At 73.4% G+C, this 54,411-nt stretch carries 61 protein-coding genes (2 of these 61 only partly in view); 34 read left to right on the top strand and 27 right to left on the bottom strand.

Annotation, left to right across the window (positions count from 1 at the left end):
• The 3 genes from CTE05_RS11790 to CTE05_RS11780 form a co-directional block, all read right to left on the bottom strand.
• A protein-coding gene (locus CTE05_RS11790; protein WP_146846333.1) for a DnaJ family domain-containing protein crosses the window boundary here: on the bottom strand, positions 1-457 show its 5' portion. Its footprint begins 101 nt before the window's first position; only the first 457 of its 558 coding nucleotides appear in the window; the start codon lies at positions 455-457; its stop codon lies off the left edge, out of view.
• 64 nt (positions 458-521) lie between these two features.
• Positions 522-1,811, bottom strand: coding sequence for an ATP-binding protein (locus CTE05_RS11785; RefSeq protein ID WP_146846331.1), 1,290 nt, complete (start codon positions 1,809-1,811; stop codon positions 522-524).
• Positions 1,812-1,825: 14 nt separating this feature from the next.
• Positions 1,826-2,479 (bottom strand): response regulator transcription factor, encoded by a 654-nt coding sequence (locus tag CTE05_RS11780; RefSeq protein WP_146846329.1) that lies wholly within the window; start codon positions 2,477-2,479, stop codon positions 1,826-1,828.
• A gap of 83 nt (positions 2,480-2,562) precedes the next feature.
• Between CTE05_RS11780 and CTE05_RS11775 the strand changes: the two genes are divergently transcribed.
• From CTE05_RS11775 to CTE05_RS11760, 4 genes are all read left to right on the top strand, one after another.
• On the top strand, positions 2,563-3,804 hold the full coding sequence (locus tag CTE05_RS11775) for a LolA family protein (RefSeq protein WP_146846327.1): 1,242 nt from the start codon (positions 2,563-2,565) through the stop codon (positions 3,802-3,804).
• A complete protein-coding gene (locus CTE05_RS11770; protein WP_146846325.1) occupies positions 3,801-4,745 on the top strand; it encodes an ABC transporter ATP-binding protein in 945 nt (314 codons plus the stop codon). Before CTE05_RS11775 ends, CTE05_RS11770 begins: the two co-directional genes overlap by 4 nt.
• Positions 4,732-5,583, top strand: coding sequence for an ABC transporter permease (locus tag CTE05_RS11765; RefSeq protein ID WP_146846323.1), 852 nt, complete (start codon positions 4,732-4,734; stop codon positions 5,581-5,583). The genes CTE05_RS11770 and CTE05_RS11765 overlap by 14 nt, the downstream gene beginning before the upstream one ends.
• 166 nt (positions 5,584-5,749) lie before the next feature.
• Positions 5,750-6,160, top strand: coding sequence for a helix-turn-helix domain-containing protein (locus tag CTE05_RS11760; protein ID WP_146846322.1), 411 nt, complete (start codon positions 5,750-5,752; stop codon positions 6,158-6,160).
• Positions 6,161-6,201: 41 nt separating this feature from the next.
• Here CTE05_RS11760 and CTE05_RS11755 read toward each other — a convergent pair whose 3' ends face one another.
• Both CTE05_RS11755 and CTE05_RS11750 read right to left on the bottom strand, forming a co-directional pair.
• The gene (locus tag CTE05_RS11755) at positions 6,202-6,813 is read right to left on the bottom strand and encodes a ClpP family protease (protein WP_146846321.1); all 612 of its coding nucleotides are present in this window, start codon (positions 6,811-6,813) and stop codon (positions 6,202-6,204) included.
• Positions 6,813-7,421, bottom strand: coding sequence for a ClpP family protease (locus CTE05_RS11750; RefSeq protein ID WP_146846320.1), 609 nt, complete (start codon positions 7,419-7,421; stop codon positions 6,813-6,815). Before CTE05_RS11750 ends, CTE05_RS11755 begins: the two co-directional genes overlap by 1 nt.
• Before the next feature lie 137 nt (positions 7,422-7,558).
• Between CTE05_RS11750 and CTE05_RS11745 the strand changes: the two genes are divergently transcribed.
• The 4 genes from CTE05_RS11745 to CTE05_RS11730 all read left to right on the top strand — a co-directional run bounded on the left by CTE05_RS11745 (position 7,559) and on the right by CTE05_RS11730 (position 9,928).
• A complete protein-coding gene (locus CTE05_RS11745) occupies positions 7,559-8,095 on the top strand; it encodes a hypothetical protein (RefSeq protein WP_146846319.1) in 537 nt (178 codons plus the stop codon).
• On the top strand, positions 8,095-8,382 hold the full coding sequence (locus CTE05_RS11740) for a transcriptional regulator (RefSeq protein ID WP_146846318.1): 288 nt from the start codon (positions 8,095-8,097) through the stop codon (positions 8,380-8,382). Before CTE05_RS11745 ends, CTE05_RS11740 begins: the two co-directional genes overlap by 1 nt.
• Before the next feature lie 180 nt (positions 8,383-8,562).
• Entirely contained in the window at positions 8,563-9,357 is a 795-nt protein-coding gene (locus tag CTE05_RS11735) for a pentapeptide repeat-containing protein (protein ID WP_146846317.1), read from the top strand.
• 91 nt (positions 9,358-9,448) lie between these two features.
• Positions 9,449-9,928 carry a VOC family protein gene (locus tag CTE05_RS11730; protein WP_146846316.1) on the top strand — a complete coding sequence of 160 codons (480 nt, stop codon included), beginning with the start codon at positions 9,449-9,451 and terminating at the stop codon, positions 9,926-9,928.
• Here the strand turns inward: CTE05_RS11730 and CTE05_RS11725 are convergent.
• A complete protein-coding gene (locus tag CTE05_RS11725; protein WP_146846315.1) occupies positions 9,925-10,803 on the bottom strand; it encodes an LLM class F420-dependent oxidoreductase in 879 nt (292 codons plus the stop codon). The genes CTE05_RS11730 and CTE05_RS11725 overlap by 4 nt on opposite strands.
• 56 nt (positions 10,804-10,859) lie before the next feature.
• On the bottom strand, positions 10,860-11,702 hold the full coding sequence (locus CTE05_RS11720) for a UbiA family prenyltransferase (protein ID WP_246123554.1): 843 nt from the start codon (positions 11,700-11,702) through the stop codon (positions 10,860-10,862).
• A 105-nt stretch (positions 11,703-11,807) separates the two neighbouring features.
• Between CTE05_RS11720 and CTE05_RS11715 the strand changes: the two genes are divergently transcribed.
• From CTE05_RS11715 to CTE05_RS11705, 3 genes are read left to right on the top strand one after another with little or no spacing between them, the layout of a single operon-like run.
• Complete coding sequence (locus CTE05_RS11715) at positions 11,808-12,881, top strand: type III polyketide synthase (RefSeq protein WP_146846314.1); 1,074 nt, start codon at positions 11,808-11,810, stop codon at positions 12,879-12,881.
• Positions 12,882-13,406 carry an isoprenylcysteine carboxyl methyltransferase family protein gene (locus CTE05_RS11710; RefSeq protein ID WP_146846313.1) on the top strand — a complete coding sequence of 175 codons (525 nt, stop codon included), beginning with the start codon at positions 12,882-12,884 and terminating at the stop codon, positions 13,404-13,406.
• Entirely contained in the window at positions 13,403-14,440 is a 1,038-nt protein-coding gene (locus CTE05_RS11705) for an NAD(P)/FAD-dependent oxidoreductase (RefSeq protein ID WP_146846312.1), read from the top strand. Before CTE05_RS11710 ends, CTE05_RS11705 begins: the two co-directional genes overlap by 4 nt.
• A gap of 1 nt (position 14,441) precedes the next feature.
• Here CTE05_RS11705 and CTE05_RS11700 read toward each other — a convergent pair whose 3' ends face one another.
• Entirely contained in the window at positions 14,442-14,909 is a 468-nt protein-coding gene (locus tag CTE05_RS11700; RefSeq protein WP_146846311.1) for an NUDIX hydrolase, read from the bottom strand.
• A 99-nt stretch (positions 14,910-15,008) separates the two neighbouring features.
• Between CTE05_RS11700 and CTE05_RS11695 the strand changes: the two genes are divergently transcribed.
• The 5 genes from CTE05_RS11695 to CTE05_RS11675 are packed head-to-tail and all read left to right on the top strand — an operon-like array spanning position 15,009 to position 19,797.
• Positions 15,009-15,461 (top strand): S-ribosylhomocysteine lyase, encoded by a 453-nt coding sequence (locus CTE05_RS11695; protein WP_146846385.1) that lies wholly within the window; start codon positions 15,009-15,011, stop codon positions 15,459-15,461.
• Positions 15,458-16,177, top strand: coding sequence for a 5'-methylthioadenosine/adenosylhomocysteine nucleosidase (locus tag CTE05_RS11690; protein ID WP_146846310.1), 720 nt, complete (start codon positions 15,458-15,460; stop codon positions 16,175-16,177). The genes CTE05_RS11695 and CTE05_RS11690 overlap by 4 nt, the downstream gene beginning before the upstream one ends.
• Before the next feature lie 25 nt (positions 16,178-16,202).
• A complete protein-coding gene (locus CTE05_RS11685; RefSeq protein WP_146846309.1) occupies positions 16,203-17,729 on the top strand; it encodes an MmgE/PrpD family protein in 1,527 nt (508 codons plus the stop codon).
• Positions 17,729-18,622, top strand: coding sequence for a methylisocitrate lyase (gene prpB / locus CTE05_RS11680; protein WP_146846308.1), 894 nt, complete (start codon positions 17,729-17,731; stop codon positions 18,620-18,622). Before CTE05_RS11685 ends, prpB begins: the two co-directional genes overlap by 1 nt.
• A 56-nt stretch (positions 18,623-18,678) precedes the next feature.
• A complete protein-coding gene (locus tag CTE05_RS11675) occupies positions 18,679-19,797 on the top strand; it encodes a bifunctional 2-methylcitrate synthase/citrate synthase (protein WP_146846307.1) in 1,119 nt (372 codons plus the stop codon).
• Between the two features lie 6 nt (positions 19,798-19,803).
• On the opposite strand, the gene CTE05_RS11670 is transcribed toward CTE05_RS11675, so the two are convergent.
• The gene (locus CTE05_RS11670) at positions 19,804-20,394 is read right to left on the bottom strand and encodes a carboxymuconolactone decarboxylase family protein (protein ID WP_146846306.1); all 591 of its coding nucleotides are present in this window, start codon (positions 20,392-20,394) and stop codon (positions 19,804-19,806) included.
• Between the two features lie 62 nt (positions 20,395-20,456).
• On the opposite strand from CTE05_RS11670, the gene CTE05_RS11665 reads away from it, so the two are divergent.
• Positions 20,457-21,143: a hypothetical protein gene (locus CTE05_RS11665; protein WP_146846305.1), complete on the top strand. Its 687-nt coding sequence runs from the start codon at positions 20,457-20,459 to the stop codon at positions 21,141-21,143.
• A gap of 4 nt (positions 21,144-21,147) precedes the next feature.
• On the opposite strand, the gene CTE05_RS11660 is transcribed toward CTE05_RS11665, so the two are convergent.
• Positions 21,148-21,417: an acylphosphatase gene (locus tag CTE05_RS11660; RefSeq protein ID WP_146846304.1), complete on the bottom strand. Its 270-nt coding sequence runs from the start codon at positions 21,415-21,417 to the stop codon at positions 21,148-21,150.
• Between the two features lie 163 nt (positions 21,418-21,580).
• Between CTE05_RS11660 and CTE05_RS11655 the strand changes: the two genes are divergently transcribed.
• The gene (locus tag CTE05_RS11655) at positions 21,581-22,897 is read left to right on the top strand and encodes an NYN domain-containing protein (RefSeq protein ID WP_146846303.1); all 1,317 of its coding nucleotides are present in this window, start codon (positions 21,581-21,583) and stop codon (positions 22,895-22,897) included.
• Here CTE05_RS11655 and CTE05_RS11650 read toward each other — a convergent pair.
• The gene (locus CTE05_RS11650; RefSeq protein WP_222595470.1) at positions 22,894-23,670 is read right to left on the bottom strand and encodes a GntR family transcriptional regulator; all 777 of its coding nucleotides are present in this window, start codon (positions 23,668-23,670) and stop codon (positions 22,894-22,896) included. The two genes, CTE05_RS11655 and CTE05_RS11650, sit on opposite strands and share 4 nt — an antisense overlap.
• 82 nt (positions 23,671-23,752) lie before the next feature.
• Here CTE05_RS11650 and CTE05_RS11645 point away from each other — a divergent pair, with 82 nt between their 5' ends.
• From CTE05_RS11645 to dhaK, 4 genes are all read left to right on the top strand, one after another.
• Positions 23,753-24,613 (top strand): class II fructose-bisphosphate aldolase, encoded by an 861-nt coding sequence (locus tag CTE05_RS11645; protein ID WP_146846302.1) that lies wholly within the window; start codon positions 23,753-23,755, stop codon positions 24,611-24,613.
• The gene (locus CTE05_RS11640) at positions 24,610-25,398 is read left to right on the top strand and encodes an HAD-IA family hydrolase (protein ID WP_146846301.1); all 789 of its coding nucleotides are present in this window, start codon (positions 24,610-24,612) and stop codon (positions 25,396-25,398) included. Before CTE05_RS11645 ends, CTE05_RS11640 begins: the two co-directional genes overlap by 4 nt.
• Positions 25,388-26,008 carry a dihydroxyacetone kinase subunit DhaL gene (gene dhaL / locus CTE05_RS11635; protein ID WP_146846300.1) on the top strand — a complete coding sequence of 207 codons (621 nt, stop codon included), beginning with the start codon at positions 25,388-25,390 and terminating at the stop codon, positions 26,006-26,008. The genes CTE05_RS11640 and dhaL overlap by 11 nt, the downstream gene beginning before the upstream one ends.
• A gap of 74 nt (positions 26,009-26,082) precedes the next feature.
• Entirely contained in the window at positions 26,083-27,078 is a 996-nt protein-coding gene (gene dhaK, locus CTE05_RS11630) for a dihydroxyacetone kinase subunit DhaK (protein ID WP_146846299.1), read from the top strand.
• A gap of 1 nt (position 27,079) precedes the next feature.
• On the opposite strand, the gene CTE05_RS11625 is transcribed toward dhaK, so the two are convergent.
• The 5 genes from CTE05_RS11625 to CTE05_RS11605 all read right to left on the bottom strand — a co-directional run bounded on the left by CTE05_RS11625 (position 27,080) and on the right by CTE05_RS11605 (position 32,268).
• Positions 27,080-28,615, bottom strand: coding sequence for a SpoIIE family protein phosphatase (locus tag CTE05_RS11625; protein ID WP_146846298.1), 1,536 nt, complete (start codon positions 28,613-28,615; stop codon positions 27,080-27,082).
• Complete coding sequence (locus tag CTE05_RS11620; protein WP_146846297.1) at positions 28,599-29,408, bottom strand: alpha/beta fold hydrolase; 810 nt, start codon at positions 29,406-29,408, stop codon at positions 28,599-28,601. The genes CTE05_RS11625 and CTE05_RS11620 overlap by 17 nt, the downstream gene beginning before the upstream one ends.
• 9 nt (positions 29,409-29,417) lie before the next feature.
• A complete protein-coding gene (locus CTE05_RS11615; protein WP_222595469.1) occupies positions 29,418-30,836 on the bottom strand; it encodes a flotillin family protein in 1,419 nt (472 codons plus the stop codon).
• Positions 30,837-30,855: 19 nt separating this feature from the next.
• Positions 30,856-31,371 carry an NfeD C-terminal domain-containing protein gene (locus CTE05_RS11610; protein WP_146846296.1) on the bottom strand — a complete coding sequence of 172 codons (516 nt, stop codon included), beginning with the start codon at positions 31,369-31,371 and terminating at the stop codon, positions 30,856-30,858.
• A gap of 114 nt (positions 31,372-31,485) precedes the next feature.
• Positions 31,486-32,268 carry a glycoside hydrolase family 16 protein gene (locus tag CTE05_RS11605; RefSeq protein ID WP_246123553.1) on the bottom strand — a complete coding sequence of 261 codons (783 nt, stop codon included), beginning with the start codon at positions 32,266-32,268 and terminating at the stop codon, positions 31,486-31,488.
• Between the two features lie 41 nt (positions 32,269-32,309).
• Here CTE05_RS11605 and CTE05_RS11600 point away from each other — a divergent pair, with 41 nt between their 5' ends.
• Entirely contained in the window at positions 32,310-32,876 is a 567-nt protein-coding gene (locus tag CTE05_RS11600) for a DUF998 domain-containing protein (RefSeq protein WP_146846295.1), read from the top strand.
• Here the strand turns inward: CTE05_RS11600 and CTE05_RS11595 are convergent.
• Together CTE05_RS11595 and CTE05_RS11590 are read right to left on the bottom strand one after the other, a co-directional pair.
• On the bottom strand, positions 32,873-33,316 hold the full coding sequence (locus tag CTE05_RS11595) for an SRPBCC family protein (protein WP_146846294.1): 444 nt from the start codon (positions 33,314-33,316) through the stop codon (positions 32,873-32,875). The genes CTE05_RS11600 and CTE05_RS11595 overlap by 4 nt on opposite strands.
• Positions 33,313-33,657: an ArsR/SmtB family transcription factor gene (locus tag CTE05_RS11590; RefSeq protein ID WP_146846293.1), complete on the bottom strand. Its 345-nt coding sequence runs from the start codon at positions 33,655-33,657 to the stop codon at positions 33,313-33,315. The genes CTE05_RS11595 and CTE05_RS11590 overlap by 4 nt, the downstream gene beginning before the upstream one ends.
• Positions 33,658-33,749: 92 nt before the next feature.
• On the opposite strand from CTE05_RS11590, the gene CTE05_RS11585 reads away from it, so the two are divergent.
• Positions 33,750-34,337 carry a dihydrofolate reductase family protein gene (locus tag CTE05_RS11585; RefSeq protein WP_146846292.1) on the top strand — a complete coding sequence of 196 codons (588 nt, stop codon included), beginning with the start codon at positions 33,750-33,752 and terminating at the stop codon, positions 34,335-34,337.
• An 85-nt stretch (positions 34,338-34,422) separates the two neighbouring features.
• Positions 34,423-34,839, top strand: coding sequence for a DoxX family protein (locus CTE05_RS11580; protein ID WP_146846291.1), 417 nt, complete (start codon positions 34,423-34,425; stop codon positions 34,837-34,839).
• Here CTE05_RS11580 and CTE05_RS11575 read toward each other — a convergent pair.
• Positions 34,826-35,956 carry a flavin-containing monooxygenase gene (locus tag CTE05_RS11575; protein ID WP_146846290.1) on the bottom strand — a complete coding sequence of 377 codons (1,131 nt, stop codon included), beginning with the start codon at positions 35,954-35,956 and terminating at the stop codon, positions 34,826-34,828. The two genes, CTE05_RS11580 and CTE05_RS11575, sit on opposite strands and share 14 nt — an antisense overlap.
• A gap of 39 nt (positions 35,957-35,995) precedes the next feature.
• Positions 35,996-37,120 carry a 23S rRNA (uracil(747)-C(5))-methyltransferase RlmC gene (gene rlmC / locus CTE05_RS11570; protein WP_146846289.1) on the bottom strand — a complete coding sequence of 375 codons (1,125 nt, stop codon included), beginning with the start codon at positions 37,118-37,120 and terminating at the stop codon, positions 35,996-35,998.
• Between the two features lie 114 nt (positions 37,121-37,234).
• Between rlmC and CTE05_RS11565 the strand changes: the two genes are divergently transcribed.
• Positions 37,235-38,059: a hypothetical protein gene (locus tag CTE05_RS11565; RefSeq protein WP_146846288.1), complete on the top strand. Its 825-nt coding sequence runs from the start codon at positions 37,235-37,237 to the stop codon at positions 38,057-38,059.
• Positions 38,060-38,104: 45 nt separating this feature from the next.
• Here the strand turns inward: CTE05_RS11565 and CTE05_RS11560 are convergent, their stop codons facing one another.
• A complete protein-coding gene (locus tag CTE05_RS11560; RefSeq protein WP_146846287.1) occupies positions 38,105-38,620 on the bottom strand; it encodes a mycothiol transferase in 516 nt (171 codons plus the stop codon).
• A gap of 55 nt (positions 38,621-38,675) precedes the next feature.
• Between CTE05_RS11560 and CTE05_RS11555 the strand changes: the two genes are divergently transcribed.
• Positions 38,676-38,972 carry a DUF1905 domain-containing protein gene (locus CTE05_RS11555; RefSeq protein WP_146846286.1) on the top strand — a complete coding sequence of 99 codons (297 nt, stop codon included), beginning with the start codon at positions 38,676-38,678 and terminating at the stop codon, positions 38,970-38,972.
• Here the strand turns inward: CTE05_RS11555 and CTE05_RS11550 are convergent.
• Positions 38,969-41,104 (bottom strand): alpha/beta hydrolase, encoded by a 2,136-nt coding sequence (locus tag CTE05_RS11550; protein WP_186814837.1) that lies wholly within the window; start codon positions 41,102-41,104, stop codon positions 38,969-38,971. The genes CTE05_RS11555 and CTE05_RS11550 overlap by 4 nt on opposite strands.
• 32 nt (positions 41,105-41,136) lie before the next feature.
• Complete coding sequence (locus CTE05_RS11545; protein ID WP_146846284.1) at positions 41,137-42,228, bottom strand: class I SAM-dependent methyltransferase; 1,092 nt, start codon at positions 42,226-42,228, stop codon at positions 41,137-41,139.
• A gap of 107 nt (positions 42,229-42,335) precedes the next feature.
• Between CTE05_RS11545 and CTE05_RS11540 the strand changes: the two genes are divergently transcribed.
• Entirely contained in the window at positions 42,336-45,041 is a 2,706-nt protein-coding gene (locus CTE05_RS11540; RefSeq protein WP_146846283.1) for an AAA family ATPase, read from the top strand.
• A 12-nt stretch (positions 45,042-45,053) separates the two neighbouring features.
• Here the strand turns inward: CTE05_RS11540 and CTE05_RS11535 are convergent, their stop codons facing one another.
• Positions 45,054-45,905, bottom strand: coding sequence for a VOC family protein (locus CTE05_RS11535; RefSeq protein ID WP_146846282.1), 852 nt, complete (start codon positions 45,903-45,905; stop codon positions 45,054-45,056).
• Complete coding sequence (locus CTE05_RS11530; RefSeq protein WP_146846281.1) at positions 45,902-46,513, bottom strand: NADPH-dependent F420 reductase; 612 nt, start codon at positions 46,511-46,513, stop codon at positions 45,902-45,904. Before CTE05_RS11530 ends, CTE05_RS11535 begins: the two co-directional genes overlap by 4 nt.
• Before the next feature lie 81 nt (positions 46,514-46,594).
• On the opposite strand from CTE05_RS11530, the gene CTE05_RS11525 reads away from it, so the two are divergent.
• The 3 genes from CTE05_RS11525 (at position 46,595) to CTE05_RS11515 (ending at position 48,671) form a co-directional block, all read left to right on the top strand.
• Positions 46,595-47,086, top strand: a complete 492-nt coding sequence (locus CTE05_RS11525; protein WP_146846280.1) for a MarR family winged helix-turn-helix transcriptional regulator — start codon at positions 46,595-46,597, stop codon at positions 47,084-47,086.
• A gap of 3 nt (positions 47,087-47,089) precedes the next feature.
• The gene (locus CTE05_RS11520) at positions 47,090-47,755 is read left to right on the top strand and encodes a hypothetical protein (RefSeq protein ID WP_146846279.1); all 666 of its coding nucleotides are present in this window, start codon (positions 47,090-47,092) and stop codon (positions 47,753-47,755) included.
• A 79-nt stretch (positions 47,756-47,834) separates the two neighbouring features.
• On the top strand, positions 47,835-48,671 hold the full coding sequence (locus CTE05_RS11515; RefSeq protein ID WP_146846278.1) for a class II glutamine amidotransferase: 837 nt from the start codon (positions 47,835-47,837) through the stop codon (positions 48,669-48,671).
• On the opposite strand, the gene CTE05_RS11510 is transcribed toward CTE05_RS11515, so the two are convergent.
• The gene (locus CTE05_RS11510; RefSeq protein WP_146846277.1) at positions 48,665-49,060 is read right to left on the bottom strand and encodes a VOC family protein; all 396 of its coding nucleotides are present in this window, start codon (positions 49,058-49,060) and stop codon (positions 48,665-48,667) included. The genes CTE05_RS11515 and CTE05_RS11510 overlap by 7 nt on opposite strands.
• A 70-nt stretch (positions 49,061-49,130) precedes the next feature.
• Here CTE05_RS11510 and CTE05_RS11505 point away from each other — a divergent pair, with 70 nt between their 5' ends.
• Both CTE05_RS11505 and CTE05_RS11500 read left to right on the top strand, forming a co-directional pair.
• Positions 49,131-49,931, top strand: a complete 801-nt coding sequence (locus CTE05_RS11505) for an FAD binding domain-containing protein (RefSeq protein ID WP_146846276.1) — start codon at positions 49,131-49,133, stop codon at positions 49,929-49,931.
• A complete protein-coding gene (locus tag CTE05_RS11500) occupies positions 49,928-52,621 on the top strand; it encodes a molybdopterin-dependent oxidoreductase (protein ID WP_146846275.1) in 2,694 nt (897 codons plus the stop codon). The genes CTE05_RS11505 and CTE05_RS11500 overlap by 4 nt, the downstream gene beginning before the upstream one ends.
• A 138-nt stretch (positions 52,622-52,759) precedes the next feature.
• On the opposite strand, the gene CTE05_RS11495 is transcribed toward CTE05_RS11500, so the two are convergent.
• A complete protein-coding gene (locus tag CTE05_RS11495) occupies positions 52,760-53,818 on the bottom strand; it encodes an XdhC family protein (RefSeq protein WP_246123552.1) in 1,059 nt (352 codons plus the stop codon).
• Positions 53,819-53,944: 126 nt separating this feature from the next.
• Here CTE05_RS11495 and pucL point away from each other — a divergent pair, with 126 nt between their 5' ends.
• Positions 53,945-54,411, top strand: partial view of a factor-independent urate hydroxylase gene (gene pucL / locus CTE05_RS11490; protein ID WP_146846273.1) — the 5' portion only. 427 nt of this gene lie beyond the right edge of the window; only the first 467 of its 894 coding nucleotides appear in the window; it begins with the start codon at positions 53,945-53,947; its stop codon lies off the right edge, out of view.

The raw sequence follows: 54,411 nt of genomic DNA, 5'->3' as shown, positions 1-54,411 counted from the left end.
CGCGCACCTCACGATCGACGTCCCGCAGCGGCGTGACCACGGGCGGTCCGCCGAGCAGCTGACGCCGCGCGGACACGATCCGCGCGTTGAACTCCTCGACGGCCGACCGCACGTCGTCCTCGGTGCGGAGCGCGTCCAGCCGTTCCGCCAGGACCGCGTCGTCCTTGCGCAGCTGGATCGCCTCTGGCAGCACGCCCGAGATCTGCTCCCGCTCGATGAGCGCCTTGAGCCACCAGTCCGGGTCGTGCCGGGTGATGCCCGGGATCGGCTTGCCCGCCAGGGGCAGGTCGTCGAACTCGCCGCGGGCGATCGCCTGGTCGATGACGACGTCGACCCACTGGTGCCGGTTCTCCATCCGGCCGCGCGGCGCAGCGGGTTCCTGCTCCCCCTGCTCACCGGCCGAGTCGCGCTGGACGCGGTACCGGGCCGCGTCGCGCACCGGGTCGTGCTCGGGCATCGTCACCTCCGGGATCGCCTCGCCTCCACGTTACGACGACGCGTCCGGCCCGGCAGCCCCCCGCTCAGCGCGGCAGCCGCAGCTCGGCCCGCAGCCCGCCGAGGTCCGCGGTCGCGAGCACGACGTCGCCGCCCTGCTCGCGCGCGATCTCGCGGGCGATCGCGAGGCCCAGACCGCTGCCGCCCTCGTCCCGCTGACGTGCCTCGTCGAGCCGCACGAACCGCTCGAACACCCGCTCGCGGTCCGCCGGGTCGAGCCCGGCCCCGTCGTCGTCGACCCGGACGGACCCGTCGGCAACGGTCACGACGACCCGCGACCCGGCGTGCCGGACCGCGTTGTCGACGAGGTTGCGCAGCACCCGGCCGACCGCGGCGGCATCGCCTCGAGCACGGCCGTCGCCGGTGACGCTCACCGGCTCGGTGGGCCGCACCACGTCGCGGGCGAGCGAGCCGAGGTCGAGGTCGTCGTGCGCCGTCGGCGTCGACCCCACCCGCGCGAGCAGCAGCAGGTCGTCCACGAGCGCCTGCATCCTGAGCACCTCACCCTCGAGCTCCGCCGCGAGCTCGTCCGTGCGGTAGGACTCCGGGTGCGCCCGCGCGACCTCGACGCTGGTCCGCAGGGCGGCCAGCGGGGAGCGCAGCTCGTGGGCGGCGTCGGCGACGAACGTCCGCTGCCGCGCGGCCCCGGCCTCCAGCCGGTCGAGCATCGAGTTGAGCGTGCGGGCCAGCGCACCGAGCTCGTCGTCGCGCGCCGGTACGGGCAGCGACCCGGGCCCGCCCGACGACGCCACGAGGGCGGCACCGCGGCGCAGCTCCTCGACCGGGCGCAGTGCCCGACCGAGGATCAGCCAGACGACGAGCCCCAGCGCCACCGTGAGCAGTGGCACCACGACCGCGAGCGCGACCCGGAGCGCGTCGAGCACACCCTGGACCTCGGTCAGCGGCACCGTCGCGACGACGGTCGCCGGCTCGCCCTGGAACGTCGTGGTCTGCACGGCCACGCGGGCGGCGTCGTCGTAGGCGCTGCGATCCGTGGTCGACACGCCGCTCAGTCCCGCCAGCACGTCCTGCGGCAGCACCGGCAGCGTCCGGCTCGCGTTCGGTGAGGTGGCGAGCACGGCGCCGTCGGCGTCGATGAGCTGCACGATCTCCCCGGGTTCCGCGACGGGCAGGGTCTCGGGCAGGCGGTCGTCGGACGCGAGCGACGCGACCGTCGCGGCACGCTCGCGGACCACCTGGTCGAGGGCGTCGATCCGCGTGCTGCGCAAGACGGTGGTCAGGGCGATCGCCCCGACGACCAGCGCCACACAGAGCGCGCCCGACGCCAGCAGCGTCAGTCGCAGACGCAGCGACATGCCTCGACGCACGACTAGCCCGCCACGCGGTACCCGGCGCCGCGGACGGTCTCGACGACCTCCCGGCCGAGCTTGCGCCGCAGGTAGCCGACGTAGACCTCGACGACGTTGACGTCCTCGCCGGTGCCGTCCCACACGTGGTCGCGCAGCTCGACCTTGCCGACGACGCGGTCGGCGTGGTGCATCAGGTACTCGAGCAGGGCGAGCTCGCGGGTGGTCAGCGCGACGACCTCGCCGGACCGGGTCACGCGCCGGGTCGCGGGATCGAGGACCAGCTCCCCCGCGGTCAGCACGGGCGGGCGCACCTGGCCCTGCCGGCGCAGGAGGGCGCGCAACCGGGACACCAGCACGACGAACGCGAACGGCTTGGTCAGGTAGTCGTCGGCCCCGACGTCCAGCCCGTCGGCCACGTCGTACTCGCCGTCCTTGGCACTGAGCATGAGGACCGGCGTCCACACGTCCTGGGCACGCAGCTCGGTGACGACGTCGTACCCGTTGCGGCGCGGCAGCATGACGTCGAGGACGATGACGTCGTAGCCGCCCTGCGCCGCGAGCTCGAGCCCGCGCTCGCCGTCGAACGCGACGTCGACGGCGAAGCCCTCGGCGGTCAGCCCGCGGTGCAGCGCACGCACGAGCCCACGCTCGTCGTCCACCACCAGAACCCGCATGTCCTGAGCATCCCATCCGGTGCCCGCACCGACGTCGTCGCCCTCTCAGGATGCCCTCAGCAGGCATGACGCACAGTGGAGCCATGAACGAGCCCCGTCGCACCCTCAGCCCCCGGACCCGCTGGGCGGTCCCCGTCGTCGCCGCCGTCGCGGTGGGCATGGCCTTCGCCGCGCCCCCGCTGTTCGCGTCCGCCGACGACGCCGGCCTGCCGACGATCAGCCCCGAGGAGCTGGCCGCGCAGGTGGCGAGCGCCGAGCCGTCGCCGCTGTCCGGCACGGTCGTCTACACCGCGCGCCTGGGCCTGCCGGAGATCCCGTTCGGCGCGGTCGGCGGTGCCGACCCGATCAACCTGCTCGGCGGCAGCTCGACGATGCGCGTGTGGTCGGACGGGGAGCAGCGCTCGCGCGTCGCGTTGCTCGGTCCGACGTCGGAGTACTCGGTGGTGCAGGACGGTGCGGAGGCCTGGACGTACTCCAGCAGCGACGACGCGGTCGTCCACTACAGCCTGAGCGACGCAGACGCCGCACGGTACGAGGCGCTCGCGGCGCTGGCGGAGGCGGGCGAGCTGCCGGTGCACGCCGACCTGCCGACGCCGGAGGAGGCCGGTCGCCAGGCGGTCGAGCGGGCCGAGGAGTCGTCCACCGTGACGCTCGACGCGCAGACGGAGGTCGCCGGACGCGCCGCGTACCAGCTCGTGGTGACGCCGACCAGCGACACGACCCTGGTCGGGAGGATCGTGGTGGCCGTGGACGCCGAGACCTCGACCCCGCTGCGGGTGCAGGTGTGGAGCACGTCCGACACGGAGACACCCGCCCTGGAGATCGGCTTCACCGACGTGTCGTTCGCGACCCCCGCCGACTCGGTCCTCGCGTTCTCGGCACCCGCAGGGGCGTCGACCCGCGAGGTCGTCGTGCCGTTGCCGGAGGTGCCTGCCGAGGCGGCGACCGCGACCCCGGACAAGGAGCTCCCCGAGGGTGTCACCGTGACCGGGACCGGCTGGGATGCCGTCGTGCAGGCCTCCGGGCTCGACGTGGCAGCGCTCGTCGCCGGCGACCCGTCGGCCGCGGCGAGCCTGCCCGGGGTCGACAAGACGTTCGGGTCGCAGGGTGCCGCGGACCTGTACTCGGAGTTCGTGCCCGAGGAGGGGTCCGGCTCGCCGATGGGTGACCTCGACACCACCGCCCTGTACGACACGCTGACGACCGAGGTCCCCGAGGGACGGCTGCTGTCCTCCGCGCTCCTGTCGGTGCTGGTCACCGACGACGGCCGGGTGCTGGTCGGCGCGGTGCCGGGTGCCACCCTGCAGGCCCTGGCGGCCCCGTGACGGACGGCCTGGCCATCTCCACCGACGGCCTCACCAAGCGGTTCCGCTCGGGGCAGGTGGCGGTCGCCGGCATCGGCCTGCACGTCCCGCGCGGCGCCGTCTACGGGTTCATCGGACCGAACGGCTCGGGCAAGACGACGACCATCCGGATGCTGCTCGGGCTGGTCCGGCCCACGAGCGGGAGAGCCTTCCTGCTCGGCGGCGAGATGCCGGGCGCGGGGGCCGACGTGCTCCCGCGCGTCGGCGCGCTCGTCGAGGGCCCGGCGTTCCACCCGTACCTGACCGGCTCGGCGAACCTCGCACGGCTCGACGCCAGCGACGCGACGGCCGACCCGCGCACCGCCCGGACGCGCGCCGGCGAGGCGCTGGACCGCGTGGGGCTCGGTGCCGCGGCGGGCAAGCCGTACCGGCAGTACTCGCTCGGCATGAAGCAGCGCCTCGGGCTCGCGGCCGCGCTGCTGCGGCCGCGCGAGCTGCTGGTGCTCGACGAGCCGACGAACGGCCTGGACCCGCAGGGCACGCGCGAGGTCCGCAACCTCGTGCGCGAACTCGCCGAGAACGGCACCACCGTGCTCGTCTCGTCGCACCTGCTGGCAGAGATCGAGCAGGTGTGCAGCCACATCGGGATCATGAGCGGCGGCCACCTGCTGCTCCAGGGCGACCGCGCCGAGCTCACCTCCCGCGGGCTGCCCCGGCTGTCCGTGCAGACGTCCACCGACCACGTCGGCGCCGCGGCGGAGGTCCTGACCGGGCTGGGGCTCACCGACGTCCAGGCCACCGGGGTCACGGTGTCCGCGCTGCTGGGCGACGTGCCGCCCGAGAAGGTGTCGGCCGCGCTCGTGCACGCGGGCATCGACCTGCTGGGGCTCGAGGTACGACGGCCGAACCTGGAGCAGATCTTCGTCGAGCTGACCGGGGAGGGCTTCGATGTCGCTCGTTGAGACCGCGACCCCCCGCAGAGGCTCCCTGCTCCGGCTCGTCCGCTCCGAGCTGCGGCTCGTCCTCGGCCGCCGCCGCAACCAGGTCCTGCTCGCCGGGCTCGCGCTGGTCCCCCTGCTGCTGGGCACCGTGCTGTTCCTGTCCCAGGACACCGCCCTCGACGGGCAGGGTCCCGGGTTCGTCGGCCGGGTGACCAGCAACGGGCTGTTCCTCGTCGTCGCGTCCCTGTTCCTGTGCCTGCCGTTCCTGCTCCCGCTGACCATCGGGATCGCGTCCGGCGACGCCATCGCGGGCGAGGCGTCCGCCGGCACCCTGCGCTACCTGCTGACGGTGCCCGTCGCGCGGGGCCGGCTGCTCGCCGTGAAGGCCGTCGGCGCCCTGACGTTCGCAGCCGCGGCCGTGGCGGCCATCGCCGTCGTCGGGATCGTGGCCGGTGCGACGTTCTTCGGTCTGCGCGGCATCACCCTGCTGTCCGGGACCACCGTGCCCCTCGGCGACGGCATCCTGCGCATCGCCGCGGTCGTCGTCTACGTCGGGCTGTCCATGACCGGGCTCGTCGCGGTCGGGTTGTTCTTCTCCACGCTCACCGAGGTGCCCGTCGGCGCGATGGCCGCCACGGTCGTCACCGCGATCGTGTGCGGTGTCCTGGACCAGCTCCCGCAGCTCGCCGCGATCGCGCCCGCCCTGCTGACCCACCACTGGCTCGACTTCGCGGAGTTCCTCCGCCTCGAACCGGACTGGGGCGTCCTCGGTCAGGGCCTGGCACTGCAGGCGGCGTGGGTGGCGATCTTCGGCGCGCTGGCGTGGAGCCGCTTCACGACGGCCGACGTGTCGAGCTGACAGCGACGGCACGAACGAGCCCTGGGTGCTGTCCCGACGCCTCGACACGTCACTCAGGGCTGGTTCGGCCCTGTGCTCGTCCGCTCAGGGCAGAAGCGTCGCGACCTCGGCCGGCGGCCCTCGCGGGCTAGCGTGGCGGGAGCACTACAGGAACCCGGAGGACGCGATGACGCCGCACCTGACGCACCTCGAGCACCGCACCGAGCCGCTGCTGCGGCGACTCGTCGGCTCGATCCTGCGCGAGCAGCGGGAGCGGCAGCGGCGGACGCTGCGCGACGTCGCCGAGGACGCCCGGGTGTCCGTCGCCTACCTGTCCGAGGTCGAGCGCGGCCGCAAGGAGGCGTCGTCGGAGGTGCTCGCCGCGGTCTGCCGGGCGCTCGGGCTGCGGCTGGTCGACCTCGTCGGCACCGCGCACGCCCAGCTCGCGCTCGCGGACGGCCGGCTCGTCGTGGACCTCACGGCGCCCGTGGCGGCCGACGCCGTGTCGTCCGACCGCCACGAGCTCGCGAGTGTCACGACCCTCACCGCCCGGACCGACGCGCCGGCTCCGACGGGCCAGGTCCTGCTGGCCGCCTGACGCGTCAGCTGGTCGGCGGCAGCGTCGCTGCGTCCGACGCGTCAGCCGATCGGCGGCACCTCCTTGAGGGTGGTCACGACGCGGTCCGCCAGCCCGTAGTCGACCGCCTGCTGCGCGGTGAGGATGAGGTCGCGCTCGGTGTCGGTGCGCAGCTTGGCCAACGGCTGACCGGTGTGGCGGTGCAGGATCTCGTCCACCTGCTCACGCAGCCGGGCGATCTCCCGGGCCTGGATCTCCAGGTCGGCCGCGGTGCCCTCTCCCCCGCCCGACGGCTGGTGCAGCAGCACGCGCGCGTGCTCCAGGACGTGCCGGTTGCCGGGCGTCCCGGCCGCCAGGAGGACGGCCGCCGCGGACGCCGCCTGCCCGAGGCAGAACGTCGCCACCGTCGGCTTGATGTACTGGATGGTGTCGTAGACGGCCAGCAGCGCGGTGATCGAGCCGCCGGGCGAGTTGATGTACAGGTGGATCGGCGAGTCCTGGCTCTCCGACTGCAGGTGCAGCAGCTGCGCGATGACGACGTTGGCGACGCCGTCGTCGATCTCGGTGCCCAGGAAGATGATCCGGTCGGTGAGCAGCCGCGAGTAGACGTCGGACGCGCGCTCGCCCGTCGGCCGCTGCTCGATGACGACGGGGATCGTGTACTGGCCGGCCATCACAGTCCCGCCCGTCGCATCGACGCGTCCGGGCGCACGTCGTCGAGGTGCTCGACCACCCGGTCGATGAACCCGTACGCCAGCGCCTCCTCGGCGGTGAACCAGGCGTCGCGGTCGGCGTCCCGCTCGATGGTCTCGACGGACTGACCCGTGTGCTCGGCCGTGAGCGACTGCATCGTGCGCTTCACGTGCGCCATGTTCTGCGCCTGGATGGCGATGTCGATCGCGGTCCCGCCGATCCCGCCGGACGGCTGGTGCATGAGCACGCGCGAGTGCCGCAAGGCGTACCGCTTGCCGGGCGTGCCGGCGCTGAGCAGGAACTGGGCGGCGCTCGCCGCCAGACCCATCGCGAGGGTCGCGACGTCGTTCGGGATGAGCCGCATCGTGTCGTACATCGCCAGGGCCGCGCTCACGGAGCCGCCCGGGGAGTTGATGTAGAGCGCGATGTCGCGACGGGGGTCCTCCGCGGAGAGCAGGAGCAGCTGCGCGCAGACCCGGTTGGCGATGGTGTCGTCGACCTCCTGCCCGAGCACCACGATGCGCTGGTGCAGGAGCCGGGTGGACAGGTCGTCGTCGAAGGGGCGGACGGTGGGTGGAGCGGTGCTCATGAGGGCCTCCGTAGGTCGCTGGTCCCTCGACGGTCACACGCGCCGACCGCCCACGGACCCCCGGTCTGCCGTGCGCGGATCTGCCGACGGCAGACACATACTTGCCACTCTGGAAAGTTCGATCCATACTTTCCGACATGGAAAGCAGACGAGACCCTCTGACCGCGGCCGACGACGCACGCCGACGACTCACCGCGGGTCTCAGGCTGCCCACCGGCTTCTCCCCCGCGCTCGCCACCGGGGTCGCGGTCCAGGTCGGCGCCGCCGCCTACGGGATCGCCGCGCAGACCGCCACGGGGGTCGCCGTCGCGCTGGCCGGGGTCGCGGTGTTCCTGGGCGTGGCGGCGCTCCTGCTGCACCGGTTCAGCCGGATCAACGGCGTCCGGGTGGACGGGCTGGCCAGCCAGGTGGTCCTCGCCGCCGGGGCGCGCGCCTCCGTCGCCTACCTCGGCGCGCTCGCCGTCGGGATCGTGGCCGCGTTCGGCTCCCGCTGGTGGCTGGTCGCCGTGGCGGCGGTGGCCGCAGGCGTCGGCTGCGCGCTCGGGGTCCGCCGCTGGTGGCACGACTACCGGCACGACCCCGCCGCGCACGCACGCGGCGCCTCCCCGCGGGTGCTCGCGGTGCTCGCCGTCGTCGCGTGCCTGGGGTGCGCGGCCCTGCTGGTCCTCGGCTGATGGCCGGGCTCGACCCGCTGATCCACGCCCCGACGCGGCTGCAGCTCGTCACGACGTTGTCCGCGGTGTCGGAGGCGGAGTTCGCGACGGTGCGCGCCGCGCTCGACGTCAGCGACTCGGTGCTGTCCAAGCACGTCTCGGCGCTGGTCGAGGCCGGCTACCTGCACAGCCGCAAGGGCGTCCACGCGGGACGACGGACCACGTGGATCGGCCTGACACCGGCAGGTCGCAAGGCGCTGCACGAGCACGTCGCCGCGCTACGCCGTGTGATCGACGCGGTCGAGTGACGGCCGCCTCGACCGGCCAGCGAGCGAGCCAGTCCCTGGTCGTCGGGTGACGGACCTACCCGCTGGGTGAGGAGTGCTCGTTCTGCGGTGGCGGCACGCTCGACCTGGGGACCGTGCCGTCGGCGTGCGACTCCGACGCAGCCCGCTTCGCCGTGTACGACCCGTCGTAGTCTCGACCGCGTGACCGACCACGCTGCGATCCCGCTGCGGGAGCTGCGCTCGGACTGCTCGCGCTGCGCGGGTCTGTGCTGCATTGCGCACTCGTTCCAGCGCTCGTCGGACTTCGCGTACGACAAGCCCGCCGGTACGCCGTGCCGGAACCTGCTGGACGACTTCCGGTGCGGCATCCACGCCGACCTGCGCACCAGCGGGTTCACGGGCTGCACGGTCTACGAGTGCTTCGGCGCGGGCCAGTTCGTCACGCAGCAGCTCTTCGGCGGTCGCACGTGGCGCGACGACCCCGCGATCACGGCGGACATGTTCGCGGTCTTCGGCACGATGCGCGGGCTGCACGAGCTCCTCTGGTACCTCACCGAGGCGCTCGCGGTCCGCGCGGCGGCACCGCTGCACGACGAGGTCGCCCGGCTGCGGACCGAGGTGGCCGATGTGCGCGACGCCGGTGCAGGACCGGACGCCCAGGCCAGGGTCGGCGACCTGCTCGGGCGCGTGAGCGCGCTCGCGCGGGACGGGCTGCACGGCCGGCAGGCTCGCGGTGCCGACCTGACGGGGGCGGACCTGCGCCGTGCCGACCTGCGCGGAGCCGACCTCCGTGGGGCGCTGCTGATCGGTGCAGACCTGCGGGGCGCCGACCTGCGGCTGGCGGACCTGCTGGGCGCGGACCTGCGTGGCGCGCGGCTGGACCGTGCCGACCTGACGGACGCGCTCTTCGTGACACCCCCGCAGGTGGCGTCCGCACGCGGCGACGGGACGACCAGTCTCCCGCGCGGGCTCGTCGCACCTGGGCACTGGTCCTGACACGCGTGTCGAGAACCGCGGGACGGCTCCGACCACTGCACGAAGGACGCGGCAGCACCGGGCTCCGCGTCACGACATCGGAGGCACCGAGATGACCAGCATCAGCCCGTTCCTGTGGTTCGACGACCAGGCCGAGCAGGCCGCGCAGCGCTACGTGGAGATCTTCCCGAACTCGCAGATCCTGTCGGTCGCCCGCTACGGCGAGGGTGCCCCCCAGCCGGCCGGGACCGCGCTCACCGTGAGCTTCGTGCTCGACGGCCAGGAGGTGCAGGCCCTCAACGGCGGGCCCGCGTTCCCGTTCACGGAGGCGTTCTCGTTCCAGGTCTCGGTGCCCGACCAGGCCGAGTGCGACCGCGTGTGGGACGCCCTGATCGCCGACGGCGGCGAGCCGGGCCGGTGCGGCTGGCTCAAGGACCGCTGGGGCCTGTCCTGGCAGGTCGTCCCGACAGCGCTGCCCGCGCTGCTGGCCGACCCCGACCCCGCGCGTGCGGGCCGCGCCATGGACGCCATGCTGACGATGGGCAAGATCGACGTGGCCGCCCTGCACGCGGCGGCCGACGCGGGGGCCTAGCTGCCCAGCTGGGCCAGCCGCGGGACGGCGGGTGCCACGGCGTCCTTCACCCACGCGGCCAGGCCGGTGTCGGCCGGGGTCAGGATGACGGACTCCACGCCCAGGGCGTCGTAGGCCCGCATCTCCTCGACGAACCCGTCGACGTCCCCGGCGAGCAGCTTCTCGCCGCGGGACAGCATGGTCACGCGGATCTCGGCCGGGTCGCGGCCGAGGTCCGCGCAGTGGCGGTGCAGGACGTCGAGCTTGTGCGCGACCTCCTCGGGCGTGGACGTGAACAGGTTGCACGCGTCGCCGTACTGCGCGACCAGGCGCAGGGTCTTGCGCTCGCCCGAGCCGCCGATGAGGATCTCGGGGCGCGTCAGCGGCTGCGGCGAGCACAGGGTCCGGGCCAGCTGGTAGTGCGTGCCGTCGTACGGGCCGTCGTTCGTCGGGTCCCACATCTGCCGGCAGATCTGCAGGGTCTCCTCGAGGCGCTCGAACCGCTCGGACAAGGGCGGGTAGGGCACCCCCATCGCGCGGTGCTCCTCCTCGTACCAGGCGGCCCCGATGCCGAGCGTGGCGCGGCCGCCCGAGAGCACGTCGAGCGTGGCGTGGATCTTCGCCAGCAGACCCGGGTGCCGGTAGGTGACGCCCGTGACCAGCACGCCGAGCTGCACCTCCGACGTCACGCCCGCGAGGTAGCCGAGCGTCGTGTACGCCTCGAGCATCGGGTCGTCGGCCGGGAAGCCGGCGGCGACCATCTGGAAGTAGTGGTCCATGACCGAGACCCAGGCGACGCCGGAGTCCTCGGCGGTGCGCGCCGCGTCGGCCAGCTCCTGGCGCAGCGCGCCGGGCTCGACGGAGTCGAAACGGTAGAGGTGGACGCCAACACGCACGGGGAGCTCCTTCGACGGGGTTGCTCGTCACCCTGCCAATTCGAGCGCGCTCGAAGTCAAGCGACCCAGTCGGACCGCACCAGCAGGACCACGTCGACCGCCGCGACCGCGATGGCGAACAGGAACGGCAGCCGGTGCCGCCCGCCGCCGAGCGCGAGCACGGTGGCGGCGATCGTCAGCCCCACGGCAGCGACGAGCGCGACGGCCGCAGCTGCTCGTGGCGGGCCGGGCGGCGCCAGGACGACCAGGACCGTCGCTCCGACGAGCGCCAGCGCCGTGCCGATGCTCGTCGCGGTCCCGCCGACCCGGTGCGGGAGCCCGCGGACGCCGGTGGCGCGGTCGTCCTGCAGGTCGGGCACCACGTTCGCCCCGTGCGCGCCGATCCCGAGCAGGGCGCCCGCCGCCATCGCCCACCAGGCGGCGACCGGCGAGCCGGGCAGCGCCAGGGCGATCCCCAGGGGCAGGAATCCGAACGAGAACGCGTACGGCGCCCAGGACCACGCTGTGCTCTTGAGCCGGAGGTTGTAGGCCCAGGCCGACGCGACGGTCGCGAGGTGCACGAGGCCCGGGCGCCAGCCGAGCGCCAGCGAGAGCACCACGCACGCCACGGCCGCGCTCAGCGCCGCCGTCCGGACCGTCGCGACGGTGAGACGCCCGGCACCGACGGGCTTGTCGGTCCGCCCGACGGCGGCGTCCCGGTCCGCGTCGATCCAGTCGTTGGACCAGCCCACGGAGAGCTGCCCGGCCAGCACGGCGGCACCGACCAGAGCCGTCGTCGCGACCGGCGCGTCGGCCCCCGCAGCCATCGCGACCGCGAACACCGTCACGGCAGCGGCCGGCGCCGGGTGGCACGCGAGCGCGAGGTCGACGACGCGCGACCTCCCGGCACCTTCGCTCACCCTGCTCACCTCCGCATCGACGCGCCATCGTCGCAGGTCGGGTAAAGATTCGGCAGGACGGCCCCGACACGTGCCGGACGTGCGAGCGCGTGGCACGATGCCCGGATGGCGCGTATCGCCTCGATTGCCCCCGTCCTGCCCGAGCACACCTACGCCCAGAGCGAGATCACCGCGACGATCGGTCCGCTGCTCTCCTCCGACCCCCGGCGCCTCGCCACGATCGAGCGGATCCACGCGGCCACCGGCATCGAGACGCGGCACCTCGCGCTGCCCCTCGACGCGTACGCGGAGCTGACGACGTTCACGGTGGCCAACGACACGTTCGTCCGCGAGGGCACCACGCTGGCGGCGCGGGCGTGCCGCGAGGCCCTCGCCGCCGCCGGGCTGGACGCCGCGGACGTCGACTACCTGCTGGTCACGACGATCACCGGGATCGCCACCCCGTCGCTCGACGTGCTCCTGGTCGAACGGCTCGGCCTGCGTCCCGACGTCAAGCGCGTCCCCGTGTTCGGGCTCGGGTGCGTCGCGGGGGCCGCGGGGATCGCCCGGGTCCGCGACCACCTGCAGGGCCACCCGCAGGACGTCGCCCTGCTCGTGTCGGTCGAGCTGTGCTCGCTGACGCTGCAGCACGGCGACGACTCGATGGCGAACATCGTGTCCAGCGGCCTGTTCGGCGACGGCGCCGCGGCCGTCGTCATGGTGGGCAGCGACCGGGCGGACGACGTACCGGGCGGGGTCGACGTCGTCGACTCCCGCTCCGACCTCGTCCCCGGCACCACCGACGTGCTCGGCTGGGACATCGGCGGCAGCGGCTTCCGGATCGTGCTCGCGGCGAGCCTCGCGGACATCGTCGAGCGGAACCTCGGCCCCGGCGTCGTCGACCTGCTCGCCGCGCACGGCCTCAAGGTCGCCGACGTCGGCACGTGGGTCGCGCACACCGGCGGACCGCGCATCCTGCGGGCCGCGGCGAGCGCGCTCGAGCTGCCCGACGAGGCCTTCGCCGCGAGCTGGCGGTCGCTCGCGCGCGTCGGGAACCTGTCGTCGTCGGGAGTGCTGCACGTGCTCGCCGACGAGCTGGCGGCCGGGGGGCACATCCCCGGGTCCGCCGGCGTGCTGTTCGCCGTCGGTCCCGGGGTGTGCACCGAGACCGTCCTGCTGCGCTGGCCCGAGGAGTCGTAGGTGAGCTGGTACGACTGGCTGATCGTCGTGATCGCGTTCGAGCGCCTGGCCGAGCTGATCGTCTCGCAACGCCACGTGACCTGGGCGTTCGCGCACGGTGGCATCGAGACGGGCAAGCGGCACTACCCGCCGATGGTCGCGCTGCACTCCGGGCTGCTGGTCGCGTGCGTGGTCGAGGTGCACGTGGCGGACCGGCCCTTCCTCCCGGCGCTCGGGTGGACCGCGCTCGCGTTCGTCGTCGCCGCGAACGCGCTGCGCTGGTGGTGCATCGCGACCCTGGGGAACCAGTGGAGCACCCGGGTGATCGTCGTCCCCGGCGTCGCCCTGGTCCGGCGGGGCCCGTACCGCTGGCTCAGCCACCCGAACTACGTCGCCGTCGCCGTGGAGGGCGCAGCGCTCCCCCTCGTGCACACCGCCTGGGTCACCGCGATCGCGTTCACGGTGCTCAACGCGATCCTCCTGCTCGGCTTCCGGATCCCCACGGAGGAGCGCGCGCTGCGCTCCGTCAGCCCGGCCCCGACATGACCCCCGACGCCGACCTGCTGGTGATCGGAGGCGGCCCCATCGGGCTCGCCGCGGCGATCGAGGGACGGCTCGCGGGGCTGTCCGTCATCGTCGTCGAACCCCGCGCGACCCCCGTCGACAAGGCCTGTGGTGAAGGCCTGATGCCCGGTGCCGTCGAGGCGCTCGCCCGGCTCGGCGTCGACCCCGAGGGCCACACCCTGACCGGGATCCGCTACGTGCGGGGCGCGCGCACCGCCGACCACCTCTTCACGGTCGCGCCGGGGCGGGGTGTCCGGCGCACCGTGCTCCACGCCGCGCTCGCCGCACGCGCCCGGGAGCTGGGTGCGGTCGTCGTCCCCGGGCGCGCCCACGCGGTCGAGCAGGACGCGTCGTCCGTCTGGTGCGCGGGGATCCGCGGACGCTGGCTCCTCGCGTGCGACGGCCTGCACTCGACGGTCCGCCGTCAGGTCGACCTCGCGACGCACCACCGCCTGCGCGCGCGCCGGTTCGGGGTGCGCCGGCACTTCCGGGTGGCGCCGTGGACCGACCTGGTCGAGGTGCACTGGGGCCGGTCCGTCGAGGCGTACGTGACCCCGGTGGCCGACGACGTCGTCGGCGTCGCGCTGCTCGGACCCGCCCACCACGACTACGACCGGACGCTCGACTCGTTCGCCGCCCTGCGCCACCATCTCGCCGGCGCGGAACGTCTCGGCCCCGCCCGCGGCGCCGGACCGCTCTTCCAGCAGAGCGAGCACCGCACGGCGGGGCGCGTGCGCCTCGTCGGTGACGCGTCCGGCTACGTCGACGCCCTCACCGGCGAGGGCGTGCGGGTCGGGCTCGCCCAGGCGCACGCCGCCGTCGCGACGCTGGACGAGGACGTCCGCCGTTCCAACGCGGCCTACGAGAAGGCGTGGACCGCGGCCACCCGCGACTACCGGGTGCTGACCAGCGGGCTGCTCGCCGCCGCGGCCTCTCCCCTGCGGCGCGGCATCGTGCCGCTGGCCGTCACGGCACCCGGGCTCTACGGAGCCGTCGTCGAGCGGCTCGCGCGCTGACTCACGACTCGAACGCCGCCGGTCCGGCGGGGGCCAGGGCGCTCGCGATGCGCGCGTGCATCTCGTCGGACATCGGCGGCAGCGCGTCGAGCGGGAACCAGGCCGCCTCGGTGTTCTCGCCGTCCGCGGGGAACGGCTCGCCGGACACGTACCGGAACCGGAAGGTGTGGTCGAGGTACTGCACGCGGTCCCCGTTGTCGTAGACCATCGGCGGCAGGACGTGCACCCAGGTCAGGCGTTCCGCGACCGCGACGACCGACGCCTCCTCCAGCACCTCGCGCGCACCGGCGACCGCGGGCTCCTCGCCCGGGTCGATGATCCCCGTCACCGGGGTCCAGGCGCCGTCGTCCGCCCGCCTCACCAGGAGGACCTCGTCGGCGCGGACGACGACGGCCGTCACCCCCGTCAGCCACAGGAGGTCGTGCCCGACGGCGGCCCGCAGGGCGAGGATGAACTCCGGGATCGGCACGCGCCGATCGTAGGTGACCCGCGTTCGGTCGCCCGGCGCTCGCGGGGGACAATGGTCCGTCGCCGACCGAGAAGGACCTGTGCCGTGAACCAGCCCCGCATGAACGTCGAGTCGTTCAACCTCGACCACCGGACCGTCGCCGCGCCGTACGTGCGCCTGGCCGACACCAAGCACCTGCCCGCCGGGGACGTGATCCAGAAGTACGACGTCCGGTTCACGCAGCCGAACGTCGCGCACCTCGAGATGCCGACCGTGCACTCCCTCGAGCACCTGTTCGCGGAGCACTCCCGCGACCACTCGGACCGCGTCATCGACTTCTCCCCGATGGGCTGCCAGACGGGGTTCTACCTGATCCTGCAGGGCGAGTGGGCCTACGACGACGTGCTGGACCTGGTCCAGGACACGCTCACGGACATCACGACCGCCACCGAGGTGCCGGCCGCCAACGAGGTGCAGTGCGGGTGGGGCGCCAACCACACGCTCGACGGCGCCCAGGAGGCCGCTCGGACCTTCCTCGGCGCCCGCGAGGAGTGGAGCAAGGTCACCGCATGATCGCCGTCGACGCGGTCATCGTCACCGCGATGCCCGACGAGTCGGCCGCGTTCCTCGCGCGCGCCGACGTCGTCGGCGACCCCACCCAGATGGGCCACGCGGAGCACCGCCTGCTCACCGTCTGCGGTCGGCAGGTGCTGCTGGTGCAGTGCGGGATCGGCCTCGTGAACTCCGCGACCGCGGCCGCCGTCGCCATCCAGGGCACGCACCCGCGCGCGGTCATCAGTGCCGGCAGCGCGGGTGGCGTCGGGCTGGACGTGCGGGTCGGCGACGTCGTCGTCGGGTCCGAGTACCTGTACTCCGGGGCCGACGCGCGCGCGTTCGGGTACGAGCTGGGCCAGGTGCCGGGCATGCCCGAGGTGTACGAGGCCGAGCAGATCCTGCACGACGCCGCGGTGACCGCGACCGTCGACCTGCGCGTCCTGACCGGCACGATCCTGTCCGGCGACGCGTTCATCGACGCCAGCCGCATCGACCGGATCCGCGCCGCGTTCCCGGCGGCCATGGCCACCGACATGGAGTCGGCAGCGCTCGCCCACACGGCCCACCTGTACGGGGTGCCGTTCCTGTCCGTGCGAGGCATCTCCGACCTGTGCGGGCCGGTCGCGGGTGCGGACTTCCTCACGCACGTGGACGATGCTGCGGACCGGTCCGCGGCCGTCGTCATCGAGGTGCTCCGACGGCTGGCCGTCGGGGACATGGCCCACGCACGCTGACGTCTCTCTCACAGGAAGCGACCCGATGACCCAGAACCACGCCGTGCGCGTGCACCCGAGCGCCGACCGCCTAGCGCGCACCGACCAGCTGGCCTGGGCCATCGCCGAGGTCGCCGCCGACCCCGTCGCGGTGCCGGACGACGTCGTCGACATGATCGTCAACCGCGTCATCGACAACGCGGCGGTCACGGTCGCCTCCCTGACGCGCACTCCCCCGTCCACGGCACGCGCCCAGGCGCTCAGCCACCCGTACGCCGGCCCGAAGCACGGCGCGACGGTCTCCGGCGTGGACCCGGCGACCCGGGTGAGCCCCGAGTGGGCGGCATGGGCGAACGGGGTCGCGGTGCGCGAGCTCGACTACCACGACACGTTCCTCGCCGCCGACTACTCCCACCCGGGCGACAACATCCCGCCGCTGGTCGCGGTCGCGCAGCACACCGGCCGCGACGGGGCCGCGCTGGTCCGGGCCATCGCGACCGGGTACGAGATCCAGGTCGACCTGGTCCGTGCGATCAGCCTGCACGCGCACAAGATCGACCACGTCGCGCACCTCGGCCCGTCGGTCGCCGCCGGCCTGGGCACCCTGCTCGACCTGTCGCCCGAGGTGATCTTCCACGCGGTCGGCCAGGCCCTGCACACCACCACGGCCACACGGCAGTCGCGCAAGGGCGAGATCTCGTCGTGGAAGGCGTACGCCCCGGCGTTCGCGGGCAAGGTCGCCATCGAGGCCGTGGACCGGGCGATGCGCGGCGAGACGTCGCCGACGCCTATCTACGAGGGCGAGGACGGCGTGATCGCCTGGCTGCTGGACGGTCCTGACGCGGCGTACGACGTGCCGCTGCCCGCCCCCGGCGAGGCCAAGCGGGCGATCCTCGACACGTACACCAAGGAGCACTCGGCGGAGTACCAGTCCCAGGCGCTCATCGACCTGGCCCGCAGCCTGCACCACGACCGCCCGGACCTGACCAACCCGCACAACGTGGCGTCGATCGTCATCCACACGTCGCACCACACGCACTACGTGATCGGCTCCGGCGCGAACGACCCGCAGAAGTACGACCCGACGGCGTCGCGCGAGACGCTCGACCACTCGATCCCGTACATCTTCACGGTCGCGCTGCAGGACGGGGCCTGGGACCACGTCGCGTCCTACGCGCCCGACCGCGCCGCCCGGCCCGACACGGTCGAGCTGTGGCAGAAGGTCACCACGACCGAGGACCCCGCCTGGACGGAGCGGTACCACTCGAGCGACCCGGCGCAGAAGGCGTTCGGCGGGCGGGTCGAGATCACCACGACGGGCGGCGAGGTCGTCGTCGCCGAGCTCGCGGTGGCCGACGCGCACCCGCTCGGCGCCCGGCCCTTCGCCCGGGAGCAGTACGTCGCGAAGTTCCGCTCGCTCGCCGCCGGCGTCCTGGCCCCCGACGAGATCGAGCGGTTCCTCGACGTCGCCCAGCGGCTGCCGTCCCTGACCGCCGACGAGCTCGCCGGCCTGACGGTCGTCGCCCCCGCGGGGCTGCTGGAGACGGTCAGCACGCCGGAAGGACTGTTCTGATGCTCTACGCGACCACGACGCCCGCCGACAAGAGGGTCGCCCTGCGCGACGGGCTCGCGTCCGGGCGGCTCCTGCGGCTGCCCGGCGCGTTCAACCCGCTGTCCGCACGGCTGATCGAGGCCAAGGGCTTCGACGGCGTCTACATCTCGGGCGCGGTCCTCTCCGCCGACCTGGGCCTGCCGGACATCGGCCTGACGACCGCGACCGAGGTCACGCAGCGCGCCGGGCAGATCGCCCGGATGACCGGCCTGCCGTCGATCGTCGACGCGGACACCGGGTTCGGCGAGCCCATGAACGTCGCCAGGACCGTCCAGGGCCTCGAGGACGCGGGTCTGGCCGGCTGCCACATCGAGGACCAGGTCAACCCGAAGCGCTGCGGGCACCTCGACGGCAAGGCGGTCGTCGACGAGGACACCGCGCTCAAGCGCATCCGGGCGGCCGTCGACGGTCGCCGCGACCCGAACTTCCTGATCATGGCCCGGACCGACATCCGCGCCGTCGACGGCCTCGCCGCCACGGTCGACCGCGCCAAGGCGCTGGTCGACGCCGGTGCGGACGCGATCTTCCCCGAGGCGATGACGGGTCCCGAGGAGTTCGCGGCCATCCGGGCCGCGGTCGACGTGCCCCTGCTGGCGAACATGACCGAGTTCGGCAAGGGCGAGCTGCTCACCGTGCGCCAGCTCGAGGACATCGGCATGAACCTCGTCATCTACCCCGTCACGCTGCTGCGCCTGGCGATGGGTGCCGCGATGGCCGGGCTCGACACCATCCGCGACGAGGGCACCCAGGCCGGGCTGCTGGACCGCATGCAGACGCGTGCCGAGCTCTACGACCTGCTCGACTACGAGGCGTACGGCCAGTTCGACGCGAACGTGTTCAACTTCAGGCTCTGACCAGCACCTGCGCTCCGCACGCACGAGTCCCGTCAACGACGATGGAGGCACACCGCATGACCGAGTCCGACACGCAGATCCACAAGGGCCTCGCCGGCGTGGTCGTGGACACCACCGAGGTCTCCTCGGTGGACGCCGCGAGCAACTCGCTGCTGTACCGCGGCTACCCCGTCCAGCAGCTCGCCGCACAGTGCTCGTTCGAGCAGGTCGCGTACCTGCTGTGGCACGGCGAGCTCCCCGACGAGGCCCAGCTGGCCGAGCTCCAGGCGGCCGAGCGCTCGCAGCGTGCGCTGGACGACGACGTGGTCGCCGCGGTGCTGTCGCTGCCCACCACATGCCACCCGATGGACGTGGTGCGCACGGCGGTGAGCGTGCTCGGCGCGCACGACCCGACCGCCGAGGACTCCTCCCGCGACGCGAACCTGGCCAAGTCCGTGCGGCTGCTCGCGCAGCTGCCGGGTGTCGTGGCGCTCGACCAGCGCCGCCGTCGCGGGCAGGACCCGGTGGCTCCGCGTGACGACCTCGGGTTCGCGGAGAACTTCCTGCACGTCACGTTCGGCGAGGTGCCGGACCCCGTCGTCGTGAAGGCCTTCGAGGTGTCGATGGTCCTGTACGCCGAGCACTCGTTCAACGCCTCCACGTTCACGGCGCGCGTCATCGCCTCGACCCTGTCGGACCTGCACTCCGCGGTCACCGGGGCCGTCGGCGCGCTCAAGGGCCCCCTGCACGGCGGCGCCAACGAGGCGGTCATGGAGACGTTCGCCGAGATCGGCACGGCGGACCGCGCGGCGGCCTGGCTCGACGACGCCCTGGAGCACAAGCGCAAGATCATGGGCTTCGGCCACCGCGTCTACAAGCACGGCGACTCGCGGGTGCCGACGATGCGCGAGTCGCTGGTCAGCCTGGTCGAGCACTACGACCGGCAGGACTTGCTCGACCTGTACGACGCGCTGGAGTCCGCGATGACGGAGCGCAAGAACATCCTGCCCAACCTGGACTACCCCACCGGCCCGGCGTACCACCTCATGGGCTTCGACACCCCGACGTTCACGCCGCTGTTCGTCGCCAGCCGGATCACCGGCTGGACGGCGCACGTGATGGAGCAGCTGAGCGCGAACTCGCTGATCCGGCCGCTGAGCCAGTACGTGGGCCCGGCCCGGCGCGACGTGCCGTAGCCCCGGTCAGCCGGCGGCGATCGGGCGCCCGACCGTCAGGGCGTCCCGCATCGGGGCGTCCAGCGCGCGGTACGCGGCATCCGGCTCGGCGCCCACCGCCTCGAGGACGGAGCTGAAGAAGCACCGGGCGGCCGCGGCCAGCACCACGTCGAGCACCTCGTCGTCGGCGAACCCGAGGGCACGCAGCTCGTCGAGGTCGGCCGGCCGCAGGTCCGCGGCGCCCCCGGCGACCTTGCCCGCGAACCGGGCGACGGCGCGGTCGACCTCGGTCAGCTCGGGCGAGTCCTCGCCTGCCGCGAGCGCGCGCACGGCATCCGGGCTCATGTGCGTCTCCGCGAGCACGCGCCCGTGCGCCAGCGCGCAGTAGCTGGACCGCAGCCGCAGCGCCGCGGCGGTCGTCGCGACCTCGTATCGGCGCGGGTCCATCCCCTTGATCGCACCGTTGAGCCCCTGCCAGGCGCGCAGGACGGCGGGTCGGTGCGCGAAGACGCGCGTGTAGTTGGCGACGTGGCCGAGCGACGCCCGGTCCTTCTCGAACGCCTCCGTCACCTCACCCGTGGGGTCGACGTCCTGCGTGGCGTCCTGGATCCAGCTCATGCGCCGATCATGGCGGCCCGCGTCCGTCGCGTCGAGCACGGCCGTGCGGCAGAGTCGGGACCATGCCCGACGCCCGCCTGCTCGACGCCGCGGTCGCGAACAACGCCTCCTGGTGCGACCTCGTCTGCCGCTCGGCCGGCCTGCCCACCGTCACGGGTCCCGGCCTCTGGTCGACCCCGCACCGCTCCCCCGACGCCTACCCGGATGCCGTCACCCTGCGCCCCGGGGTCCCCGTGGCCGACGTCCTGGCGGCCGTCGACGACACCGACGGCGCCTCCGTGAAGGACTCGTTCGCCGACCTCGACCTCGCCCCGCACGGCTGGTCCGTCCTGTTCGAGGCGCAGTGGCTCGCCCGCGCCGCCGTGTCCGCGACCGCGACGGGACTGCCCTGGCGGACCGTCGTCGGCGACGCGCTTCCGCACTGGCTCGCCGCCCACGGCTCGGCGGTCATCGTGCCGGACGTCCTCGACGACCCCGACGTCCGGCTCCTGCTCGCGGCCGACGCCGAGGGTCCGGTCGCCGTCGCCGCACTCCACCGGTCCGGCGCGGGCGGGGACACGGTCGTGGGCGTCTCGAACGTCCAGGTCCTGCGTGGTGGGCCAGGCCTCGTCTGGTCGGACCTGACCGTGCTCGCCCGTCGTGAGCTGGGCGCACACCCGCTGGTCGGCTACGAGTCCGGACCGGACCTGCTCCCCCCGGTCGCGGTCGGGTTCGGACCCGTCGGGCCGCTGCGGGTCTGGGTCCGCTGACCGCTCAGGGCTCGATCGCGAACCCGGTCAGCCCCTCGGGCACCTCGTCGGTGATGTCGACGCCGGTCACCTGCGCACCGCCCGGGCCGGAGCGGCACCACGCGACGAGCGCCGCGACGGCGTCCTCGGACCCCTCGGCGACCGCCTCGACCGTCCCGTCGAGCCGGTTGCGGACCCAGCCGTGGACGCCGAGCCGCCGCGCCTCCCGGGACAGCGACCAGCGGTAGCCGACGCCCTGCACCATCCCGCGCACCACGAGATGCCGCCGGATCACCCGGCACCCCCGGCGCTGCGGTGCTGGGGTCGGCCGGGGGCCGCGGTGGTCAGCAGACGCATGCGCCCAGTCTGCCCAACCAGGTCGTGCTCCGGTCGACCGGCTGGGTCACGGGCGCGGCCGGCTGGAGCGCGGACGCGCTCCGGCAAGGGAGGATGGCCCGGTGACTTCCCCGAGCGTGACCCCTGCCGACCGAGCCGACGCCGCTCGGCGATTCCGGACCGCCCTGTTCGTCGACTTCGACAACGTCTACATCGGCCTGCAGCGCCTCGACCCCGTGGCGGCCGAGGCTTTCGCGACGAACCCGGCCCACTGGCTGAGCGAGCTGGAGTCCGGCACCGACTCCGAGGGCGACTTCTCGCGGCGGTTCCTCATCCGCGCGTGCTACCTCAACCCGTCGCGGTTCTCGCAGTTCCGCCCGAACTTCACGCGCGCCGGGTTCCAGGTCGTCGACTGCCCGTCGCTGACGCAGCAGGGGAAGAGCAGCGCCGACATCAACCTTGTGCTCGACGCGGTCGACGCGCTCGCCGCAGCGACCCACTACGAGGAGTTCGTCATCGTCTCCGCCGACGCGGACTTCACTCCCCTGGCCCTGCGCTGCCGCGCCGCGGACCGCCGGGTCACGATCATGACCGCCAGCCCGGCCGCGAGCGCCTACCGGGCCGTCGCCGACTCGGTCATCACGGCCGACGAGCTGGCGGACCTGGTGACGCACACCGCGTCGACCCTCCCGGTCGAGAACGTGGTCGTCGAGCCGCCGGTCGTCGTCGACCCGCCGGCCGCCACGGCGCCGCCCGCCCGCGGCAAGAAGTCGGCACAGGCGCCCGTCGTCGCCGCACCGCCGGCCAGCTCCGCGGCGCGCAAGGCCGTGCTCCAGCGCGTGCAGACGGCCGACCGCCCGGTGCCGCTGGGCACCGTGGCGCAGCTGGCCCAGAAGACGGAGCCGTCCCTGCCGGAGACGCGGTGGGCGGGGGCCGGTGGGTTCCTGCCCTGGCTGGCGAAGGTCGTCCCCGAGGTCGGCGTCTCGTCGCGACCGCCCGGCTGGGTGTGGGACACCACACGGTTCGGTGAGGCCGACCTCCCGGGCGCCGTCACGGACACGGCACCCAGCGCGCTGCAGAACCAGGTGGTCGCGGTGACGGACACCCCGGGGCTGAGCCAGTCCACCTACGGGGTCCTGCTCACGACGCTCGCCGCGGACCTCGCGGCCCACCCGTTCGACCGCGCCAAGACCTCGCGACGCGTGCGTGACGCGTGCCAGAAGAACGGCGCCAAGATCGGGCTCTCGACGGTGAACTTCGTCATCGGCGGGATCATCTTCGCCGGGCTGCGGCTGACGTCGTCGGTCACCGCCCGCGACCTCGCGACGGCGTGGGCCGACAACGTCGTCGGGCTGTGCCGGGGCGCGCGCATGCAGCTCAGCGCCGGTGACGTCGCGGCGATCCGCGCGTGGGTGGGCGGCGGGCTGCTCGAGGGCTAGCGGTCGTAGTCGAAGCGCAGGCGCATCCGGTCGCCGCGGAAGACGATCGACGAGTACTCGAACGGGCGGGACAGCGCGTCGGAGATCACGTCCTGGAGCTGGAGCGCGGGTTCGCCGCGCCGCATGCCGAGGTGCTTGGCGTCCTCGGTGCTGACGGCGACGGCCTCGAGCTCCTCGTGCACCCGCTTCATGGGCAGCCCGTAGTGCTCCTCGAGGACGACGCAGAGCTGGTTGGCGACCACGTCGTGGCCGTCGAGGCCGGGCGCCAGGCGGGCCGGCACGTACGAGCGGTGCAGGCTGATCGGCTCGCCCTGGACGGAGCGGACGCGGACGATCACGTACGTCTCGTCGCCCTCCCCGAGCGCGAGCCGTTCGCGGACCCCGGAGGACGGCGTCTCGCGCGCGACCGAGACCAGCCGCGTCGACGTCTCGTAGCCGAGGCCCTCGAGCTGTTCGCGGACGCCACGGTAGGCCGGCGAGACCGCGTTGATCTTGGGCGTGGCGACATAGGTGCCCTTGCCGGGGACGCGCACCAGGAGCCCGTCGCCGACGAGCTTGGTCAGCACGCCGCGCACCGTCATCCGGCTCAGTCCGTAGATCTTGTTGAGCTCGTTCTCGGACGGGATGCGCTGCCCCGGGCTCCACTCGCCGCTGGTGATCCGGGTGTGCAGGATCTGCTCGAGCTGCGCGTAGAGCGGCACCGCCGACTCGCGCTGCAGGACGCTGGTCATGAGGTCCAGGGTTTCACGGATCTTGCGCTCCTGGTCGTGCATGAGTAGACCTGTCTAGACTGCCGAATGGTCGGGACGGTGCGGTCCCGGTCGCGCAAGGCCGCCTCCCGGGAGGGCTGGGCACATGATCTCGTCGACGCTGACGCTGACGCGGACCGCTCGCGAGCACGGCTACGCGGTGCCGGCGGTGAACATCCTCGACGACCTGAGCCTGCGCGCGGTGGTCGCCGCCGCGGTCGCCGCGAGCTCACCGATGATCATCCAGGTCTCCGTCAAGACCGTCCGCTCCATCGGCACGGACCTGGTCACGACGATGTTCCGGCACGCCGCCGCGGACGTCCCGGTCCCCGTCGCGCTGCACCTCGACCACTGCCCCGACCGGGCCGTCATCTCCGACGTGATCCGCGCCGGGTGGTCCTCGGTCCTGTTCGACGCGTCGGACCGCGACCTGGAGACCGCGGAGCGCGAGACCGCCGAGGTGGTCGCGGAGGCGCACGCGGCGGGGGTCGACGTCGAGTCGGAGATCGAGAACATCATCGGCGTCGAGGACGGCGTCGGCTCCGACGTCAGCCTCCACTCCTACGACGTCGCGACCCTGGCCGCGGTCGCCGAGCGGACCGGGGTCGACCTGCTGGCCCCCCAGCTGGGCACCGCGCACGGCGAGTACAAGGCCCAGCCGGTCCTGCTCCCGGAGCGCGTCCGCGAGCTGGCCGCACTCACGGACCGCTCGATTGTCCTGCACGGCGGGACGGGCCTGTCGGCGGAGGACTTCGCGACGTTCATCGCCGCGGGCGTCTCCAAGATCAACATCTCGACGGGCGTGAAGGTCGCGTACATGCGCTCGGCCGAGACCCACCTGGCCGACGCCCGCGCCCGCGACAGGTGGGACCCGCCGTCGATGTTCCGGGACATCTCCGCTGCGGTGCAGGCTGCGATCGCGGTGCACATCGAGGAGTTCGGCGCGGCCGGGAGGGTGACCTCATGAGCCCCACGCTGATCTTCGACTGCGACGGCGTCCTCGCCGACACCGAGCGCGACGGGCACCTGCCCGCGTTCAACCAGACGTTCGCCGAGGCCGGCCTGCCGATCCACTGGAGCGAGGAGGAGTACGGCAACCTGCTCGCGATCGGTGGCGGCAAGGAGCGCCTCGCGACCGTGCTCACGCCCGTGTTCGTCGAGACCGCCCACCTGCCCACCGACCCCGACGAGCAGCGCGACCTGGTCGCCCGCTGGCACAAGGCCAAGACCGCGCACTACACGGCGATGGTGGCCGACGGCGTGCTACCCGGCCGGCCGGGAATCGCCCGGATCGTGGCGGAGGCGTCCGCGGCGGGCTGGGGGCTCGCGGTCGCGTCGACGTCGGCCGAGGCGTCCGTCCGCGCGGTGCTCGAGCACGCCGTCGGTGCCGAGCTCGCCGCGCAGTTCACGGTGTTCGCCGGGGACGTCGTGCCCGCCAAGAAGCCCGCCCCCGACATCTACCTGCTCGCGCTGCAGGAGCTCGGCGTCGGCGCGGACGAGGTCGTCGTCGTCGAGGACAGCGCCAACGGCCTGCGCGCCGCGCTCGGCGCCGGGCTGCGGACGGTCGTCACGGTGAGCAGCTACACCGCCGACGAGGACTTCACCGGGGCGTCGCTCGTCGTGAGCTCGCTCGGCGACCTCCCGGACGACCCCGCCACCGTGCTGGACAACCCCTTGGCCCTCGACATCGACGGGCAGGTCACCCTCTCGCACCTCGATCACGTCCGCACCGGGAGCCACAGTGTCCGATAGCCGCGTCGAGTCCGTCGTCCGCACCATCACCGAAGGCTGCATCGAGAACGAGAAGTACTTCGGGGACCTCGACTCCGTCGTCGGCGACGGCGACTTCGGGTTCTCGCTGGCGCGCGGGTTCGAGAACGTGCTGGCCCAGTGGGACACGTTCGACCGCTCCGACACCGGCACGTTCCTGCAGAAGGTCGCCGTCGTCATGTCGGGCCGCATCGGTGGGACGTCCGGACCGATCTGGGGCACCGCGTTCCTGCGGGCGGCCGGCCAGGTCAAGGGCAAGCAGGAGGTCACCGGGGACGACGTCGTCGCGATGCTGCGGGCCGCGATCGAGGGCATCAAGGCGCGCGGCGGAGCGGACCTCGGCGAGAAGACGCTGCTCGACGCCCTCGCGCCGATGACCGACACGATCGAGCGCGAGCTCGCGGCGGGGTCGGCACCCGCGGACATCGCCAAGGCCGCGGCCGCGAGCGCCCGGGACGCCGCCGAGGCGACCCGGCCCATGCAGGCGCGGCGCGGGCGGGCGTCGTACACCGGCGAGCGCAGCATCGGGTCGCTGGACCCCGGCGCCGTCGCGGTCGCCGTGCTGGCCGAACGCGTCGCCGACACCTGGTGACACACGAACGTCCGCGCTCCGGGGGGCGACGCGGCGGCAGGTCGACCGATCACGACGATGTGGAGGAATGACTGATGAAGAAGTTCGTCAACGACCCGTTGAACTTCGTCCCCGAGATGCTCAAGGGCATCGCCCTGGCCAACCCCGAGACCCTGCGGTACGTCCCCGAGTACAACCTGATCATGCGGGCCGACGCCCCCAGCCCCGACAAGGTGTCGATCATCCAGGGTTCCGGCTCGGGCCACGAGCCGGCCCACGTGATGGTGGTCGGCAAGGGGATGCTCGACGGCGCCTGTCCCGGTGACGTGTTCGCGGCACCGCCCATGGAGTACGTGCTGGAGAGCGCGAAGCTGCTGGCCTCGGACAAGGGCGTCCTGCTGCTCGTCAACAACTACACGGGCGACAAGATGGCGTTCGAGATGGCCGCCGAGCTCGCCGAGGCCGAGGGGCTGACGGTGCGGACGTTGTTCATCAACGACGACGTCGCGGTCAAGGACTCCACGTGGACCGTCGGCAGGCGCGGCGTCGCGGGGAACTTCTTCGTCATGAAGGCCGTCGGCGCCGCCGCGGAGAACGGGGCGTCGCTCGACGAGCTGGTCCGGATCGGCGAGAAGGTCAACTCTGTGACACGGACCATGGGCATCGCCCTGACGCCCTGCACGCCGCCCGCCAAGGGCTCCCCCCTGTTCGAGCTGGCCGACGACGAGATGGAGGTCGGCGTCGGCATCCACGGCGAGCCCGGCCGGCGTCGCGCCAAGCTCGTCAGCGCCGACGAGATCGTCGACGAGCTGCTCGGCGCCGTCGTCCCCGACCTGCCGTACTCGTCGGGCGACTCCGTGGCGCTCATGATCAACGGCCTCGGCGGCACTCCCATCAGCGAGCTCTACCTGCTGTACGGGCTGGCGCACGAGAAGCTCGCCGCACAGGGCATCACCGTCGGGCGCAGCTACGTGGGCGAGTACTGCACGTCGCTCGACATGGCGGGCGCGTCCCTCACGCTGGTCCAGCTCGACGACGAGATCACCGAGCTGCTGCTGGCCCCGGCCGAGATCGCGAACCGCGTGTTCTGACTCAGGAGCTCCGCGGCGTCCACGAGGCGACGAGCACGCACACGTCGTCCCGCACGTCGCCGGCGCGCACGAGCAGGCCCGTGACCAGGTCGCTCACCGACCCGTCGCCCAGCGCCCTCCCCGCGGTGGCCAGGGCGTGCAGCCCGTCGGGGAGCGGCCGGTCACGGCGCTCGACGAGCCCGTCCGTGTAGAGCACGAGCACGTCGTGCGGGTCGAGGACCGCGACGGCCTCCTCCCGGTCCACCCCCAGGCCGAGCGGCGTGGAGCGGCCCTCCCAGAGGAACTCGTGCGTGCCGTCGCCGCGGAACCGCAGCGGGGGCAGGTGCCCGGCGCACGCGTAGCGCACATGCCCGGTCACCAGGTCGACCTCGGCGTAGGCGAGGGTCGCCATGAAGCCCGCGCCGGTCTGGGTGACGAACCGGTCCAGCCGCGAGAGCAGCGCGGCCGGACCCACGTCCGGACCGGCGACCGCACGGACGGCGCTGCGCAGCTGCCCCATCGCCGTCGCGGCGTGCAGACCCCGGCCGACGACGTCGCCGACCGCCACCGCGAGCACGTCGTCGTCGACGAGGAACGCGTCGTACCAGTCGCCGCCGACCTCGAGCGCCTGCACGCCCGGCCGGTACTCCGTGGTCACGCTGAACCGGTCGTCGGGCGGCAGGTGGGTGGTGAGCAGCGCGTGCTGGAGCTCGTGCGCCACCGACGCCTTCTGGTCGAACATCCGCGCCCGCTCCAGCGCCAGCCCCGCCTGCTGGCCCACGGCCGTCAGGACCCCGACGTCGAACGGCTCGTCCCGCGGGGACAGCACGAGCGTGCCGGCCGGAGCGTCCGGCGCACCGAGAGCCACGACGACGACCCCGGCGAGGTGCTCCTCGACGGGCTGTGCGGGAACGCGCGGAGCGTCGTCCGCGCGCCGGGGTGCCGGCGCCCACGGCTCGTCCGGGACGTCCGTACCCTCGGGCGCCCGGTCGCCGGACGACGTGGCCCGACGGACCAGCGTGCCGTCCTCGGCCGCGAGCCAGACGGTCGCCACCGCAGCGCCGAGGTGGGTGACCGCCGTCTCCACGAGCGCCCGCGCGACCCCGTCCGTCCCGACGCCCCGCGACAGCGACGCGGTCGCCGCCTGCAGCGCGCGGAGCTGGTCGGCCGACCGGTCCGCCGCCGCGCGCGCGGCGAGCAGCTCACGTTCGTACCGCGACCGCTCGGTGGCCCGGGACAGCGCGACGTCGACGCACCGGGTGCCGTCCGCGGCGGCGTGCACGGCCGCCGACAGCAGCACGGGAACGCGGCCGTCCGGGCCGCGCAGCTCCACGGCGACCTCGTCGACCCGGCCCTGCATGTGCAGGAGCGGGGACAGGTGGGTCTCCCAGTAGATCCGCCCACCCACCGAGAGCAGGTCGCTGAGCCGCAGCCCCTGCGGGTCGCGGCCGACCCACTCCACGAGCACCCGGTTCGCGTCCAGGATCGTGCCGTCGCCGTCGAGCCGCAGCAGCGCGACCGGGGCGACGTCCCAGGCGTCGTCAGCGGGACGGGACACGGGCCAGGTACGCCGTGACGGCCTCGACCACCTGGTCGGGGGCGCTGAGGTTCGGGCAGTGCCCGACCGCGTCCAGGAGCACCAGCTCGCTGCCGGCGAGGTGCTCGTGCACGTACCGGCCGACCTCCGGGGGTGCGATGACGTCCTCCCGGCACTGCAGCACCAGGGCCGGGGTCGTGACACCCGCGAGGTCCGCACGGTTGTCCGCCAGGAACGTGGTCCGGGCGAACCGCCGGGCGATCGCGGGATCCGTGCGGCAGAACGAGTTGGTCAGCTCCTCGCCGAGCTCGGGCCGGTCCGCGTTGCCCATGATCACCGGTGCGATGAACGCGGACCAGCCCAGGTAGTTGTCGTCCATCGTCTCGAGGAGCTCGTCGATCTCCGCCGCGCTGAACCCACCCCGGTACCCGTCGTCGTCGACGTACCGCGGGCTGGGTCCGACGAGCACGAGCCGGTCGAACAGCTCCGGCCGACGGGCCGCCGCGAGGACGCCGATCATCGCGCTCACCGAGTGGCCCACGAACACCGCCGGACCGAGGCCCAGGGCGTCCAGGACCTCCACGACGTCGTCCGCGTACCCGTCCAGCGACCCGTACCGCTGCGGGTCGTACGCACCCAGGTCCGAGCCGCCCGCGCCGACGTGGTCGAACAGGACCACCCGGTGGGTCGCCTCGAACGCGGGCGCCACGAACCGCCACATGCTCTGGTCGCACCCGAACCCGTGGGCGAACACCATCGCCGGTGCGCCCGGCGCCCCGGAGAGCACGACGTTGTTCCTGGCGAGCACGCTCATAGGTGGAGCCTAGGCTGCGGCGGTCGGCGAACCGTTCGTCGAGGGTGCGGCAGCGGACGGGACGACCACCGTCGACTGGTCCGTCAGCTGGTGCACGATCTGCGTCAGGTCCAGCCCGGTCGTCGACTTGATCAGCTCCTGGAGCTGCAGGAAGTTCCCCGCGACGGCCTTGGGCAGCGCGGACGCACCGTCGGTCGAGACGACCGTGAGCGTGTCGATGTTCGCCATGGGTGCCGCGAGCTGCTTCGCGATCTCGGGCAGGGTCTCCAGCAGACGGTCGAACACGGCCGCCTGGTTGAACTCCTTGTACGCCTCGGCACGCTGCTGCAGCGCCTCGGCCTCGGCCTTGCCGCGCGCGAGGACCGCCGCCGCCTCGGCCGCACCCTCGAGCTCGGTGGCGCGGGCCTGGGCCGAGCGCAGCGCCAGCTCACCGGCACCGCGGAGCTCGTTCTCCGCCTTGGACGCCTCGGCCGCCTTGACCGCGGTGACGCGCTGCGCCTCGGCCTGCTGCTCCAGGCGGTACCGCTCCGCGTCGGCCGGGCGGCGCACGGTGGTGTCCAGCTGGCGCTCGGTCAGCGCGGCCTGCCGCTCCGCGACGAGCTCCTCCTGCTGGAGGATCTCCTGCTGGCGAGCGGCCGCCTCGAGCGGTCCGGCCGACGCCGACAGGGCCTTCGCCCGGTCCGTCTCGGCGAGGATCTCCGCCTGCCGCAGGTCGAGCGCCCGCTGGTAGTTGGCGACCTCGGTCTCGGCGTGGATCCGCTTCTCCTCGGACAGCCGGCGGGCCTCCGCCTCGGCGATCTCGGCCTCACGGCGGATCGCGGCGGCCGACGCGCGGCCCATGTCGAGGATGTACGTGCCGCCGCCGTGGTCGCCGACCTCCTGGATGGTGAACGCGTCCAGGCTCAGACCCTGCGCGCTCAGCGACCCGGTGACGGACTCGAGCACCTGCTGGGAGAACGACTCCCGGTCCCGGATGACCTGCTCCACGGTCAGGTTGCCGACGATGGCGCGCAGCGCACCCGAGAGCTGGTTCGTCGTGAAGCTGTCGATCTCCTCCTGCTGGCTGCCGAAGCGCTGGGCGGCCGCGCGGATGGAGACGTCCTCGTTGTGCACCTTGACGATCGCGACGCCGGAGACGGTGAGCGCGATGCCCTGCGACGACGGTGCGCCGTTGACCTCGACGGTGATCCGCCGGGACGACATGTCGAGCACCGACAGCTGCTGGACGAACGGCAGGACGAACACGCCACCACCGGTCACGACCTTCTGCCCGGACAGGTCGTTCGACGTCTTGCCCTTGCGGCCGGTGACGATGAACGCCTCGTTGGGCAGCGCCACGCGGTACCGCTTCGCGATCGCGAGACCGACGATCAGGACGACGAGGACGAGACCTGCGACGCCCGCGACGGGCAGCCAGGATTCGGGCACGGAGAGCTCCTAGAGAGTGCTAGAGAGGATTGTGCGAGGAGGTGGTCACGACCTTGACGACGCCGGGACCGAGGTTCGCGACGACCGTCACGCCCGCGCCCGTGGGCACGGGACCGTCCGCACGGGCCGCGAGCGCGGTGCTCTGACCTGCCACGACGAGCGAGATCTGGCCGAGGCCGTCGGACGGGATCGACGTCGTCACCGTCGCAGGCTGTCCGACGTAGTCGCCGCTGGTGATCTGGTGGGCGGTCGGGCCGTCCGTCAGCGCGCGCGTGGCGGCCCCGGCGCCGGCGCCGACGACCGCACCGGCCACGACACCACCGAGGGAGGCGAGCAGCACGCTCGCGTCGGTGGTCGCCAGCAGGAGCCCGCCGACGATGCCGAAGGTCGCGAGGAATGCCAGCACGACGGTCGAGGACAGGTACCCGCCGGTGACGTCGATCGCGTCGATGATGCCGTCGAGGAAGTCACCGAGCGTGACGGTGAGGACGAGGAGCAGCAGCGCCACCCCGGCGATCACCCAGAAGATCAGCATGCGTCGGTGTCCTCGGGGTCGGCGGCGAAAGGCGGCGCGTTGGTTATACCCCGCGCGGCGTGCTCCGTGGGGACGTTTCACGGGCCTGCGCAGGATGAGTTACGGAACTGCCGCTCAGGGGCGCTCGTAGCCCCGCAGGCTGTCGACGACGAGCTCGGGGACCGCGTCGTCGTCGCCGCCGTCGGACCGCTCCGGGAAGTCGAAGACCGCGAGCATCAGCTGCATCGGGTACGCGGGCGGCCGGGCGCAGCGGCGCACCACGACGCCGTCCACGAGGAACGTGGCCTGCTCCGCCGACCAGTCGACCGCGTAGGTGTGGAACGCCGCGATGTCGAGGGGCAGCCGGACCGCGGCGAAGTCCTCGTCGACCGCCGGGTCGCGGAACGCGTGCAGGCCCGTGCCGACGGCGGCCGAACCTGGCTCGACGGCGTCGCCGAACATCTCGGTCACGCAGATCTCCGCGCAGCGCTCGGGCTCGTCCTCGAGACCCACCATCCAGAACGCGACCATGGAGCGCGGCGTGACCACGGCGCGTGCCCGCAGCTCGATGTACCCCCCGCTCGGGGTCCAGCCCCAGAAGGTCTCCTGCTCCTCGCGGACGCGCACACCCTCGCGGTACGGCTGCTGGCCTCGGGTGCTGCCGACCGGACCGGAGAAGTTGCCGGACTGGATGCCGGACACGCGCATCGGCGGCACGTGGTCGTCCCCGCACCAGAGCCCCTGGTCGGGTGGGATGCGCAGGTGCAGGCACGAGTCGCGCAGCTCGTACGACGCGGCCGTCCGCGCGCGCGAGCTCCAGGCCGGCAGGTAGTGCGGGAGCCACACGGCAGGATCGAGGTCGGGGCCGTCGAAGTCGTCCTCGAACGTCAGCACCCATCCGTCGGGGTGGTCGGTCACGAACCCAGTCTCCGACACCACCGACCAGAAGGCAGCCCTCCATGACCGTGCCCCGCTGGGCGCTCGCGTCCGCCATCGCCGCACCCGTCGCCATGATCGGCGGCTGGACGCTGGCCGCCGCCCGGCAGCCGTCGTTCGACCCCGTGCAGGAGACGATCAGCGCGCTCGCGACCTCGACGGCGACGGACCCGTGGATCATGACGGCCGGCCTGGCGGTCACCGGGGTCGCGCACCTCGTCACGGCGGCCGGCCTGCGACCGGTGCCGCGACGGGCGCGCCTGCTGCACGCGATCGGTGGCGCCGCCACGCTCGCCGTCGCCGTCTTCCCGTCCGACGCCGCCCCGCAGGCCCACGGGATCGCGGCCGGGATCGGGTTCGGTGCGCTGGCGCTGTGGCCCGCGCTGGCGGCACGCCGCGGTGCGACCGGCATCCTGCGGCCGGCCGTCACCGTCGGCGCGTCGGTGGTGCTCACCGGGCTGCTCGGCTGGTTCGTCGTCGAGCTGCAGGGCGGCGGCGACCTGACCGGCCTGTCCGAGCGGGCCGTGGCCGGCGCCCAGGCGGTCTGGCCGCTGGTGGTCGTCGTCGCGCTGCGTCGGGCGTCGCGCTAGGCCAGGCGCTCGACCAGGACGTCGAACGCCGAGTCCCAGCCGTCGTAGACGTTCTCGTCGCCGGGCTGTCCGCTGTGCCCGTCCAGCCGGAACGTCATCCGCGTCTGCTCACCGAGGTCCTCGAGTGTCACGGTGATGAGGGGTGCGTCGGCCGACGTGTCGCCCGGGTCGGCCCACGTGAAGCTGAGCAGCTCGGGCTCGACCACCTCGCGGTAGACGCCGAAGGTGGGGTAGGTGCTGCCGTCCGGCGCCACCATCGTGTACGTGTAGGTGCCGCCCGGGCGGACGTCGAGCTCGACCGAGTCGCGCGGCGTGACGACACCCTCCGGGTGCCACCAGGCCGCGGCCTCGTCGGGGTCGGTCCACGCGTGCCAGACGGCCGCACGGGGTGCATCGAAGATGCGCGTGATGGTGAAGGTCTTCTGGTCGGTCTCGGTCATGGTGCTTCTCCTTGTCGCTCGCGGAGCTGCCGCAGCCGCTCGTCCAGCAGGTCGAACCGCTCGTCCCACAGGCGCCGGTGGCTGTCCACCCACGTCGCGACCTCGTCGAGCGGCTCGGTGCGCAGGACGCACGTGCGCCACTGCGCGGTCACGGTCCGCTCGATCAGACCGGCGTCCTCGAGCACCTTCAGGTGCTGCGAGATCGCCGACCGGCTCATGGCGAACGGTGCTGCCACGTCCCCGGCGGTCGAGGGGCCCTGCTGGAGGTGCGTGAGGATCGCGCGCCTCGTGGGGTCGGCGAGCGCGGCGAAGACCACGCTCAACGCGTCCCGAGCTGGCATTTCAGCAACTCCTTAATTAAGGAACACCTTCAACGTACGCCTGCTCGTGCGACCCGTCAACAGGTGTCGGTGGTCACGTCTACGGTCGCGGCATGGGAATCGTGCGCGTGAGCATCTCCGTCTCGCTCGACGGCTACAGCTCCGGTCCGGACGTCTCGGAGCAGGACCCGATGGGGGTCGGGGGTGAGCGCCTGCACCGCTGGCTCTTCCCCGCTGCCGGGGGCGCTGCGGACCCGGCCGACGCCGCCATCTCCGCGGACCTGTTCGCGCGGACCGGGGCGGTCGTGGTCGGACGCCGGACCTACGACATCGGGGTCGACCTGTGGGGCGACACCCCGTTCCCGGTGCCGACGTTCGTCGTCACGCACCGGGAGCACGAGCCGCGGCCGATGACGAGCGCGACGTTCACCTTCGTCACGGACGGCGTCGCGAGCGCCGTCGCGCAGGCCGTGGCGGCCGCCGGCGACAAGGACGTGCTGGTCATGGGCGGCGCCGAGGTCGTGCGGCAGGCCATCGGCGCGGGCCTGGTCGACGAGGTCACCCTCAACCTGGTGCCCGTGCTCCTGCACCGCGGCGCGCGCCTGCTCGACCTCGACAGCGACGAGCACACCGAGCTGGTCCGGACCGGGGTCGTCGCGACCGCCGAGGCCACGCACCTGACCTACCGCGTCGTGCGGTGACGCATGACGGGGTGACGCCTCGTGCGGTGACGCCTCGTGCGGTGACGCCTCGCGAGGTGACGCCTCGCGGGAGACGCTGACCCGCATGACCTCTCCCGCACGCACGGTCGGCCGGATCGCCCTCGGCGCGATGCTCCTGCTCGCCGGCACCAGTCACCTGACGTTCGCCCGCGAGGAGTTCGCCGCACAGGTGCCACCGTGGGTCCCGGTCGACACCGACACTGTCGTCGTCGGCTCGGGCCTGGTCGAGCTGGCGCTCGGCGGCGCGCTGGTGGCGCTGCCGAAGCACCGGGTCGCCGTCCGCTGGGTGGTCGCGGCGTTCTTCGTCGCGATCTTCCCCGGCAACGTCTCCCAGCTGGTCACCCGCACGGACGCGTTCGGGCTGGACTCGGACCGGGCGCGCGCGATCCGGCTGGTGTTCCAGCCGCTGCTCGTCGTCTGGGCGCTCTGGTCCACCGGTGCCTGGAAGGCGTGGCGGGAACGCCGCGTCAGCCGCGGCTGATCGCAGCCGCGATCCGCTCGGCGTCGATCCGCAGCTCGCGGAACATGCCGCTGATCGGGTTGGTGTAGCCGGTGAAGTAGAGCCCCGGCGCCGACCGTGAGGTCCGCGACCCGTGCACGCGTGGCAGGCCGCGCGCGTCGAGGACGTCGAGGTCGCCGACCAGCGGCTCGAGACCGCGGCGGTACCCGGTGGCCGTGACGACGACGTCCGGTGTGCACCGGGACCCGTCGGCCAGCACCACCGCACCGTCGTCGTCGAAGGACTCCACCGCCGCGACCGGCTCGACCAGCCCGGCCTGCACCGCGGCGATCAGGCCGACGTCCTGGAGCGGCACCGAGCCCTCCTTGACGCGGGAGTAGAGGCCGGTGGTCGGGCGCGGGAGGCCGTACCCCGACAGGTCCGGAACCTCGACGCGGGCGACGAGGGCCGCGATGCGGTCGACCACCGGGACAGGCAGGTGCCGCACGAGGATCCCGGTGCCCTGCGCGGGCCAGCCCAGGTTCGAGCGCCGCACGATGTGCGGTGCCGTGCGGATCGCGAGCCGCACCCGCGACGCGCCGCCCTCGGTGAGGTCGACGGCGATCTCCGACCCGGTGTTCCCCGCGCCGACGACGAGCACGTCCTTGCCGCGGTACGGCTCGGCGTTCCGGTACGCCGAGGCGTGCACGAGCTCACCCGGGAACGACTCGACGCCCGGCCAGGCCGGCGGGACGGGCGTGTGGTTGTATCCCGTCGCGACGACCACGGTCGTCCCGGTGAAGGACTCCCCCGACTCGGTCTCGACGACCCAGCGGCCGTACCCCGCGCGCGCGACGCGCTTGACGTGGACGCCCGTGCGGACGTCGATCCGGTGGTGCACCGCGTACATCTCGAGGTAGTTCACGACGTCCGCGCGGGCGACCCAGCGACCGAAGCGGCGCGGGATCGGCAGGCCCGGCAGGCTCGACCAGCGGCGTGTGGTGTGCAGGTGGAGCCGCTCGTAGTGCCGACGCCACGAGGCGCCGACGGCGTCGGAACGTTCCAGCACGACGACCGGCACCCCCCGGGTCCGCAACGAGGCGGCGACCGCGAGGCCGGCGGGACCGGCGCCGATGACGATGACGGGGGAGGTGCTCATGCCTCTTCCTATCGTCTTGTGGACGCTTGTCCAAGAGGGTCAGGTGCGTTCGAGCAGGGTGAGCACCTCGTAGTGCGTCGTCTGGGGGAACAGGTCGAGCACCTGCGCGCGCCGGGGACGCAGCGACGGCATGAGCGCGAGGTCGCGGGCGAGCGATGCCGCGTTGCAGCTGGAGTAGACGACGTGCCGCACGTCGGAGGCCTCCAACCAGCGGCTCAGCACCTCGCCGATCCCCCGCCGGGGCGGGTTGACGATCACCAGGTCCGGGGCGGTGCCCGCGCCGAGCGCGAACCCGGTGGCGTCGCCCGCGGCGAACCGCACGCCCGACAGACCGAGGTCGGCCGCGCTCAGGGTCGCGCTCGCGATCGCCTCGACGCTCGTCTCGATGCCGACGACGTCCCGCCCGGGCGCGGCCACGTGCAGCGCGAAACCGCCGACGCCGCAGTACAGGTCCCACACGGTCCGGGGCGCCAGCTCCTCCACCCAGGACGCCGCGTGCCGGTACAGCGCGGCGGCGACCTCGGTGTTCGTCTGGAAGAAGCTCTGCGGGCGCAGGTGCAGGTCGATCCCGTTGACGCGCATCCGCAGCGTCTCGGTCGCCGTCAGCAGGATCTCGCGGTCGCCCTCGAGCACGGCCTTGTGGTCCGGCAGCAGGTTCACGGACACCACCCGCAGCTGCGGCAGCGCGTCGAGCAGCCAGGGCAGGCGCTTGCGGATCCGCGCCACCGGCTCCTGGGAGCGCAGCACGAAGCGGAGCAGGAGCTCACCCTCGGGGGACTGCGTGACCAGCAGGTTCTTCAGCTCGCCGGTGCGCGCCGGGACGTCGTACGGCGTGAGGTTCGCGCGCGTGACGAACTCCGCGAGCACGGGGAAGGAGGCAGCGAGCGACCCCGGGTACAGCCCGCAGCCCTGCAGGTCGACACCCTGGCCGCCGGCGTCGAGGATCCCGAGCGTGGGGTGCTCGACCGTGCCGCCGACCACCATCTTCGCCTTGTTGCGGTACCCCGACTCGGCGCCGGTGACCGGGGGCAGCCACACGAGGTCGTCACGCTCGCCCAGCAGCGTCGCGCAGTGTCGCTCCTTGTCGGCGACCTGCTCGCCGTGCGGGCGGCCCATCCAGGTGCAGGAGCGGCAGACCCCCGCGTCGAAGTAGGCACACCGCATGGTCGGGAAGCCTACGTGGATGCGGGAAACGGCCGGACGGCCGCCTCGCAGCGGCGCTAGGGTCGGCGGGACGCGGCGGCGTAGGGCCCGCCCTCTGGTCGACAGGAGCACGCCGTGCCGCACCGGACCGCTCTGCTGTGGGCGCTCGCCGCCGGCACGCTCCTTGCCGGCTGCGCCGAGAGCACCACCCAGACGCTCCCGCCCGCCGTCCCGCCCGTGGAGCTCCCGGCCCCCGGACCCCTCACCGCCTACCTCCAGCAGGTCGATGCGCGGTCGGTGGCGCGGATCACCGAGGACCGGACGCGGGCGTGCGTCGCCGACGCCGGCTTCCTGTACTGGCCGGACGACCCCCACAACGAGATATCGCAGGACACCCTCCCGTTCGCGCGCGCGTGGGGGTACGGGGGCCTGAGTCTCAGCGTGCCGACGGCGGCCGAGCAGAACGCCGCGTACGCCGAGACCCTCTCCCCGCAGGACCACGAACGGTACGCGGCGGTGCTCGACGGTTGCGCGACCGCACCCGTGCTGGAGCCTGCGCAGTACGTGGAGGAGCCTGCGCAGGACTGGGCGTCCGACCCGCAGTTCGCCGGCCTGCACGCCGACTACGAGCAGTGGATCGTCGCCGCGGTCGACGACCCTCGGGTGCACGCGGCCGACGCGGCATGGTCCGCCTGCATGTCCGAGGCCGGTCACGACGTCGCGTCCCCGGACGAGGCAGAGCAGCAGGCGTCCGCCGCGACCAGGGGCGGCAACGTCCTCTTCACCGACGACCCCGAGGTTCAGGAGGCGGAGATCGCCCTGGCGGTCGCCGACCTCACCTGCCGCGACTCGACCGGGTACACGGAGTCGACCCGAGCAGCCTGGCACACCCTCCAGCAGGAGTTCGTCGACGCGCACCGCGACCAGCTCGAGGCGCTCGTGGCGACGCACGGCCTCTGAGCGCAGCGAGCCCGGACAGCCGCCGCACGCCCGTGACTGCGGCAGTCATGCTCGTCGCGACCGCTCCAGCAGGCCGCGCACGTACGCCGCCTGGCCGGCGTGCTGGAGGCTGTCCCCGACGATGCTGACCAGCCGGACGCCGAGCGTCACCGGCGGGTCCCAGCCCTCGTCGACGACCCGGTCGAGGTCCGTCTCGGCCAGGCTCGCGAGGTAGTCCTGCGACCGCTCCGCGACCGCACGGTAGTAGGCGAGCAGCAGGTCTGACGACACCCGTACCTGGCCGACGTCCTGCGCGCTGTGGCCGTACCCGGTGGCGGTGTCGTCGAACGGCAGGTCGAAGCGGTCCGCCCAGCCCTGGCCGGTCCACACCTGCTCGGTGCCGGCGACGTCGGCGACCTGCGCGTCCTCGCCGCGGGCCGCGTGCCAGGCGAGCCACGCGATGGAGTTCGCCTCCGGGTCGGGGCGGAACGTCAGGTCCTCGACGCTCAACCCGTCGACGGCACGGGTCAGCAGCCCGTCCACCCGCCCGAACGACTCGATCAGCACCCCGGCCACGTCCATGCGGCGACGCTACGTCGTGCCGCCCGGCCGCGCGCGACAGGAGATGATCGGTGCCGTGACCTACGAGTTCGAGGCGCTGCTGTGGCTGTGGGACGCCCGCAAGACCGACGCCTGGACGTTCGTCAGCCTGCCGACGCAGGTCGCCGACGAGGTGCTGGACCTCGTCGGCGACTCCGCGCGCGGCTTCGGGTCCGTGCGCGTCGAGGTGACCGTCGGCGCGACCGTCTGGCGGACGTCGATCTTCCCGTCGACCGACACCTACGTCCTGCCCGTGAAGAAGGCCGTGCGCAGGGCCGAGGGACTCGACGTGGGCGACACCGTCCACGTCGAGCTCACCCTGGTGGACGTCTAGACGAGGTCCGCGAGCATCGCGGCCGCCCTCGCCGCGCCGTCGGTGGCCACCGGGCGGTACCGCACGTCGCGGCTGGCCTCCTTGACGATGGCCTCCGCGAGCGCGTCCGGGTCGACCGCGTCCTCGTACGCCAGGTGCCGGCCGGCCTCGTAGCGGTCGAGCCGCTTGCGCACGTGCAGGTTCTGCTCGAAGTGGTGGCGCAGCGGCACGTACACGAACGGCTTGTTCAGGGCCGTCAGCTCCATGGTCGTGGTCAGCCCGCCCTGGACCACCGCGACGTCGCACGCGGCGAGGTGCCGGAACAGGTCGGGCACGTAGCCCAGGACCGTCGAGCCCTCCCAGGCGGGCAACGACGACGGGTCGATCCGCGGCCCGGTGACGAACGCGAAGCGGAGCTCCGGCGCGAGCTGTCGGACCAGCGGCACGACGTCCATGACCCGCCGCAGCAGCGAGGTCCCGACGCCCGACCCGCCGACGGTCACCAGGCACAGCTTCTCGCCGGTCCCGATGCCGAGCGACGCCCGCAGCCGCTCGGTGCCCTCCAGCTCGGCGGGGTCGAACCCGGTGACGTACCCGGCGAAGTCGAAGTTGTCCTCCGTCCACGCGCGGATGCTCGGGAGCCCGGGCCCGAAGTCGTCCTCGACGATGTCGTCCGGGTCCCCGACGAACACGGACCGGTCACGCACGCGCCGGAACCGGGCGCGCTGCTCGATCATCTCCGCGTTGTAGTCCGCGGTCAGCGCCGCCTCGCGCGGGCCACCGTCGGGCATCGGCAGCCAGCCGACGAAGTCCGTCATCCACGCGAACGAGAACCGCTTGAGCTCGGGGTTCTCGTGCAGGAAGTAGTCGACGTCCCACGCCTCGTCGCCGATCACGAGGTCGTAGGCGCCGTCGGCCACCACCTCGTCGAAGACCATGAAGTTGTGCACGAGGATCTCGTCCATCCGGCGGATGGTCGCGAACGCGTGCAGGTCGTGCTCGCCGGCCTCGTGCTCGATGTGGCCGGACTCGTTGCGCAGCCACGCGGACGCCGGATGGACCTGCTCGCCGTGCTGCGCGAGCACCCGGGTGACCGGGTTCTGCGCGAGCCAGTCGATCTGCAGCTCGGGTCGCAGGGCCCGCAGCTCCGCCGCCACCGAGACGTCGCGCTGCGCGTGCCCGAGCCCGATGGGTGACGAGAGGTACAGGGCCTTCGGCGGTCGGCGCATCGCGCGCACCCACGTCGTGCGTGGGGGCCTCGGCTCGAACCGGTCGACGAACTGCGCGATCAGGTGGTTGACCTTCACCGGGTCGCGCGCCGACGGGCCGTGCCCCGCGTGCTCGAGCAGCACCAGCTCACCGCCCGTGAGCTCGGCCAGCCGCTCGCCGAACGCCGCCGGTCGGATGCGGTCCTCCGTCCCGTGCACCACGACGACCGGGCACGTGACCTGCCGGGCCAGCGGCGCGACCGGAGCACAGACCGCGCCGTCGCACCCGAGCCGGCCCGCGGTCGTGTCCGCGAGCGTCTGGGGCGAGATCTCGTGCGCCCAGCCGATGCAGTCCTCGATCTGCTTGGTGGAGTGCGGCTCGGAGAACATCTTGTGGAAGAAGAACTCCGTGAAGTCGTCGTAGCCGCCGCCGAGCCAGTAGTGCTTGTTGTACTTGGCCCAGCCCTCCGAGGAGTCCAGCGGCTCGTCCCACGGCACGTGGTCGCGGCCCGGGGTGGCCACGTCCAGGCCGCACGACGGGGCGATCGCCATGATCCCGAGCACCCTGTCCGGGTCGCCCGCCGCGACGTGCACCGCCCAGGAGGCCCCGCACGACTCGGTGACCAGCACGGCCTTCTCGGTCGCGGTCGCGTCCAGGACGGCCAGGATGTCGTCGGCGTACTCGCGGTCGGTGTACGCCTCCGCTCCGTCGGGGCGGCTCGACCGGCCGCTGCCCCGGCCGTCGAACGTGATCACCCGGTAGTGCCGGGCCAGGAAGCCGATCTGCGCCTTCCAGAACCGCGAGGGGACGATCGACCAGGTGGGGACCAGGACCACCGTGGTGCGGTGGTCCTGGCCGAACACCTCGTACGCCAGGTCGACGCCGTCCCGGACGGTGACGCCCGTGACGTCGGGATCGGCGGACCTGCTCGGGTGCGCACTCACCCGAGCAGTGTCCGCCTGGAGGAGTTCCCGCGTCACGGACGGACCTCGAACACGTTGTTGAACGGGGTCGACGCGGCGGTCCGGAACGCCGTGAACCCGGCGGCCGTGGAGACGTCGCGGATCTTCGCCGGCCCGGCCTGCGTGCCCAGCGCCAGACCGACGTCCTGGCTGAGCGAGGCCGGGGTGCACAGCAGCGTCGAGAAGCCGTAGTACGCCCGGCCGACCGTGTTGAGGTTGTCCTCGACGCGATCCCCGGCCATCGGCTCGACGACCATCCACGTGCCGTCCGGGGCGATCGCGTCGCGCACGTGCCGGGCGGCGCCCACCGGGTCGCCCATGTCGTGCAGGCAGTCGAACATCGCGATGAGGTCGTAGCCCGTCCCCGTGAACCCGGTCGCGGGGGCGACCTCGAACGTCACCCGGTCCGACACCCCGGCCGCGGCCGCACGCTCGCGCGCGACCTCGATCGACGCCTCGTGGTAGTCCGACCCGACGAACGTGGCGTTCGGGAAGGCCGTGGCCAGCAGGATCGTGGAGGCGCCGTGGCCGCAGCCGACGTCGGCGACCTTGCCGCCCGCCTCCAGCTTCGCCGCGACACCGTCGAGGGCGGGGATCCACTCGCCCAGCAGGTGCCCGTTGTACATCGTGCGGAAGAAGCGCTCACAGCCGTGGTGCACGTCCGTGTGGTGCTCGTGCCACCCGATGCCGTCGCCGTCGCGCGCCGCCTGGTAGATGCTCTCGGCGTCGTGCACGGTGCCCAGCGCCAGCTGGAAGAAGCCGGCGAGGTACGCCGGGCTCGTCGGGTCCGCGAGCGCGACGGCGTGCTCGGCGGGGAGCGTGTAGCGGCGCGTCTCGGCGTCGTACTCGACGACGGCGCCCGCGGCCTGGTTGTTCAGCCACTCGCGGGCGTAGTGCTCGCTGGTCCCGGTGCGCTCGGCGAGCTCCGCCGGGGTCACGGGTCGGCCGTCGGCCATCGCCGTGTAGTAGCCCAGCTTGTCGCCCATGACGACCGTCGCGGTGTTCAGGGTGGCGCCGACCTCGTCGACGGCGCGGAACACGAAGGACATGAGCTTGTCGGGGTCGATGGTGCGCTGGGTCGTTCCCTGGACCACAGTCTCGGTCATGGTATTTCTCCTCGAGGAGGTGCCGGATATGTCGTGTCCGACCCTGGCCGCGGCGGCCCGCCCATCGCATCGGGGGACCCCCCTGGTGTGCTCCCTAGACTCGGTCCGTGCTGGTCGGACGCGAGCGCGAACGGCAGGTCATCAGCAGGCTGGTGGCCTCCGCCCGCGTGGGTGAGAGCGGCGTGCTGCTGCTGTCCGGAGAGGCGGGGATCGGCAAGAGCGCGCTCCTGGAGGACGCCACGACGGCGGTGACGGACGCGGGCATGCGGGTGCTCAGCGCGGCCGGGGTCGACGCCGAGCGGGAGGTGCCGTTCGGCGGGCTGCTCCAGCTCCTGCGCCCCGTGCTGGACCACCTCGACGCCATCCCGGCACCGCAGGCGGAGGCCCTGGGCTCGGCGCTCGCGCTGCTGCCCGGGTCCGGTGGCGAACGGTTCGCCGTCGGTGCCGCGGTCCTCAGCCTGCTCAGCCGCGTCGCCGAGGACCGACCGCTCGCCGTGGTCGTCGACGACGCCCACCTGCTCGACCCGCCGTCGGCCCAGGCGCTGTGCTTCGCGGCCAGGCGCCTCACCGCCGACCCCGTCGTCGTCCTGCTCGCGGCGCGCGACGAGCCGTCGGTCGTGCGCTCGGCTGGGCTCCCGGAGCTCGTCGTCGGCGGTCTGGCGGCTGCCGATGCCGAGTCGCTGGCCGCCGGGCTCGGCCACCGGCTCTCCACCGAGGCGCGGTCGCGGCTGCTCGCGTCGGCGGGCGGCAACCCGCTCGCCCTGCTGGAGCTCACCGACGACGGGTTCGACGCCCTGCCGCCGGGCGCGCCGGTGCCGGTCACGGCCTCCCTCGCCCGCACGTTCGCCCGCCGCGCCGACGCCCTCCCCCCGGGCACGCGGACCGCGATGCTGGTCGCTGCTGCGGCGGGTGGCGACCTCGCGACCGTCGCGAGCGCCTGCGCGCTGCTGGGCGTGTCCGTCGGGGACCTCGACGAGGCGGCACGCGGCGGCCTGCTCACCGTCGACACCACCGGGGTCACGTTCCGCCACGACCTCGTCCGGTCCGGGATCTACGCCGAAGCACCCCCGGCGGCCCGTCGCGCGGTGCACGCGGCGCTGGCCCAGGCGGTGCCCGCCGCCGACGTCGACCGACACGCGTGGCACCTCGGCGAGGCGACAGCCGGACCGGACGCCACCGTCGCGGCCGTCCTCGACGACGCCGCGGGCCGAGCGCGAGCACGCGGCGCGTGGGCCGTCGCGTCGGCCGGGTACGAGCGTGCGGCGCGCCTGACCCCCGACCCGGCCGACCGGGCGCACCGTCTCGTCTCGGCTGCCGAGAGCGCGTGGCGCGCAGGGATCCCCGACGCGGCCCGCGACCTGCTCGACCGCGCCTCCGCGCTCCCGGAGCCGCCGTCGCTCCGCACGCGCGCCGCGGCGCTCGACGGCGCCATCGCCGCACGGACCGGGTCCGTCGAGCGCGCACGCGACATCTACCTCGCCGCAGGGACACAGGCCGCCGACGACGACCCGGACACCGCCGTGATGCTGCTCGCCGAGTCCATCCTGGCCAGCCAGTTCGCGGGGGACGTCGACACCGCCGAGGTCGCCGCGCGCCTCATCGCCGGGCTCGACCCGCGGACCGCGTCGGCCCGGTGGGTCGGGGCGATGGCGATCTCCGTGGCCGACATCCTCGCCGGAGCGGGCGGACCGGACCTCCTACGGTCGGCGTCCGCGGACGTCGACACGTTCCTCGACGACCCCCAGCTGGCCCCGTGGCTCGTCGTCGCGCCGCTGTACCTGCGCGAGAGCGCGGTGGGCCGCGAGAACATCCCCACCGTCGTCGCACACTCCCGCCGCCGCAGCGACATCGGCGGGCTGCCGATCCTGCTCTTCTACGTCGCCCGCGACCAGGCGACCACCGACCGCTGGGACGACGCCGTCGCCGGGTACACCGAGGCGATCCAGCTCGCCCGCGAAGCGGGGCAGGCCACCGACGTGACGGCGTGCCTGGCCGGGCTGTCCTGGCTCGAGGCGCGCCGCGGGGACGTCGACGCGTGCCGGGCCCACGCCGAGGAGGCCCTGGCGCTCGCCGAGGAGCACCACCTCGGCTTCTTCCGCGCCTGGGCGATGACGGCTCTCGCCGAGCTCGAGCTCGGGCTCGGGCGCACGGAGGCCGCCCTCGAGCGGTACCGCGACCTCGACGCCGTGCTGACGGACCTCGGCCTCGTGGACGTCGACCTGTCCCCCGCCGCCGAGATGGTCGAGGCGATGGTGCACGTGGGGATGGCCGACGAGGCGAGCGCCCTCGCGCGCACCCTCACCGAGCGCGCCGAGACCAAGGGGCAGCCGTGGTCGCTCGCCCGCGCCGCCCGCGCCGCCGGTCTGACCTGCCCCGACACTGACGTCGACGTCTGCTTCTCCGTCGCCCTCGCCTACCACCAGCACACCCCGGACGACTTCGAGGCCGCCCGCACCGAGCTCGCCTACGGCGCACGCCTGCGCCGGCTCAAGCGGCGCGTCGACTCCCGCCCGCACCTGCGCACGGCCCTCGCCGCGTTCGAGCGCCTCGGTGCCGTCCCGTGGGCCGACCAGGCCGCCGCCGAGCTGCGCGCGACCGGGGAGACCGCGCAGCGCCGCAGCGCCACCGGGCTCGACCACCTGACACCCCAGGAGCTGCAGGTCGCCCGGATGCTCGCGAGCGGACGGACCACCCGGGAGACCGGCGCGGCCCTGTTCCTCAGCCCGAAGACGATCGAGTACCACCGGCGGAACGTCTACCTGAAGCTGGGGATCCGGTCGCGCGAGGAGCTGGCGGACGCGATCCCGGGGTGACGGGTGCGGGGGTCAGGACCCGACGACGACCTTGATCTCGTTGTTCCACGGGTCCTCGAAGGTCAGCACGCGGCCGTCGTCGCGGGCCGCGATCCCCCGGCTGGCGAGCCGGGCGCCGAGGGCTCCGCGCTCGTCGTCGGTGGGCAGCTCGATGGTCACCTCGCCGAGCCCGAGCGCGGGCCACCGGCCCTGTGCGCCGCGGCTCTGCCAGGTGTTCATCGCGAGGTGGTGGTGGTAGCCGCCCGCCGAGACGAACAGCGCCTGCGTGCCGTACTCGGCGGTGACCTCGAAGCCGACGGTGTCCACGTAGAACTCGTGGGCGGTCGTGATGTCGCCGACCTTGAGGTGGACGTGGCCGACCGCGGCGGCCCCGTCCAGGGCGTCCGGGTCGGTGAGGTTCTCGCGCAGGAAGCCGTTCGGGTCCAGGTACTCGGTCGCCATCGCGACGCGACCGTTCTCCCACCCCCACTGCTCCCGTGGCCGGTCCCAGTAGAGCTCGACGCCGTTGCCCTCGGGGTCGTCGAAGTACAGCGCCTTGGACACGAGGTGGTCGGAGCTGCCGGTGAACGACGACGGGAAGTGCCGGGCGACGGAGAAGACGGACGACGCGAGGTCGCTCTGCTCGGCGAACAGGATCGCGGTGTGGAAGAGCCCGGCCGCCGACGACGGTGCGTGCTTGAGCAGGGGGGTGTGCTCGAGCACGACGGACGGGACGCCGAGTCGACCGAGGGTGACGCGGTCGCCCTCCTGGCCGAGGACGCTCAGGCCGATGCCGCGCGCGTAGTAGTCGGTCATGGCGTCGAGGTCGCCGACCTTGAGGGTCACGGCGCCGACGTCGGTGCGCGCGTCGAGGATCTCGGTCATGACGTCAGCCCGAACCCGCCGGTCCACGACGTCTGCTCCGCGGCGGCGAGGGTGAGCTGCAGGAACCCGAAGGACTCCAGCTCGTGCGCGCGCTTGAGGGAGCCGGCGTCGACGGCGCGGAGCCCCCCGGCGCTGATCACGGCGGCGAGCTCGGCCTTCGCGGCGGCGTCGTCGCCGGCGATGAGGACCGTGGTCCTCTCGTTGCCGACCTCGCCGCTGGTCAGCGTCGCGGCGAACGTGGTGTTGAAGGCCTTGAGGACCGTCGCGCCCGGCACGGCCTGCGCGATGACGGCGGCGGCCGAGCTGCCCGCTGGCACGACCAGCGAGTCGAACGTCGCGAAGTCGACCGGGTTCGTGATGTCCACGACGACCTTGCCGTCGAGCTGACCCTCGTACTGGGCGAGCACCTCGGAGACCGCACCGTACGGGAGCGCGAGGACGACGATGTCGCCGGTGATCGGGTCCCCCACCGTGCCGTGCTTCGCACCGGGGATGGCGACCTTGAGCGGCGTCCGGGTCAGCACCTGCGCGTCGTTCCCACCCGCGATCACGCGCCACGCGATGGCCGCACCCATGCTGCCTGCTCCGACGACCGTCACCGTGCTCATCGCGTCCTCCTCGATTGGTTGTTGCTACAAGTACTATACGGCTAATACTTGTAGCGTCAAGTATTTGGTAGGGTCGGGCTCGTGACGGACACGAGATGGCTCACCGCCGACGAGCTGCGCGCCTGGAAGAGGCTCATCGCGGTCGTCGAGCTGCTCCCCGGCACCCTCGAGAGCCAGCTCCAGCGCGACTCCGGCCTGAGCCACTTCGAGTACTTCACGCTCGCGATGCTCTCCGAGGCGCCGGACCGGACCCTGCGGATGACCGCCCTCGCGACGCACACCAATGCCACCCTCGCACGCCTGTCCCACGTGGTCTCGCGGTTGGAGAAGCGCGGGCTGGTGCGCCGGGAGGTGTGCGCGCAGGACCGCCGGGCGACCAACGCGGTCCTCACCGCCGCCGGCTGGACGGCCGTCGTCGCCGCCGCACCCGGGCACGTCCGCACCGTCCGGGAGACCGTGATCGACCCGCTGACCGCCGCCGACGTCGCCGACCTCGACCGCATCATGGGCCGCATCCTCGATGTTCTCGACCCCACCCACGTCATGGTCGACGCGCCGGGTACCGATGACTGAGGTGTGCTCCTCGCCCTCGGCCTGATCGGCTCCCTCGCGCTCACGGCCGTCATCGTCGTGCGGTGGCTGAACCGGCGTGTCGACTGGCTCGGCCGCGTCGCGCCGTTCCCGAGGACCAGCGTCGGCCTCTCGCTCGGGCTCGCACTGTGCTTCGCGGTCCCGCTGGCGGTCGAGGCGTGGGTGGAGCACCAGCTCGAGGGCGCTGCGACCGAGATCGCCCGCGGTCCGGTGCAGGTGCACTGCCAGGGGCTCGGGCAGGCGTTCACCGACCTCGGGCCCGAGCTCGGCTTCGTCCGGTGGGGCGTGGACGGCGTGCCCGAGCGCTCGACCCTCATCAAGTTCGGCACCTGCGGGAACCTGCGCGCCTGGCTCGGGTCGAACAAGGCGAACCCGTCCCTGGACCAGGTCATCGCTGTGCACGTCCTCACCCACGAGACCATGCACATGGTCGGCATCATGGACGAGGCGCACGCGGAGTGCGCCGCCGTCCAGCGGGACGCCGCCATGGCCGAGGCGCTGGGCGCCTCCCCCGCGGAAGCCCGCAGCCTCGCACAGCGGTACTGGACCGAGGTCTACCCGCGCATGCCCGACGACTACGTGGGGGGCTGCGGCCCCGGCGGCCAGTTCGACGAGGGCTCCCCCTCACCGCCATGGCTTGCCATCCCGTGACGCGCGCGAGACGGTGACCAGATCGCGCCGCTGCGAGCCCCGGGCATGCCGGACGCCGCGCGGCGACCAGGAGGCCGTCGTGTGTCGTTGGCTCGCGTACACCGGATCGCCCGTCCTCATCGACGACCTGCTCTACAAGCCCACCAACTCGCTCGTCGTGCAGAGCCTGCACAGCCGCCTCGGGGCCGAGGCCACCAACGGCGACGGCGTCGGCGTCGGCTGGTACACCGAGGGCTCTCCCACGCCGGGGGTGTTCCGCAGCATCGAGCCGGCCTGGAGCGACCGGAACCTGCGCGAGCTGGCCGAGCACATCCGGTCCGGCACGGTCCTCGCGCACATCCGCGCGACCTCCGGCTCCGCCGTGCAGCAGACCAACTGCCACCCGTTCCGGCACGACCGCTGGCTCTGGATGCACAACGGACTGCTCGCCGGGTTCAGCGCCATGAAGCGGGACCTCGTCCTCGCCGTCGACCCCGACCTGTTCCCGTTCATCGAGGGGTCGACCGACTCGGAGGTGCTGTTCTTCCTCGCTCTGACGTTCGGCCTCCAGGACGACCCGCCCGCCGCCGTGGCCCGCGCGGTCGGGCTGGTCGAGGAGGTCGGCCGCGCCCACGGGATCGCGTTCCCCGTGCAGATGACCGTCTGCACCACCGACGGAGAGCGGCTCTGGGCGTTCCGGTACTCCACCGAGGGGCAGAGCCGGTCCCTGTTCCACAACGCCGACGTCGCCGTGCTCAAGCAGCAGTACCCGGAGAACCCGGTCCTGCACGACCTCGCCGACTCGACGCGCATCGTCGTCTCGGAGCCGCTCGGCGACCTCAGAGGTGCCTGGCACGAGGTGCCCGAGAGCACCTGCCTGATGATCGACGCGGGCCGCGAGGAGCTCGTCGGGTTCGAGCCCGTCTCACCTCACTGATCGGCGAGGCACAGACAGAACGGGTGTCCCGACGGGTCCGCGTACACCCGGAACGGGTCGTCGGCGTGCCCCTCCTCCTCGGGCGTGCCCGTGAGCGGTCGCGCTCCGAGCCTGATCGCGTCCTCGTGCCCGACGTCGAGGTCGTCGACGTCGAGGTCGAGGTGCACCCGGGCACCCACGCGCCACGGCGCGACCGTCGCGTCCGAGCGCTGGAACCCGAGCCGCACCGGACGGTCCGGGTCGATCAGCAGGAGGAAGTCGTCGCCCGCGGGTTCGGTCTCCTCGTGGCCGTCCGCGTACACCCAGCCGAGCAGCTGCCGGAAGAACTCGGCGAGCACGCGCGGCTCGGCGCAGTCGAGGGTCGGTTGGCGCAGGTGCCGGGTCGTCATGACCCGACGCTAGGACGAGGCGCGCGTCGTCACACGCCGGACACGTGGGTACGGTTCACTCGGGCAGACCATGGACCTCATCTCGCTGGACCGCATCCGCGCGGCACACGACCGGACCGAGCTCGCGCTCGGCCCCCGCAGCGCGCCGCTGGCGGGGGGCACGTGGCTGTTCTCTGAGCCGCAGCCAGGTCTCGACGAGCTCGTCGACCTGACGACCCTGGACTGGCCCGCGATCGAGCAGACGGCCGACGGCCTGACGCTGGCCGCCACCTGCACGATCCGGTCGCTGGCGGACCTCGACCCGGTACCAGGGTGGCGGTCCCAGCACCTGGTCCAGCAGTGCGCGCGGTCGCTGGCGGCCTCCGAGAAGATCTGGGACTGGGCCACGGTCGGCGGGAACATCTGCCTGGCGCTCCCGGCCGGCGCGATGACCACGCTCGCGGTCGCCCTCGACGCGACGGCCCTGGTGTGGACGCCGGACGGCGGCGAGCGCCGGGAGCCGGTCGCGTCGCTGGTCACCGAGGTGCGGACCACCTCGCTGGGCCACGGTGAGGTGCTCCGATCCGTGTCGGTGACCTCCGAGGTCCTCGCGCAGCCGGTCGCGTTCCGCCGGGTCGCGCTGACCCGGCACGGGCGGTCCGGGACGATCGTGGTGGGCCGTCGCGACGACGCGGGCGGCCTCGTCGTGACCCTCACCGCCGGGGTCACCCACCCCCACCGCCTCGCGTTCCCGGCTGCTCCGACGCCCGACGAGCTGCAGGCCGCCGTCGAGGCGGTCGACGACTGGTACGACGACCCCCACGGCGCGCCCGACTGGCGCCGGGCCATGACGCTGCGGCTCGCCGAGCAGGTGCGGGAGGAGCTCGCATGAGGTTCGAGGTGAACGGCACGCCGGTCGACGCGGACCCCGCCCCCGGGCAGGTGCTCCGGACGCTGCTGCGCGAGCACGGGCACGTCGAGGTGAAGAAGGGCTGCGACTCCGGCGACTGCGGGGCGTGCACGGTCCTCCTCGACGGCCGTCCGACGCACTCCTGCCTGGTCCCCGCGTACCGCGCGTCCGGGCGCACGGTCACCACGGTCGCCGGGCTGGACCCCGGGGTCGGCGACGCCTTCGTGGACGCCGCCGCGTTCCAGTGCGGGTTCTGCACCGCCGGACTGGTCACCACGGTCGCGGGCCTGGGCCTCACCCAGGACGACGACGAGACCGCCCGACTGCTCAAGGGGAACCTCTGCCGCTGCACCGGCTACCGGTCGATCTGCGACGCCGTCGCCCGCCGGTGCAACACGGTCGACCCCGTGGCGGGCCAGGACGCGGGCCGGTCCGTGCGCTCCCCTGCGGCCCGTCGGATCGTCACCGGGCGCGAGCCGTTCACGCTCGACGTCCCCGCCACCGACCTGGCCCACCTCGCCGTGCTCGGCAGCCCGCACGCCCACGCGCGCATCGTGTCGATCGACACCACCGCCGCGCTCGCCGCCCCCGGCGTGCTGGCCGTCCTCACGCACGAGGACTCCCCCGCCACCCTGTTCTCGACCGCCCGCCACGAGAGCCGCCTCGACGACCCCGACGACACCCGCGTCCTCGACCCGGTCCTGCGGTTCCACGGGCAGCGCGTCGCCGTGGTCGTCGCCGAGTCGCTGCGCGAGGCGTCACGAGCGCTGCGGCTGGTCGAGGTCGAGTACGAGGTGCTGCCCGCGGTCGTCGACCCGGAGGTGGCCCGGTCGCCGGGCGCGCCGCTGGTGCACGGCGACAAGGGTCCCGAGGCGCGGATCTCGGAGCCCGGGCGCAACGTCGTGGCACAGCTGCACGCCGAGATGGGGTCCGTCGCCGAGGCGCTCGCCGCGTCGGCCCACCGCGTCGGCGGGACCTACCGCACCGGCCGCGTGTCGCACGCGGCGCTGGAGACCCACGCGACCCGCGGCTGGCTCGACGAGGACGGCCGCCTCGTCCTGCGCACCAGCACCCAGGTCCCGTACCTGGTCCGCGACGAGATCGCGCACATCTTCGCGCTCGACCCCGCGCAGGTCCGCGTGCTCACCGGTCGCGTGGGCGGGGGTTTCGGCGGCAAGCAGGAGCTGCTCACCGAGGACGTCGTCGCGCTCGCCGTCCTGCGCACCGGCCGCGCGGTGCAGTACGAGATGACGCGCGCCGACGAGTTCACGATCGTGCCCAGCCGGCACCCGGTGCGCGTCGAGGTCGAGCTCGGCGCCGACGCCGACGGCGTGCTGACCGCGCTGCGCGTCGACGTGCTGACCAACACCGGCGCCTACGGCAACCACGGCCCCGGCGTCATGTTCCACGGCGTCAGCGAGTCGGTCGCGGTGTACCGGTGCGCCAACAAGCGCGTCGACGCCGAGGCCGTCTACACGCACACGCTGCCGTCGGGGGCGTTCCGCGGGTACGGGCTCGGGCAGGTCATCTTCGCCATCGAGTCGGCGATGGACGACCTCGCGCGGTCGGTCGGCATCTCCGCGTTCGACCTGCGTCGCCGCAACGTCGTCGTCCCCGGGGACCGGCTGCTGGTGGCCGACCCCGAGGAGGTCGGCGACCTCGACATCCACTCCTACGGCATGGACCAGTGCCTCGACCTCGTGGAGGCCGCGCTGGCCGACCGCTCGGCGGACCTGCCCGCACCGCCCGGCACGCTCGTCGGCTCCGGGACGGCCGTCGCCATGATCGCCACGATCGCCCCGCGCGGGCACTACGCCGAGGCGTCGGTCCGCCTGCTCGACGACGGCCGGTACGAGCTCAGCGTCGGGACCACCGAGTTCGGCAACGGGACCACGACCGTGCACGGCCAGCTCGTGGCCCAGGCGCTCGGCACCACCGTCGACCGCATCGTGATCCGGCAGTCGGACACCGACGTGACCGGGTACGACACCGGTGCGTTCGGCTCTGCGGGCGTCGTCGTCGCCGGCCTCGCCCTGCACCGCGCCGCCCTCCAGCTGCGCACCAAGATCCTCTCGGCGGCCGCCGCCCTGCGCGACCACCCGAGCGACGAGCCGCGCACCTGGGACGTCCAGGACCTCGGCCCCGAGTCGGCGAGCGGCGTCCCGCTGACCGAGATCGCACGCGCCGCCCCGGGCCTGACCGGCCAGGGCACCCACGACGGCACCCCGCGCTCCGTCGCGTTCAACGTGCACGGGTTCCGCGTCGCCGTCGACCCCGCGACCGGGGAGGTCACCGTCCTGCGGTCCGTGCAGGCGGTCGACGCCGGCACCGTCCTGCACCCCGAACAGCTGCGCGGCCAGGTCGAGGGCGGCACCGGGCAGGCCATCGGCACCGCGCTGTTCGAGGAGATGCGGGTCGACGACGAGGGTCGCGTCACCACTGCCTCCTTCCGCAGCTACCACGTGCCGCAGATGGTCGACCTGCCCCGCACGGAGGTCCTCTTCGCGGACACCGCCGACGACCTCGGACCCCTCGGCGCGAAGTCGATGAGCGAGGCCCCGTACAACCCGGTCGCCCCCGCCCTGGCCAACGCCGTCCGCGACGCGACCGGCGTCCGCCCGCACGAGCTCCCCCTGACCCCCGACCGCCTCTGGCGCCTCCTGCAGCGCTGACCCCAGCCCGCCCACCAGAACGTCCGCACTGGTGAGCGCCCCGTCCCCCACGAGCGCGGACATCGCGAGAACCCCACCCGCAACGTCCGCACTCGTGCGCCCTCCAACGACCACGAGTGCGGACGTTGCGGGTGGGGGTCAGCGGTCCAGCGGCGTGGGGGTGGGGTGGTGGATCGGGCCGGCCAGGTCGGTCAGCGGGAGGGCGGTCGCGCCCGTGCGGGTGGCCATGACCTCGGCGAGGACCGAGACCGCGGTCTCGCCCGGGGTCGACGCGCCGAGGTCGAGGCCGATCGGTGCGTGCAGACGCGCGAGCTCGTCGTCGGTGATCCCCCGCGCGACCAGCTCCGTGATCCGGCGGGCCTGCGTCCGGCGCGACCCCATCGCGCCCACGTACCCCGCGCCCGAGCGCAGCGCCGCGAGCACCAGGTCGGCGTCGAACCGGTCGTCGTGCGCCATCACGCAGACGACGTCACGAGCACCGAGACGCTGCTGAGCGAGGTGCCGGACGGGCCAGTCGACGACGACCTCGTCGGCTCCGGGGTGGCGGCGCGGGGTGGCGAGCACCGCCCGGGCGTCGCACACGGTGACGCGGTAGCCCGCCACGCGCGCCACGGCGGCGAGCGCCGACGAGAACTCGAGCGCTCCGTAGACGACCATCCGGGGAGGCGCGGACGCGACCTCGACGAACACCTCGACACCCCCGTCGGGACCCTGGACGCGCACGATGCCGGACCGGGCGGGGACCGGCACGTCGACACCGCCGCCGTCGGTGCCCGGGAGGGTCCCGGAGCGGGTCGGTGGCCCGTCCGGGCGTGGTCCGTCGAGCACCGTCACCAGGACCGCCTCCTCGCCGCGGGCGGCCGCCGCCAGCACGGGGACGTCGGCCGGGCCCAGCTCGCGCGCGTGCACGCGCAGGACGCCGCCGCAGGTCAGGCCGACGGCGAACGCGTCCTCGTCGGTCACGCCGTACTCCTGGACGGCGGGGGCGGCACCGTCGAGCACCGAGGTGCACAGGTCGACCAGGGCGCCCTCGACGCAGCCGCCGGCCACGCTGCCGAGGGCGGCGCCGGTGTCGTCCACGGCCATCGACGTGCCGACGACGGTGGGGGCGCTCCCGGTCATGGACACGACCGTGGCGACGGCGACCCGGTGGCCCTCGGTCAGCGTGGCGAGCAGGCGTCCGGCGATCTCGAGCACGGCGGTCACCTCCGGCCACTGATGGGGTCCGACGAGCCTAGACCGCTGCCGCGGCGGCGCGAGTAGCGTCGCCCGCACGAGGCAGGAGGAAACGCGCATGTCACATCCGCCGGGCACACTGCGGCCATGACGGCCCGCCTGCACGCCCACCAGTACGGCAAGGCCGAGACGCGTGTGGTCCGGATCCTGCGCGACGCACCTCGCCACGAGCTCCGCGACCTGAACGTCTCGACGGCCCTGCGGGGCGACTTCGCGGCCGCCTACCTGGACGGCGACCAGTCGGCGGTGCTGCCGACGGACACCCAGAGGAACACGGCGTTCGCGTACGCCAAGGAGCACGGCGTGTCCTCCCCCGAGGCGTTCGCCACCCTGCTGGCGCGCCACTTCGTCGACGACGTCGGCCCGGTGACCGGGGCGCGGGTGGACGTCGAGGAGTACGCGTGGAACCGGGTGCTGGTCGACGGCGTCGAGCACGACCACACGTGGGTGCGCAGCGGGCAGGAGGTCCGGACGGCGTCGGTGACGGCCGGCGCGGACGGGACGACGGTGGTCGCGGGCCTGAGGGACCTGACGGTGCTGAAGTCCACCGGGTC

Origin of the sequence: Cellulomonas terrae, assembly GCF_007990265.1 — a bacterium.
Lineage (GTDB): Bacteria > Actinomycetota > Actinomycetes > Actinomycetales > Cellulomonadaceae > Cellulomonas > Cellulomonas terrae.
Note: the sequence above shows the minus strand (reverse complement) of the source record. Positions and strands in the feature narration are given on the sequence as shown.

Excerpts from the sequence above, each read along its gene's own strand:
- CTE05_RS11785 (WP_146846331.1), bottom strand. The coding sequence starts at position 1,811 with ATGTCGCTGCGTCTGCGACTGACGCTGCTGGCGTCGGGCGCGCTCTGT.
- CTE05_RS11780 (WP_146846329.1), bottom strand. The coding sequence starts at position 2,479 with ATGCGGGTTCTGGTGGTGGACGACGAGCGTGGGCTCGTGCGTGCGCTG.
- CTE05_RS11775 (WP_146846327.1), top strand. The coding sequence starts at position 2,563 with ATGAACGAGCCCCGTCGCACCCTCAGCCCCCGGACCCGCTGGGCGGTC.
- CTE05_RS11765 (WP_146846323.1), top strand. The coding sequence starts at position 4,732 with ATGTCGCTCGTTGAGACCGCGACCCCCCGCAGAGGCTCCCTGCTCCGG.
- CTE05_RS11760 (WP_146846322.1), top strand. The coding sequence starts at position 5,750 with ATGACGCCGCACCTGACGCACCTCGAGCACCGCACCGAGCCGCTGCTG.
- CTE05_RS11755 (WP_146846321.1), bottom strand. The coding sequence starts at position 6,813 with ATGGCCGGCCAGTACACGATCCCCGTCGTCATCGAGCAGCGGCCGACG.
- CTE05_RS11750 (WP_146846320.1), bottom strand. The coding sequence starts at position 7,421 with ATGAGCACCGCTCCACCCACCGTCCGCCCCTTCGACGACGACCTGTCC.
- CTE05_RS11745 (WP_146846319.1), top strand. The coding sequence starts at position 7,559 with ATGGAAAGCAGACGAGACCCTCTGACCGCGGCCGACGACGCACGCCGA.
- CTE05_RS11740 (WP_146846318.1), top strand. The coding sequence starts at position 8,095 with ATGGCCGGGCTCGACCCGCTGATCCACGCCCCGACGCGGCTGCAGCTC.
- CTE05_RS11730 (WP_146846316.1), top strand. The coding sequence starts at position 9,449 with ATGACCAGCATCAGCCCGTTCCTGTGGTTCGACGACCAGGCCGAGCAG.
- CTE05_RS11715 (WP_146846314.1), top strand. The coding sequence starts at position 11,808 with ATGGCGCGTATCGCCTCGATTGCCCCCGTCCTGCCCGAGCACACCTAC.
- CTE05_RS11705 (WP_146846312.1), top strand. The coding sequence starts at position 13,403 with ATGACCCCCGACGCCGACCTGCTGGTGATCGGAGGCGGCCCCATCGGG.
- CTE05_RS11695 (WP_146846385.1), top strand. The coding sequence starts at position 15,009 with ATGAACGTCGAGTCGTTCAACCTCGACCACCGGACCGTCGCCGCGCCG.
- CTE05_RS11690 (WP_146846310.1), top strand. The coding sequence starts at position 15,458 with ATGATCGCCGTCGACGCGGTCATCGTCACCGCGATGCCCGACGAGTCG.
- CTE05_RS11685 (WP_146846309.1), top strand. The coding sequence starts at position 16,203 with ATGACCCAGAACCACGCCGTGCGCGTGCACCCGAGCGCCGACCGCCTA.
- prpB (WP_146846308.1), top strand. The coding sequence starts at position 17,729 with ATGCTCTACGCGACCACGACGCCCGCCGACAAGAGGGTCGCCCTGCGC.
- CTE05_RS11675 (WP_146846307.1), top strand. The coding sequence starts at position 18,679 with ATGACCGAGTCCGACACGCAGATCCACAAGGGCCTCGCCGGCGTGGTC.
- CTE05_RS11670 (WP_146846306.1), bottom strand. The coding sequence starts at position 20,394 with ATGAGCTGGATCCAGGACGCCACGCAGGACGTCGACCCCACGGGTGAG.
- CTE05_RS11665 (WP_146846305.1), top strand. The coding sequence starts at position 20,457 with ATGCCCGACGCCCGCCTGCTCGACGCCGCGGTCGCGAACAACGCCTCC.
- CTE05_RS11650 (WP_222595470.1), bottom strand. The coding sequence starts at position 23,670 with ATGCACGACCAGGAGCGCAAGATCCGTGAAACCCTGGACCTCATGACC.
- CTE05_RS11645 (WP_146846302.1), top strand. The coding sequence starts at position 23,753 with ATGATCTCGTCGACGCTGACGCTGACGCGGACCGCTCGCGAGCACGGC.
- CTE05_RS11640 (WP_146846301.1), top strand. The coding sequence starts at position 24,610 with ATGAGCCCCACGCTGATCTTCGACTGCGACGGCGTCCTCGCCGACACC.
- dhaK (WP_146846299.1), top strand. The coding sequence starts at position 26,083 with ATGAAGAAGTTCGTCAACGACCCGTTGAACTTCGTCCCCGAGATGCTC.
- CTE05_RS11620 (WP_146846297.1), bottom strand. The coding sequence starts at position 29,408 with ATGAGCGTGCTCGCCAGGAACAACGTCGTGCTCTCCGGGGCGCCGGGC.
- CTE05_RS11610 (WP_146846296.1), bottom strand. The coding sequence starts at position 31,371 with ATGCTGATCTTCTGGGTGATCGCCGGGGTGGCGCTGCTGCTCCTCGTC.
- CTE05_RS11600 (WP_146846295.1), top strand. The coding sequence starts at position 32,310 with ATGACCGTGCCCCGCTGGGCGCTCGCGTCCGCCATCGCCGCACCCGTC.
- CTE05_RS11595 (WP_146846294.1), bottom strand. The coding sequence starts at position 33,316 with ATGACCGAGACCGACCAGAAGACCTTCACCATCACGCGCATCTTCGAT.
- CTE05_RS11590 (WP_146846293.1), bottom strand. The coding sequence starts at position 33,657 with ATGCCAGCTCGGGACGCGTTGAGCGTGGTCTTCGCCGCGCTCGCCGAC.
- CTE05_RS11585 (WP_146846292.1), top strand. The coding sequence starts at position 33,750 with ATGGGAATCGTGCGCGTGAGCATCTCCGTCTCGCTCGACGGCTACAGC.
- CTE05_RS11580 (WP_146846291.1), top strand. The coding sequence starts at position 34,423 with ATGACCTCTCCCGCACGCACGGTCGGCCGGATCGCCCTCGGCGCGATG.
- CTE05_RS11575 (WP_146846290.1), bottom strand. The coding sequence starts at position 35,956 with ATGAGCACCTCCCCCGTCATCGTCATCGGCGCCGGTCCCGCCGGCCTC.
- rlmC (WP_146846289.1), bottom strand. The coding sequence starts at position 37,120 with ATGCGGTGTGCCTACTTCGACGCGGGGGTCTGCCGCTCCTGCACCTGG.
- CTE05_RS11560 (WP_146846287.1), bottom strand. The coding sequence starts at position 38,620 with ATGGACGTGGCCGGGGTGCTGATCGAGTCGTTCGGGCGGGTGGACGGG.
- CTE05_RS11545 (WP_146846284.1), bottom strand. The coding sequence starts at position 42,228 with ATGACCGAGACTGTGGTCCAGGGAACGACCCAGCGCACCATCGACCCC.
- CTE05_RS11535 (WP_146846282.1), bottom strand. The coding sequence starts at position 45,905 with ATGACCGAGATCCTCGACGCGCGCACCGACGTCGGCGCCGTGACCCTC.
- CTE05_RS11530 (WP_146846281.1), bottom strand. The coding sequence starts at position 46,513 with ATGAGCACGGTGACGGTCGTCGGAGCAGGCAGCATGGGTGCGGCCATC.
- CTE05_RS11510 (WP_146846277.1), bottom strand. The coding sequence starts at position 49,060 with ATGACGACCCGGCACCTGCGCCAACCGACCCTCGACTGCGCCGAGCCG.
- CTE05_RS11505 (WP_146846276.1), top strand. The coding sequence starts at position 49,131 with ATGGACCTCATCTCGCTGGACCGCATCCGCGCGGCACACGACCGGACC.
- CTE05_RS11500 (WP_146846275.1), top strand. The coding sequence starts at position 49,928 with ATGAGGTTCGAGGTGAACGGCACGCCGGTCGACGCGGACCCCGCCCCC.